The organism is Pantoea sp. T14 (assembly GCF_036663535.1).
In the GTDB taxonomy this organism is placed as follows: Bacteria; Pseudomonadota; Gammaproteobacteria; order Enterobacterales; family Enterobacteriaceae; genus Pantoea; species Pantoea phytostimulans.
In genome coordinates, this window is the sequence record NZ_JAWUEB010000013.1 from 1 (window position 1) to 57,671 (window position 57,671).

Annotated in this window: 51 protein-coding genes (1 of these 51 running past the window's edge); 18 read left to right on the top strand and 33 right to left on the bottom strand. The window is 51.8% G+C overall.

The annotated features are described in order from the left end of the window. Positions 1–221: 221 nt before the first annotated feature. Complete coding sequence (gene gmhB, locus SC127_RS04865) at positions 222–782, bottom strand: D-glycero-beta-D-manno-heptose 1,7-bisphosphate 7-phosphatase (RefSeq protein ID WP_215847553.1); 561 nt, start codon at positions 780–782, stop codon at positions 222–224. A gap of 189 nt (positions 783–971) precedes the next feature. On the opposite strand from gmhB, the gene metN reads away from it, so the two are divergent. From metN to proS, 6 genes are all read left to right on the top strand, one after another. Next, complete coding sequence (metN, locus tag SC127_RS04870; protein ID WP_215847554.1) at positions 972–2,003, top strand: methionine ABC transporter ATP-binding protein MetN; 1,032 nt, start codon at positions 972–974, stop codon at positions 2,001–2,003. Further along, a complete protein-coding gene (locus tag SC127_RS04875; protein ID WP_243078536.1) occupies positions 1,996–2,649 on the top strand; it encodes a methionine ABC transporter permease MetI in 654 nt (217 codons plus the stop codon). Before metN ends, SC127_RS04875 begins: the two co-directional genes overlap by 8 nt. 29 nt (positions 2,650–2,678) lie before the next feature. Continuing rightward, the gene (locus tag SC127_RS04880; protein ID WP_243078537.1) at positions 2,679–3,494 is read left to right on the top strand and encodes a MetQ/NlpA family lipoprotein; all 816 of its coding nucleotides are present in this window, start codon (positions 2,679–2,681) and stop codon (positions 3,492–3,494) included. Between the two features lie 129 nt (positions 3,495–3,623). After that, positions 3,624–4,022: an Rcs stress response system protein RcsF gene (gene rcsF, locus SC127_RS04885; protein WP_332625508.1), complete on the top strand. Its 399-nt coding sequence runs from the start codon at positions 3,624–3,626 to the stop codon at positions 4,020–4,022. Further along, positions 4,019–4,726 carry a tRNA (N6-threonylcarbamoyladenosine(37)-N6)-methyltransferase TrmO gene (tsaA, locus tag SC127_RS04890; RefSeq protein WP_243078539.1) on the top strand — a complete coding sequence of 236 codons (708 nt, stop codon included), beginning with the start codon at positions 4,019–4,021 and terminating at the stop codon, positions 4,724–4,726. Before rcsF ends, tsaA begins: the two co-directional genes overlap by 4 nt. Before the next feature lie 89 nt (positions 4,727–4,815). Next, positions 4,816–6,534 (top strand): proline--tRNA ligase, encoded by a 1,719-nt coding sequence (gene proS, locus SC127_RS04895; RefSeq protein ID WP_243078540.1) that lies wholly within the window; start codon positions 4,816–4,818, stop codon positions 6,532–6,534. Positions 6,535–6,572: 38 nt separating this feature from the next. Here proS and arfB read toward each other — a convergent pair whose 3' ends face one another. Continuing rightward, entirely contained in the window at positions 6,573–6,983 is a 411-nt protein-coding gene (gene arfB, locus SC127_RS04900) for an alternative ribosome rescue aminoacyl-tRNA hydrolase ArfB (RefSeq protein WP_215847556.1), read from the bottom strand. 217 nt (positions 6,984–7,200) lie between these two features. Between arfB and SC127_RS04905 the strand changes: the two genes are divergently transcribed. Next, entirely contained in the window at positions 7,201–7,410 is a 210-nt protein-coding gene (locus SC127_RS04905) for a YaeP family protein (RefSeq protein ID WP_215847557.1), read from the top strand. After that, complete coding sequence (gene rof / locus SC127_RS04910) at positions 7,388–7,648, top strand: Rho-binding antiterminator (RefSeq protein ID WP_215847558.1); 261 nt, start codon at positions 7,388–7,390, stop codon at positions 7,646–7,648. Before SC127_RS04905 ends, rof begins: the two co-directional genes overlap by 23 nt. Before the next feature lie 39 nt (positions 7,649–7,687). Here the strand turns inward: rof and SC127_RS04915 are convergent, their stop codons facing one another. From SC127_RS04915 to rpsB, 21 genes are all read right to left on the bottom strand, one after another. After that, positions 7,688–7,996 (bottom strand): c-type cytochrome, encoded by a 309-nt coding sequence (locus SC127_RS04915; protein ID WP_215848332.1) that lies wholly within the window; start codon positions 7,994–7,996, stop codon positions 7,688–7,690. 18 nt (positions 7,997–8,014) lie between these two features. Then, on the bottom strand, positions 8,015–9,313 hold the full coding sequence (gene tilS / locus SC127_RS04920) for a tRNA lysidine(34) synthetase TilS (protein ID WP_332625512.1): 1,299 nt from the start codon (positions 9,311–9,313) through the stop codon (positions 8,015–8,017). A 53-nt stretch (positions 9,314–9,366) separates the two neighbouring features. Next, positions 9,367–9,756, bottom strand: a complete 390-nt coding sequence (locus SC127_RS04925) for a VOC family protein (RefSeq protein WP_215847560.1) — start codon at positions 9,754–9,756, stop codon at positions 9,367–9,369. Between the two features lie 74 nt (positions 9,757–9,830). Beyond that, positions 9,831–11,975: a lysine decarboxylase LdcC gene (locus tag SC127_RS04930; RefSeq protein WP_332625514.1), complete on the bottom strand. Its 2,145-nt coding sequence runs from the start codon at positions 11,973–11,975 to the stop codon at positions 9,831–9,833. A gap of 120 nt (positions 11,976–12,095) precedes the next feature. Further along, on the bottom strand, positions 12,096–13,052 hold the full coding sequence (gene accA / locus SC127_RS04935; RefSeq protein WP_215847561.1) for an acetyl-CoA carboxylase carboxyl transferase subunit alpha: 957 nt from the start codon (positions 13,050–13,052) through the stop codon (positions 12,096–12,098). Between the two features lie 12 nt (positions 13,053–13,064). Further along, positions 13,065–16,547, bottom strand: a complete 3,483-nt coding sequence (dnaE, locus tag SC127_RS04940) for a DNA polymerase III subunit alpha (protein ID WP_332625517.1) — start codon at positions 16,545–16,547, stop codon at positions 13,065–13,067. Between the two features lie 31 nt (positions 16,548–16,578). Further along, positions 16,579–17,205 carry a ribonuclease HII gene (rnhB, locus tag SC127_RS04945; protein ID WP_243078544.1) on the bottom strand — a complete coding sequence of 209 codons (627 nt, stop codon included), beginning with the start codon at positions 17,203–17,205 and terminating at the stop codon, positions 16,579–16,581. Continuing rightward, entirely contained in the window at positions 17,198–18,346 is a 1,149-nt protein-coding gene (lpxB, locus tag SC127_RS04950) for a lipid-A-disaccharide synthase (protein ID WP_215847562.1), read from the bottom strand. The genes rnhB and lpxB overlap by 8 nt, the downstream gene beginning before the upstream one ends. 3 nt (positions 18,347–18,349) lie before the next feature. Next, complete coding sequence (gene lpxA / locus SC127_RS04955; protein ID WP_215847563.1) at positions 18,350–19,138, bottom strand: acyl-ACP--UDP-N-acetylglucosamine O-acyltransferase; 789 nt, start codon at positions 19,136–19,138, stop codon at positions 18,350–18,352. Positions 19,139–19,141: 3 nt separating this feature from the next. Beyond that, positions 19,142–19,597, bottom strand: a complete 456-nt coding sequence (fabZ, locus tag SC127_RS04960; protein ID WP_031375286.1) for a 3-hydroxyacyl-ACP dehydratase FabZ — start codon at positions 19,595–19,597, stop codon at positions 19,142–19,144. 151 nt (positions 19,598–19,748) lie between these two features. Next, positions 19,749–20,771 carry a UDP-3-O-(3-hydroxymyristoyl)glucosamine N-acyltransferase gene (lpxD, locus tag SC127_RS04965; RefSeq protein WP_215847564.1) on the bottom strand — a complete coding sequence of 341 codons (1,023 nt, stop codon included), beginning with the start codon at positions 20,769–20,771 and terminating at the stop codon, positions 19,749–19,751. Positions 20,772–20,774: 3 nt separating this feature from the next. Continuing rightward, complete coding sequence (gene skp / locus SC127_RS04970) at positions 20,775–21,272, bottom strand: molecular chaperone Skp (protein WP_215847565.1); 498 nt, start codon at positions 21,270–21,272, stop codon at positions 20,775–20,777. Between the two features lie 112 nt (positions 21,273–21,384). After that, positions 21,385–23,790 carry an outer membrane protein assembly factor BamA gene (bamA, locus tag SC127_RS04975; protein WP_332625526.1) on the bottom strand — a complete coding sequence of 802 codons (2,406 nt, stop codon included), beginning with the start codon at positions 23,788–23,790 and terminating at the stop codon, positions 21,385–21,387. Positions 23,791–23,841: 51 nt separating this feature from the next. Beyond that, positions 23,842–25,191 carry a sigma E protease regulator RseP gene (gene rseP / locus SC127_RS04980; protein ID WP_332625528.1) on the bottom strand — a complete coding sequence of 450 codons (1,350 nt, stop codon included), beginning with the start codon at positions 25,189–25,191 and terminating at the stop codon, positions 23,842–23,844. Between the two features lie 12 nt (positions 25,192–25,203). Next, positions 25,204–26,061 carry a phosphatidate cytidylyltransferase gene (cdsA, locus tag SC127_RS04985; protein WP_215847568.1) on the bottom strand — a complete coding sequence of 286 codons (858 nt, stop codon included), beginning with the start codon at positions 26,059–26,061 and terminating at the stop codon, positions 25,204–25,206. An 18-nt stretch (positions 26,062–26,079) separates the two neighbouring features. Then, the gene (gene ispU, locus SC127_RS04990; protein ID WP_243078547.1) at positions 26,080–26,832 is read right to left on the bottom strand and encodes a (2E,6E)-farnesyl-diphosphate-specific ditrans,polycis-undecaprenyl-diphosphate synthase; all 753 of its coding nucleotides are present in this window, start codon (positions 26,830–26,832) and stop codon (positions 26,080–26,082) included. 171 nt (positions 26,833–27,003) lie between these two features. After that, the gene (ispC, locus tag SC127_RS04995; RefSeq protein ID WP_332625532.1) at positions 27,004–28,206 is read right to left on the bottom strand and encodes a 1-deoxy-D-xylulose-5-phosphate reductoisomerase; all 1,203 of its coding nucleotides are present in this window, start codon (positions 28,204–28,206) and stop codon (positions 27,004–27,006) included. A 118-nt stretch (positions 28,207–28,324) separates the two neighbouring features. Next, positions 28,325–28,882, bottom strand: coding sequence for a ribosome recycling factor (gene frr, locus SC127_RS05000; protein WP_243078549.1), 558 nt, complete (start codon positions 28,880–28,882; stop codon positions 28,325–28,327). 143 nt (positions 28,883–29,025) lie between these two features. Further along, a complete protein-coding gene (gene pyrH / locus SC127_RS05005) occupies positions 29,026–29,751 on the bottom strand; it encodes a UMP kinase (protein WP_128084920.1) in 726 nt (241 codons plus the stop codon). Positions 29,752–29,907: 156 nt separating this feature from the next. Continuing rightward, positions 29,908–30,759, bottom strand: a complete 852-nt coding sequence (gene tsf / locus SC127_RS05010; RefSeq protein WP_215847571.1) for a translation elongation factor Ts — start codon at positions 30,757–30,759, stop codon at positions 29,908–29,910. Positions 30,760–30,939: 180 nt separating this feature from the next. After that, positions 30,940–31,665, bottom strand: coding sequence for a 30S ribosomal protein S2 (gene rpsB, locus SC127_RS05015; RefSeq protein WP_243078550.1), 726 nt, complete (start codon positions 31,663–31,665; stop codon positions 30,940–30,942). Positions 31,666–31,980: 315 nt separating this feature from the next. On the opposite strand from rpsB, the gene map reads away from it, so the two are divergent. The 4 genes from map to SC127_RS05035 all read left to right on the top strand — a co-directional run bounded on the left by map (position 31,981) and on the right by SC127_RS05035 (position 37,018). After that, positions 31,981–32,775, top strand: a complete 795-nt coding sequence (gene map / locus SC127_RS05020; protein WP_215847572.1) for a type I methionyl aminopeptidase — start codon at positions 31,981–31,983, stop codon at positions 32,773–32,775. 66 nt (positions 32,776–32,841) lie between these two features. After that, positions 32,842–35,496 (top strand): bifunctional uridylyltransferase/uridylyl-removing protein GlnD, encoded by a 2,655-nt coding sequence (gene glnD, locus SC127_RS05025; protein ID WP_215847573.1) that lies wholly within the window; start codon positions 32,842–32,844, stop codon positions 35,494–35,496. 83 nt (positions 35,497–35,579) lie between these two features. Beyond that, entirely contained in the window at positions 35,580–36,404 is an 825-nt protein-coding gene (gene dapD / locus SC127_RS05030; protein WP_215847574.1) for a 2,3,4,5-tetrahydropyridine-2,6-dicarboxylate N-succinyltransferase, read from the top strand. 221 nt (positions 36,405–36,625) lie between these two features. After that, complete coding sequence (locus SC127_RS05035; protein ID WP_215847575.1) at positions 36,626–37,018, top strand: DUF3461 family protein; 393 nt, start codon at positions 36,626–36,628, stop codon at positions 37,016–37,018. Between the two features lie 131 nt (positions 37,019–37,149). Here the strand turns inward: SC127_RS05035 and SC127_RS05040 are convergent, their stop codons facing one another. The 3 genes from SC127_RS05040 to dgt all read right to left on the bottom strand — a co-directional run bounded on the left by SC127_RS05040 (position 37,150) and on the right by dgt (position 41,557). After that, positions 37,150–38,310, bottom strand: coding sequence for a CdaR family transcriptional regulator (locus SC127_RS05040; RefSeq protein WP_215847576.1), 1,161 nt, complete (start codon positions 38,308–38,310; stop codon positions 37,150–37,152). A 184-nt stretch (positions 38,311–38,494) separates the two neighbouring features. Next, positions 38,495–39,931, bottom strand: coding sequence for a serine endoprotease DegP (gene degP, locus SC127_RS05045; RefSeq protein WP_243078553.1), 1,437 nt, complete (start codon positions 39,929–39,931; stop codon positions 38,495–38,497). Between the two features lie 135 nt (positions 39,932–40,066). Next, positions 40,067–41,557: a dGTPase gene (dgt, locus tag SC127_RS05050; RefSeq protein WP_215847577.1), complete on the bottom strand. Its 1,491-nt coding sequence runs from the start codon at positions 41,555–41,557 to the stop codon at positions 40,067–40,069. A gap of 96 nt (positions 41,558–41,653) precedes the next feature. On the opposite strand from dgt, the gene mtnN reads away from it, so the two are divergent. The 3 genes from mtnN to SC127_RS05065 all read left to right on the top strand — a co-directional run bounded on the left by mtnN (position 41,654) and on the right by SC127_RS05065 (position 43,515). Further along, on the top strand, positions 41,654–42,352 hold the full coding sequence (mtnN, locus tag SC127_RS05055; protein ID WP_332625543.1) for a 5'-methylthioadenosine/S-adenosylhomocysteine nucleosidase: 699 nt from the start codon (positions 41,654–41,656) through the stop codon (positions 42,350–42,352). Next, the gene (btuF, locus tag SC127_RS05060) at positions 42,345–43,139 is read left to right on the top strand and encodes a vitamin B12 ABC transporter substrate-binding protein BtuF (RefSeq protein ID WP_332625545.1); all 795 of its coding nucleotides are present in this window, start codon (positions 42,345–42,347) and stop codon (positions 43,137–43,139) included. Before mtnN ends, btuF begins: the two co-directional genes overlap by 8 nt. A gap of 124 nt (positions 43,140–43,263) precedes the next feature. After that, positions 43,264–43,515: a hypothetical protein gene (locus SC127_RS05065; protein WP_332625547.1), complete on the top strand. Its 252-nt coding sequence runs from the start codon at positions 43,264–43,266 to the stop codon at positions 43,513–43,515. 29 nt (positions 43,516–43,544) lie between these two features. Here the strand turns inward: SC127_RS05065 and erpA are convergent, their stop codons facing one another. After that, complete coding sequence (gene erpA, locus SC127_RS05070) at positions 43,545–43,892, bottom strand: iron-sulfur cluster insertion protein ErpA (protein WP_215847580.1); 348 nt, start codon at positions 43,890–43,892, stop codon at positions 43,545–43,547. A 204-nt stretch (positions 43,893–44,096) separates the two neighbouring features. Between erpA and hemL the strand changes: the two genes are divergently transcribed. After that, complete coding sequence (gene hemL / locus SC127_RS05075; protein ID WP_332625549.1) at positions 44,097–45,377, top strand: glutamate-1-semialdehyde 2,1-aminomutase; 1,281 nt, start codon at positions 44,097–44,099, stop codon at positions 45,375–45,377. A 74-nt stretch (positions 45,378–45,451) separates the two neighbouring features. On the opposite strand, the gene fhuB is transcribed toward hemL, so the two are convergent. From fhuB to hrpB, 6 genes are all read right to left on the bottom strand, one after another. Continuing rightward, positions 45,452–47,431, bottom strand: a complete 1,980-nt coding sequence (gene fhuB / locus SC127_RS05080; RefSeq protein ID WP_332625551.1) for a Fe(3+)-hydroxamate ABC transporter permease FhuB — start codon at positions 47,429–47,431, stop codon at positions 45,452–45,454. Continuing rightward, complete coding sequence (gene fhuD, locus SC127_RS05085; RefSeq protein ID WP_332625553.1) at positions 47,431–48,309, bottom strand: Fe(3+)-hydroxamate ABC transporter substrate-binding protein FhuD; 879 nt, start codon at positions 48,307–48,309, stop codon at positions 47,431–47,433. Before fhuD ends, fhuB begins: the two co-directional genes overlap by 1 nt. Positions 48,310–48,319: 10 nt before the next feature. Next, positions 48,320–49,114, bottom strand: coding sequence for a Fe3+-hydroxamate ABC transporter ATP-binding protein FhuC (gene fhuC, locus SC127_RS05090; protein ID WP_215847583.1), 795 nt, complete (start codon positions 49,112–49,114; stop codon positions 48,320–48,322). 40 nt (positions 49,115–49,154) lie between these two features. Beyond that, entirely contained in the window at positions 49,155–51,365 is a 2,211-nt protein-coding gene (gene fhuA, locus SC127_RS05095) for a ferrichrome porin FhuA (RefSeq protein WP_243078559.1), read from the bottom strand. Positions 51,366–51,566: 201 nt separating this feature from the next. Next, positions 51,567–54,092, bottom strand: a complete 2,526-nt coding sequence (gene mrcB, locus SC127_RS05100) for a bifunctional glycosyl transferase/transpeptidase (protein ID WP_243078560.1) — start codon at positions 54,090–54,092, stop codon at positions 51,567–51,569. Between the two features lie 98 nt (positions 54,093–54,190). Continuing rightward, complete coding sequence (gene hrpB, locus SC127_RS05105; RefSeq protein ID WP_332625556.1) at positions 54,191–56,674, bottom strand: ATP-dependent helicase HrpB; 2,484 nt, start codon at positions 56,672–56,674, stop codon at positions 54,191–54,193. Between the two features lie 36 nt (positions 56,675–56,710). Here hrpB and thpR point away from each other — a divergent pair, with 36 nt between their 5' ends. Both thpR and sfsA read left to right on the top strand, forming a co-directional pair. Further along, on the top strand, positions 56,711–57,238 hold the full coding sequence (thpR, locus tag SC127_RS05110; protein WP_215847585.1) for an RNA 2',3'-cyclic phosphodiesterase: 528 nt from the start codon (positions 56,711–56,713) through the stop codon (positions 57,236–57,238). 11 nt (positions 57,239–57,249) lie between these two features. After that, a protein-coding gene (sfsA, locus tag SC127_RS05115; protein WP_215847586.1) for a DNA/RNA nuclease SfsA crosses the window boundary here: on the top strand, positions 57,250–57,671 show its 5' portion. The gene runs 283 nt beyond the window's last position; the window shows 422 of its 705 coding nt (coding positions 1–422); it begins with the start codon at positions 57,250–57,252; the stop codon falls past the right edge of the window.

Sequence of the window (57,671 nt, forward strand, 5' to 3'; positions counted from 1 at the left end):
GGTCTGTCGCGAGGTGGCGTATATTACGCTTCTCTCCTTCAGAGTCAACCCCTTTTTCAGAAGTTTTCTCCGGCGACCCAGTTTCCTGTGTCTCCTGAACCGCCATCCCGTTGCCGGTTTGCCGTGTCAGTGGAGGCGCATTATAGGGAACCATTCTGAGAGCGCAAGTGCGAATTCAAACTTTTTTGCTGTTCGCCTGAATTTTAATCACAATGCCTATTTTAAGCGCTTTTAATCCGCTCAGCGAGGTCTGCAAGGCTATTAATTACCCAATCCGCTGCCGCTTCACCTTCAGCTGTTACGGGTTTACCAGTGCGGACCAATACTTTTGTTCCAACACCAGCAGCTTGTCCTGCAAGCATATCCTCAACTTTGTCACCGACTATATAAGAAGAAGCCATATCGATATCCAGTTCTTCCTGGGCGGAGAGCAGCATTCCGGGTTGCGGCTTACGACAGTCACATTGTTGACGATAGGCTTCAACTGACCCTTCAGGATGATGCGGACAGAAATAGATACCATCCAGGTCAACATCACGATCTGCCAGCGACCAATCCATCCACTCGGTTAGCGTCATAAACTGGTCTTCAGTAAACATACCGCGCGCTATGCCTGATTGGTTTGTTACGACTACAAGGGCAAAGCCCATTTTCTTCAATTCTTGCAGCGCCTCGATGGTGCCATCAATGAACTGGAAATTATCGATTTCATGGACGTAGCCATGATCAACATTTAGGGTGCCATCGCGATCAAGAAAAATGGCTGGGACTTTATTCGCCACGTAGAAACTCCTGCTATAAAAATTACCGTTCAGTATCGCATGATTGCAATAAAAGGGAGAACGGCAGATTGAATGACTTTGATTGATTTAGACGTCTGGATGCCTTAACATCCATTGGGCTCTCTTATAGTTAAGCTTATAGAAAGCATCCCACACCACGGACAACGTAATACGATAATAAATAACGCAATGATAAAACTCGAAAATATAACCAAAGTGTTCCAGCAAGGTACGCGTAAGATTCAGGCGTTATCTGACGTCAGTCTTCATGTCCCTGCGGGTCAGATATATGGTGTCATCGGTTCTTCCGGTGCCGGTAAAAGTACATTAATTCGTTGCGTAAACCTGTTGGAGCGCCCTACTTCTGGTCGCGTGCTGGTTGATGGTGCTGATTTAACTGCATTGAATGAACGCCAACTGACTCAAGCCCGTCGCCAAATAGGCATGATCTTCCAGCATTTTAATCTGATGAATTCACGCACCGTGGCGGGCAATGTCTCGCTTCCGCTGGAATTAGGTAATCTGTCGCGTAGCCAGATCAACCAACGTGTTACCGAATTGCTGGACTTAGTGGGATTGTCTGACAAGCACGATGCCTGGCCAGCTAACCTTTCAGGGGGTCAAAAGCAGCGGGTTGCCATTGCTCGTGCGTTGGCCAGTAATCCAAAAGTCTTGCTGTGTGACGAAGCCACCAGCGCACTTGATCCCGCAACCACGCGTTCCATTCTTGAATTACTAAAAGATATTAATCGTCGCTTGGGCCTGACCATTCTCTTAATTACCCATGAAATGGATGTTGTGAAACGCATCTGTGATCAGGTTGCCGTTATTAGTCACGGCGAATTAATCGAGAAAGACAGCGTCAGCGAAGTGTTCTCACACCCTAAAACGCCGTTAGCGCAACAATTTATTCAGTCCACCTTGCATCTGGATATTCCTGACGACTATCAGCAACGCATGTCATCGGAAGCGAAAACCGATAGCGTACCGCTGTTGCGCCTGGAATTTACCGGTAAATCAGTGGATGCCCCACTGTTGTCAGAGGCCGCTCGTCGCTTCAATGTTAATAACAACATTATTAGCGCGCAGATGGATTACGCCGGTGGCGTTAAGTTCGGCATTATGCTGGCTGAAATGCACGGTACAGAAAGTGACACCAAAACAGCCATCGCCTGGCTGCAAGAGAACCATGTAAAAGTTGAGGTATTAGGTTATGTCTGACGCGATGATGTGGTTACTGGCGCGTGGCGTATGGGAAACGCTAATGATGACCTTTGTCTCGGGCTTTTTTGGTTTTGTGCTGGGCTTGCCGGTCGGCGTATTGCTGTATGTGACACGCCCCGGACAAATTCTTGAAAACCAAGGTTTGTATCGCGTGCTCTCAGCGGTAGTGAATATCTTCCGCTCCATTCCTTTCATTATCTTATTGGTGTGGATGATCCCCTTCACCCGCGTCATTGTAGGTACTTCGATTGGTTTACAAGCCGCTATTGTGCCATTGACGGTTGGGGCCGCACCTTTTATTGCACGTATGGTGGAAAACGCCTTACTGGAACTACCCACTGGTTTGATTGAAGCGTCCCGCGCCATGGGCGCAACGCCAATGCAGATTGTGCGTAAGGTGTTGCTGCCTGAAGCGCTGCCAGGTTTGGTGAACGCCGCGACAATAACGTTGATTACCTTAGTCGGTTATTCAGCCATGGGCGGTGCAGTCGGTGCAGGCGGATTAGGTCAGATTGGTTATCAGTACGGTTATATCGGATACAACGCTACCGTGATGAATACAGTATTGGTATTACTGGTGGTTCTGGTGTATCTCATTCAATTCTGTGGCGACCGCATCGTGCGTGCTGTGTCCCATAAGTAAGCAAGCAATATCAATATTAAGGAAAGGATATGTCTTTCAAGTTTAAAAACATTGCCGCTGTGGGTGCACTAATTGGCGCGATTGCGCTGGCTGGATGCGATCAGAAAGAAAAAGATCCAAACCACATTAAAGTGGGTGTGATTGTCGGTGCTGAACAGCAGGTTGCTGAAGTGGCTCAGAAAGTCGCTAAAGAAAAATATGGCCTCGATGTCGAGCTGGTGACGTTCAACGATTATGTTTTACCAAATGAAGCGCTGAGCAAAGGTGACATTGATGCCAACGCTTTCCAGCATAAGCCTTATCTGGATCAGCAAATCAAAGATCGTGGTTACAAGCTGGTATCGGTAGGCAATACCTTTGTTTACCCAATCGCCGGCTATTCGAAAAAAATCAAATCACTGGACGAATTGCAGGATGGCGCACAAATCGCCATTCCTAACGATCCGACCAATCTGGGACGTACCTTGCTGCTGCTGCAGAAAGTGGGCCTGATCAAATTGAAAGATGGCGTTGGCTTGCTGCCGACTTCACTGGATATCACTGAAAACCCGAAAAAATTAAAAATTGTTGAGCTGGAAGCGCCGCAGCTGCCACGTTCACTGGACGATGCCCAGATTGCATTGGCAGTGATCAACACCACTTACGCTAGCCAGATTGGCCTGACGCCAGCGAAAGACGGTATCTTTGTTGAAGATAAAGATTCACCTTACGTCAATATGATTGTGGCGCGTGAAGACAATAAAGACGCAGAGAACGTGAAAAAGTTCGTTCAGGCTTATCAGTCTGACGAAGTGAATGACGCGGCTAACAAAGTCTTTAACGGTGGCGCAGTAAAAGGCTGGTAATTCTGCCTTGCTCCTTCCCTCAGGGCGGCGCTATGCCGCCCTTTCTTTTGCTTAGCACCTCGCTCGACTTGTTATTTATTCTGGTCCTTGTTTCAATAACGCCACTTTTTACAACATGAGGATGTTGCTATGCGTTTTTTACCGCTCTGCTTGTTAGCATTGATGCTGACTGGGTGTGTTCGGGAATATCACCCCATAAGCAGCGCACCTTCTCGCCCGCAGGCATCCAGCGAGCCGACACGTAAGCCTGCGTCGCGTCCTGCGCCGGTCAAAGTTTATACCGATGCTACCGATCTGGTCAGCAAACCGTTCCGCGATTTAGGTGAAGTGTCCGGCGATGATTGCCAGACCAACACGCAAGATTCACCCCCCAATATCGCGACGGCACGCAAACGCTTACAAGTAAAAGCGTCTCAGATGAAAGCCAACGCCGTTTTACTGCACAAATGCGAAATTGTCAGCAGCACGCCAGGTTGTTATCGCCAGGCTATTTGCCAAGGCTCGGCGCTGAAAGTCAGTAATCAATGAGTGAATTCGCCTTTGCGCAAATTGGTGTAATCCGTTCACCGTGGAAAGAGAAATTCGCCGTGCCGCGCCAGCCAGGTCTGGTTCAGGATGGCGGCGGCGAGCTCCATCTTTTGCCCCCTTACAATCAGCCTGAGGCCGTACGTGGACTGGAAGATTTCAGTCACCTTTGGGTGCTGTTTGTGTTTCATCAAACGATGGAAGGTGGATGGCGGCCCACGGTGCGACCACCGCGCCTCGGCGGTAATGCACGCGTAGGTGTTTTTGCTACGCGTTCAACGTTTCGACCTAACCCAATTGGCATGTCGCTGGTTGAGTTAAAAGGTATTCGCTGCGCGAAGCAGCAGGTCATTCTGGATCTGGGTAGTCTGGATTTAGTTGATGGCACGCCAGTGGTGGATATCAAACCTTACCTGCCTTTTGCTGAAGCCTTACCGAATGCGCGTGCTGGCTTTGCTCAGGCTGCACCTGAAGCGGATATGCCAGTGCGTTTTTCTCTGCTGGCACAACAACAGCTTTTGCAGCAGCAAGTGAGCTATCCCCAACTCGCGCGATTTATCAGCGACGTTTTGGCGCAGGATCCCCGCCCCGCTTACCGCAAAGGCGAAGCGCTGGAGCGGGAATATGCTGCCTGGTTGCTGGATTTTAATGTGCGCTGGCGTATTGATGAAGCCGGCACTGAAGTCGTTGCTATCGACCCACGTTAAAACCCGCTTTTGAGCCAGAGATCTCGCTGGTACACTAGCCGCCAGCAAAATTCTGTCTGTGACTTTCCGATCAACTGGAATCGTAACCAATGCGTACTACTCAATATCTGCTCTCTACTCAGAAAGAGACGCCATCCGACGCTGAAGTGATCAGCCATCAGCTGATGCTACGCGCCGGAATGATCCGCAAACTGGCCTCGGGCTTGTATACCTGGTTGCCGACCGGTGTGCGTGTGCTGAAAAAAGTCGAAAACATCGTGCGTGAAGAGATGAACAACGCGGGCGCGATTGAGATTTCAATGCCGGTCGTTCAGCCTGCCGATCTGTGGCAAGAGAGCGGCCGCTGGGAACAGTATGGCCCAGAGCTGCTGCGCGTTGCGGATCGCCATGAGCGTCCCTTCGTGCTGGGTCCAACGCATGAAGAAGTGGTCACTGACCTGATTCGTAACGAGCTCAGCTCCTACAAACAGCTACCACTTAACCTGTATCAGATTCAAACCAAATTCCGTGACGAAGTCCGTCCGCGTTTTGGTGTGATGCGTTCACGCGAATTCATTATGAAAGATGCGTACTCATTCCACATTTCGCAGGAATCTCTGCAAGAAACGTATGATGCGATGTATCGCGCCTACAGCCAAAGCTTTAGCCGCATGGGACTCGATTTCCGCGCCGTACAGGCAGATACCGGCTCAATCGGCGGCAGCGCATCACATGAATTCCAGGTGCTGGCACAGAGCGGCGAAGATGATGTGATCTTCTCCACTGATTCCGATTACGCCGCTAACATTGAGTTCGCAGAAGCGGTGGCTCCAGCGGGTGAACGCGCTCTGCCAACGCAGGAACTGAGCCAGATCGATACGCCGAATGCGAAAACCATCGCGGATCTGGTTAATCAATTCCAGCTGCCCATTGAGAAAACCGTCAAAACGCTGATCGTCAAAGGTGCCGAAGAAAGCGGTCATGCGCTGGTTGCGCTGCTGGTCCGTGGCGATCATGCGTTGAACGAAATCAAAGCTGAGAAATCAGACATGGTTGCCTCACCGCTGGTTTTCGCCACTGAAGAAGAGATTCGTGCAGCCGTGGGCGCAGGTCCAGGCTCGCTTGGCCCAATTAACCTAAATATGCCGATTATTGCTGATCGTACGGTCGCGAAGATGAGTGATTTTAGTGCAGGTGCCAACGTTGATGATAAACATTACATTGGCATTAACTGGGAGCGCGATCTGCCCGCACCACATGTTGCGGATATTCGTAATGTAGTAGAAGGCGATCTGAGTCCAGATGGCAAAGGCACGCTGCAGATCAAACGCGGCATCGAAGTGGGACACATCTTCCAGCTAGGTACCAAATATTCTGAAGCGATGAAAGCCGCGGTTCAGGGTGAAGATGGCCGTAACCAAGTGTTGACCATGGGTTGTTACGGTATCGGTATTACGCGCGTAGTGGCGGCGGCTATTGAGCAAAACCATGATGAACGCGGCATTACCTGGCCTGCGGCCTTGGCTCCGTTCGAAGTGGCCATTCTGCCAATGAACATGCAGAAATCTTTCCGAGTGAAAGAAGTGGCAGAAGAGCTCTATAACCAACTGCGCGCCAAAGGCATCGATGTGATTCTTGACGATCGCAAAGAGCGTCCTGGCGTAATGTTTGCTGATATGGAACTGATTGGCGTACCGCATACTATCGTTATTGGCGATCGTAACCTCGATAACCAAGAGATTGAGTACAAAGCGCGCCGCGACAGTGAAAAACAGATGATTAAGCAGGACGATATTGTCGATTTCCTGCTGAAAGCGCTGAATAAGTAGCATCTTCACGTTCAAACGCCCCGGTTATGGGGCGTTTTTTATTGCACTTTTCCACGCAACGCTTTGGTATTTGCACGCCGTGTTTTGCCTTCCAGACGCCGTACTTTTGATGCACGCGTAGGTCGCGTTGCGCGTCGCGTTTTCTCAACCGTAGTAAGTTCAGCAATCAAATTGACTAAACGCTGTAAAGCAGCTTCACGGTTCATCTCCTGACTGCGATATTCCTGAGCCTTAATCACTACCACGCCTTCGCCAGTAATCAAATGGTGATTAGCGGCCAGCAACCGTTCTTTGTAAAACGGCGGCAGGGACGATGAAGCGATATCAAAGCGCAAATGAATCGCAGTGCTGGCTTTATTCACATGCTGCCCACCCGCGCCTTGTGCACGGATCGCCGTCAGTTCGATTTCGTTATCGGGGAGCTCAATATTGCGCGACAGCATAATCATCTGTCACCTTCCAGAGCGAAATCGCTGCTTAAATGTCTTAACTGATTCATCAACTTAACCTTTTGTGCGGGTATTAATCTGGTGTCAAACAGCGGAATCTGTCACTTTAGCAGTGAAACGCGTGTCGATCCTGCTTTAGCCGGGCTGATTTCCTGTAAATGCCTGTGTTATAGTCGCCTATCATCCAGAGTATTTACGCTCTGCTGAGGAGGGGCTTGTGCAAAAATATTGTGAATTAGTTCGCCAAAAATATGCCGAAATCGGCAGTGGGGATTTAGGCTATGTCCCGGATGCAATTGGCTGCGCTTTAAAGGCGCTTGATGATATTGCCGCGAATTCTGCGCTAAACTCTTCTGTCAGGGAACAGGCGGCATACGCCGCTGCAAACTTATTGGTGAGCGACTATGTTGATGAACGAAGCTTATAAACCCATCAATTGCGATGACTACGATAATCTGGAACTCGCCTGCCAAAAGAATTGGATGCTGTCGCTGGAATTGAAGGATGGCGAGCAGCTCAAGGCAAAAGCTAATGTTATCGTGTCCCGTAAAAACGTGGAGTATCTGGAGATTGACCTTTCTGGTGAAACGCGTGAATTGCGTCTCGATCACATCGCCAGTTTCAGCCACCCCGAACTGGGAAAGGTTGTCGTCAGCGAAGAGTAACGCAATCCTCATGGGCGGGATTCTATCCCGCCTCCTTCGCTACGGCTTCAAAGAGTTATAATAGGCCGCAATATCCGCCATATCTTCATCACTTAATCCCGCCACAAACGCTTTCATTACTTCCGCTTGCCCACCGCTGCGCTCACCTTTTTTATAAGCCTGTAAAGCATGATTAAGATAAGCGCTATTTTGCCCGGCAAGATTAGGATAGAGCGGTACCGCCGTTTTTCCTTCCGCACCATGACACGCCATGCAACTCGCGGCTTTTTGTGCGCCTGCATTCACATCACCCTCGGCAAAAGCCGGCACTGCCGTTACCACCAATAAGGCGGCAATAAAGTTTTTCATCATTGCTCTCCAGCACTATTATTGTTTGTGCCAGATCGCTTGCCAGCCGTGCGCATCCACGGTCGCGCCTTCCCGGGTAACAAACAAACCGGGCGCGCAGACAAGCGTCTGATTATAAAAAATTAAAGGAATGCGTTCGCGCTGCCATGGCGGAACATTTAATTCCTGCCAAAGCTTTTTCATTTCTCGACCACCCGCGCGATTAACCAGATGCAAATAGCCTTGTGCCTGAAAACGGACAAAGACGTGCTCATCAGCCTTTGGCTGCCGTAATACATTTTCCGAGTGATCAGCCTGCAGCGAGCCTAAATTAGGCGGAAGCGTCAGTGAGTCGTTGAGATCGGGCCAGCACAATTCACTGTTACGCAAAGATTCCTGTAACGGCAGCCAGTAAAGTTGCTGGCGAAAGCGGCGTATTTCAAAATGGCCTAGCTGCAAACGCGGCTGAGCATCTTCCCGGCTCAACATCACTTCCTGATGAATACGCTTTAGCGCATCACGGGAAGGCATCTTGCCGCCCTGCCCGGCAATCCAGCGGCGAAGCAGCGCATTAACACGCACATCGCTGAAATTCAGGAGTTCGGTGAACGTCAGGCTACCGTCGGCCTGAACCAGCGACTGTAATTGCTCAGACAATAACTCATCCAGCAGCTGTTCTTGTTCACCACATAACGCGGCGCTGCGCGCTGTCGCTTCGGCAAAATGGGGCCAACGCGTTAATAATTCAGGTAATAAACGCTGACGTAAAAAATTACGGTCATAACGTACATCCTGATTACTTTCATCCTCTATCCAGATGAGTTGATGCTTGTGAGCATAATCTTCAAGCACCTGACGGGAGATATCCAGCAGAGGACGCAGCAGGCGATGATTGCCCAACTGCATTGCTTTTGGCATTGCTGCTAAGCCTGCCGGGCCACTACCGCGTTTCAACGCGAGCAGTAAAGTTTCACACTGATCGTCAAGATGCTGCGCGGTTACTAATATTTCATCTGGCTTTAACGCGCCACTCAACGCCTGATAACGTGCCTGACGAGCTGCCGCTTCAATGCCTTGCTCGCGGCTATCGACGTTTACCCGCAATACCTCACAACTCAGCTGCCACTGCTGGCAAATCGCTACGCAATGCGCAGCCCAAGCATCAGCATTGGGGCTGAGCCCATGATGAACGTGTAAGGCACGTAAACGGATTTGAGGATGATGTTGCTGCCATGCCAGCATATGATGCAACAGCACAGTTGAATCCAGGCCACCGCTGAAAGCCACGACAAGCGCAGCGTCAGAATTCAACAAATGATCAAGCTGTGGCAAAGACATGGCGCAATCCAAAGATTCGGGCCGCCGAATGCGGCCCGTTGAAGCGCGCTATTTTACGCCTGATACAGCTCCAGCGGCAAACCATCTGGATCAGCAAAGAAGGTGCATTGCTTACCGGTAAGATCATCAATGCGAATCGGCTCGCAAGTTACCCCTTTTTCTGCCAGCGCCTGAACCGCGATTTCAACATCTGCCACGGTAAAAGCGAGATGACGTAAGCCGCAGGCTTCGGGATGACTAACCCGAGCAGGTGGCGTAGGGAAAGAAAACAGCTCAATGGTGTACTGGCCATTAAGCGCTAAATCCCCTTTCCATGAATCGCGCGCTTCCCGATAGTATTCGCCTAACAGGCTAAACCCGAGCACGTCGCAATAAAAGGCTTTGCTGCGCTGGTAATCGGACGCAATGATAGCGATGTGATGGATTTGAGTTAACTGCAGCATGCTGGCTCCTTGAGTTCGGTAATTCATTACCTTACGGCCGAGACTCTACGCTGACAATGCGTAATCTTCTGAACTCATTCACTTTTCAGCACCCGCACGCGATATTCACCCTCTTCAGTCAGTGTTGCGCCATGAATATCGGTCTCGAAACCGGGATAATGACGGCCAATGCTGCAAAGCATTAACAGAAAATCGAGCACGGCACGGCTCGCCTCAGTGATCATTTCACCAGGCATGACCAGCGGAACACCTGGCGGATAAGGCAAAATCATATTGGCCGAGACACGCCCAACCAGTTCACTGATATCCACCGTTTCGATATTGCCTTTAACCTGTTGTTGAAAAGCCTGATGCGGCGTCATTTTCATCTCTGGCAAGACATCAAAAGCTTTCAGCATCAGGCGCGGCAGATCATGTTGACGGATCATCTGATGGATCCCTTGCGCCAGCGTCTGAATGCGCATGTTGCGATAGAAATCAGGATCTTCTGCATACAGATCCGGCAGCATATTTTTGACCCGCAAATTCAGATCGTAAGCGCGTTTAAACTCAGTTAAGCCCCGCAGCACACTCATCGCTTTGGTTTTATCGATGCCGATACTGAACAAAAACAGCAAATTGTACGGTCCGGTTTTTTCCACCACGATACCGCGCTCATCAAGGAATTTGGCTACCAGCGCAGCCGGAATACCGTCATCTGCCATCACGCCCAGTTCGCTCATGCCTGGCGTGAGGATGGTGACTTTGATCGGATCCAGATACATATGATCGCGATCGGCCTGCGTAAAACCGTGCCACTCCTCTTCACCCGGCTGGATCGGCCAGCACTGCGCTTCATCGACGTGCTCAGGCTGCCAGATATCAAAAAACCAGCTGTCAGACTCTTCTCGCAAACGCTGAATCTCACGACGGAAATGCAGCGCACGCTCGACTGAACGGTTAATTAAACGCTTGCCGGGATTACCGCGCAGCATTGCCGCTGCCGTTTCGATTGAGGAAACAATTGCATAGTTCGGCGATGTGGTGGTGTGCATCATGTAGGCTTCGTTAAACGTCTGCTCGTCGTAATCGCCTTTAATATGGATCATTGATGCCTGCGAAAATGCTGCCAGCAGCTTATGCGTCGACTGCGTTTCGTAGACCACTTTTCCCGGCGTGCGCTCGCCGCTCATGCCGCTTTTACCCTCATAAATAGGATGGAAATTAGTGTAAGGCACCCAGGCTGAATCAAAATGAATCGACGGAACTTCCAGCGTCTGTTTGATGTATTGCGTGTTGTACAGCAAGCCGTCATAGGTGGAGTTAGTGATGACTGCATGCACCGGCCAGGTCGCGCGGGGTGTTGCCGCCACCTTTGCTTCGATGTTCGGGCGAGTAAATTCACGTTTAGGAATACCGCCAAGAATGCCGAGTGCATTTCGTGTCGGCTTCAACCAAATCGGCACCAGATCGCTCATCATCAGCAGATGCGTGAGGGATTTATGGCAATTACGGTCAATCAACACCGTGCTGCCTGCGGGGGCTGCATACATCCCCACTATTTTGTTCGACGTCGAGGTGCCATTGGTCACCATGTAGCTCTGTTCCGCCCCGAAGGTTCGCGCAATATACTCTTCCGCTTCAAGATGCGGCCCGGTGTGATCGAGCAGCGATCCCAACTCGGTAACGGAAATTGAAATATCAGACTTCAGCGTATTCGCACCAAAGAAATCGTAAAACAAGCAGCCAACCGGGCTTTTTTGAAACGCGGTACCCGCCATGTGACCCGGCGTACAGAAGGTGTACTTGCCTTCTTTTACATAGGTAAACAGTGCTTTCGTCAGCGGCGGAGTAATGTGATCCAGATAGTCGTCAGTGTATTGACGGATATGCAGCGCAATATCTTCAGCAGCATTGAGCGCGTATTCAAAAAAATGCAGAGGCATACGCATTTCATTGATGCTGATGTCCATTTGCGAATGGGTGTTGATGAAAGCATACAGCGGCAGATATTCGTTCAGCTGATTGATTTCGCCACATAACTCCATGCTGTTATGCGCATCCCAGTCAAAAATCACGCCACTGATACGGGGATTGTGTTCGATCAGCTTGAGCAAATCGACGGCGTTTTTGGGATAGATGAGTTGGAAACCCTGCTGACTTAACGCAGCATCCAGTTCGCGCAACGGTTCATCTTTATAGAACACACCGTGCCCGCCCATGATTGCCAGAATATTCAATGCGCACCTCCTAAGTTGTTGTGGCATTGGCTAAGCATAGCGAATTGCAGGGCCGCTCTCAGTCAGAATTAAGGCATAAAAAAAGCGGACCGAGGTCCGCTTAGTTTTTTATCATGCAAATCAGGCGTAGCCGTAGCTCATCAGACGCTGATAACGACGATCCAGCAACTCTTCAGTCGTGAATCCATCGAGATCGGCCAAGTCAGCCAGCAGTTGCTGTTTCAGCGAGATCGCCATATCCACTGGGCGACGATGCGCGCCACCCAACGGTTCTGGGATCACAGAATCAATCAGCTTCAGCTCTTTCAAACGTTCGGCAGTGATGCCCATCGCTTCCGCAGCCAGTGGCGCTTTGTCTGCGCTCTTCCACAGAATTGACGCACAACCTTCCGGTGAAATCACCGAATAGGTGCTGTATTGCAGCATATTCACTTTGTCGCCAACGCCGATCGCTAACGCACCACCTGAACCGCCTTCACCAATCACGGTACAAATGACCGGCACTTTTAGGCCAGACATTTCACGCAGGTTACGAGCAATCGCTTCAGACTGGCCGCGCTCTTCTGCACCTACACCCGGATAAGCCCCCGGCGTATCAATGAAGGTAATGATTGGCATTTTGAAGCGCTCAGCCATTTCCATCAAACGCAGTGCCTTACGATAGCCTTCAGGTGCAGGCATACCGAAGTTGCGACGAATTTTCTCTTTGGTTTCGCGACCTTTCTGGTGACCGATGATCATCACCGGACGTCCATCAAGACGAGCAATACCGCCGACAATTGCTTTGTCATCAGCATAAGCACGGTCGCCAGCTAACTCATCAAAATCGTCAAACGCGTTGCGCACGTAGTCAAAGGTATAAGGACGCAAAGGATGGCGCGCCAGTTGAGCGATCTGCCATGCGCCTAAGTCGGCGAAGATTTTACGCGTCAGCTCAACGCTTTTTTCGCGCAAACGCTGAACTTCTTCATCCAGATTTACGTGTTTATCATCCTGACGACCAATCGATGTCAGCGAATCAATCTTCGCTTCCAGTTCTGCGATTGGTTGTTCAAAATCCAGGTAATTAAGACTCATAATGTTCCTGTTTTAGTCAAACTCCAGTTCTACCTGCTCCGATCCGATCAACGACCGCAGATCATTAAGTAAACGATCGCTGGGCGAAATTCGCCACGCTGCACCAAAGCGCAGCTTGGCACGCGCGTCGGCTCTCTGATAGTAGAGATGCACCGGAATGGTCCCTGATCGATGAGGTTCCAGGGACTGGCGGAGTCGGTTTAATAGCTGGTCATCAATTTGCCTGTCCGTCAGCGAGATAGCAAGACCACGCGCATATTTTTCGCGTGCTTCGTCAATGTCCATGATTTCGCGGGCGGTCATTTTAAGGCCTCCACTGAAGTCATCAAAGCTGACCTGTCCGCTGACGATCAGGATACGGTCTTTCTCCAGCAACTGCTGGTATTTATCTAACGCATCGGTAAATAACATGACTTCCAGACGACCGGAACGATCGTCCAAAGTACAAATACCAATTCGGTTGCCGCGCTTAGTCACCATTACACGCGCGGCAATCACCAGACCGGCCGCGACAGTAATTTTACCACGATCGGTGGGATGCATATCTTTAAGACGTACACCGCCGACATAGCGCTCAATTTCTTTCAAATACTGGTTGATGGGATGACCGGTAAGATACAGTCCCAGCGTTTCACGTTCACCATCCAGTTGGACCTGTTCAGGCCACGGTGTGACGCTCGCGTAAGACTTTTCAACCTGCTCCGGCTCTTCCGCCAATACACCAAACATATCCGCCTGGCCAATCGCTTCGGCTTTGGCATGTTGATCGGCAGCTTTTAGCGCATCGCTGAGCGAACTCATCAGCGCGGCGCGGTGCGGGCCAAGGCGATCAAACGCACCGGACATGATCAATTTTTCCATCACGCGACGGTTGATTTTTTTCGTGTCAGTGCGCGCACAGAGATCGAACAGCTCGCGGAAATAGCCACCTTCGTTACGCGCATCAATGATCGCTTCGATTGGGCCTTCGCCGACGCCTTTGATCGCGCCAATACCGTAAACGATCTCTCCTTCTGGATTAACATGGAACTGATACAAGCCAGAGTTAATATCTGGCGGCAAGACCTTCAGTCCCATGCGCCAGCATTCATCCACCAGCCCAACCACTTTCTCTGTGTTATCCATATCGGCAGTCATTACCGCTGCCATGAATTCGGCTGGATAGTGCGCTTTTAGCCACAGCGTTTGATAGGAAACCAATGCATAAGCAGCGGAGTGCGATTTGTTAAAGCCGTAGCCAGCAAACTTTTCGACCAGGTCGAAGATTTTCATCGACAGCTCGCCGTCGACGCCCATCCGCTCCGCGCCATCTTTAAAGACAGAACGCTGCTTGGCCATCTCTTCCGGTTTCTTTTTACCCATCGCGCGACGCAGCATATCTGCACCGCCAAGGGTATAACCGGAAAGTTCTTGGGCGATCTGCATCACCTGTTCTTGATACAGGATGATGCCATAAGTCGGTTCCAGCACTGGCTTCAGCGTGTCGTGCTGCCACTGAATATCTGGATAGGAAATCGCTTCGCGACCATGTTTACGGTCGATAAAGTTGTCCACCATGCCCGATTGCAGCGGCCCAGGACGGAACAGCGCCACCAATGCGATCATGTCTTCAAAACAGTCAGGCTTCAGGCGTTTGATCAAATCTTTCATGCCGCGCGATTCAAGCTGGAAAACCGCTGTGGTCTCCGCGCGCTGCAGCATATCGAAACTTTTCTTGTCTTCTAACGGAATCGCCGCAATATCGATGGGCGGCTCGCCCTGCTTCTCGCGTCGGGCGTTGATCATTTCCAGCGCCCAGTTAATGATGGTTAAGGTACGCAGGCCAAGGAAGTCGAACTTCACCAAGCCAGCATATTCAACATCATTTTTATCAAACTGAGTCAGTGGATTCTGGCCGTTCTCATCGCAATAAAGCGGTGCAAAATCGGTGATTTTAGTGGGTGCGATAACAACACCCCCGGCGTGTTTACCGGCATTTCGCGTTACGCCTTCCAGCTTGCGCGCCATGTCAATCAGCGCCCGGACTTCTTCATCCGCCTCGTAAATTTCTGGCAACTGCGGTTCAGCAGCAAATGCTTTTTCCAGCGTCATGCCAGGATCAGGTGGAATGAGTTTAGATATGCGATCAACGAAACCGTATGGATGGCCCAATACACGACCTACGTCACGAATAACCGCTTTTGCCGCCATGGTACCGAAGGTGATGATTTGCGATACCGCTTCGCGGCCATACATATCGGCAACGTGCTCAATAACCTGATCGCGCTTCTCCATACAGAAGTCGACGTCGAAGTCTGGCATCGATACACGTTCCGGATTGAGGAAGCGTTCGAATAGCAGATCAAACTCCAGCGGATCGAGATCGGTAATTTTTAGTGCATACGCCACCAAAGAGCCAGCACCAGAACCACGACCCGGCCCGACGGGCACGCCGTTATCTTTCGACCACTGGATAAATTCCATTACGATCAGGAAGTAGCCGGGGAAGCCCATCTGGTTGATTACGTTAAGCTCTATTTCCAGGCGCTCATCATATTCTGGGCGTTTCTCAGCGCGAACGGCTTCGTCTGGGAACAAGAATTCGAGACGCTCTTCTAACCCTTCACGCGACTTCATTACCAAGAAATCTTCGGTGGTCATTTCGCCGGTCGGAAATTGTGGCAAGAAGTATTCGCCCAACCGCACCGTAACGTTACAACGCTTAGCAATCTCTACGCTGTTTTCCAGCGCTTCAGGGATGTCCGAGAACAGCTCGCACATCTCCTCTTCGCTACGCATGTATTGCTGAGGACTGTATTTGCGTGGACGTTTAGGATCATCCAGCGTGTAACCATCGTGAATAGCAACGCGGATTTCGTGTGCGTCAAAATCTTCTTCATTAATGAAGCAAACTTCGTTGGTCGCTACGACTGGAATGCCTTCGGCGATGGCTAGCTCAACGGCTGCATGCAGATAGCTTTCTTCATCCTGACGTCCGGTGCGTGTAAGCTCAAGATAATAGCGATCGGCAAAATGCTGTTGATAAAAATTCAGGCATTGCGAAACCAGACCGGTATTACCACGTAACAGGCAGCGGCCCACATCACCACAGCGTCCCCCCGAAAGCAGAATTAAGCCTTCCTGTAACTCAACCAACCAGTCACGGTCAATGACTGGGCCGGCAATGCCATAACCACGCTGGTAGGCACGCGAAATGAGTAAAGTAAGATTTTGATAACCGACATTGTTGCTGGCTAACACTGTCAACTGCGTTAATTCATCGCCCATCAGTTCGCTGGCAACGCTAAAGTCAGCACCGATTACGGGCTTTATCCCTGCGCCATGCGCGCTGCCATAGAACTTCACTAACCCGCACAGGTTGGTATAGTCGGTAATCGCAATAGCAGGCATACCCAAAGCAGCCGCTTTCTTGATCAATGGCCCGGTTTTCGCCAAGCCATCGACCATCGAATAGTCGCTGTGGACACGCAAATGTATAAAACGAGGTTCAGCCATATCAGTTTCCGATTAAAACAGTGTCAGGCTATTAAAGCGTGGTTGTCTGGCACGTAGCCAGCACTTCGGCGTCGATAAGGACATTACGCACCGGCGCAAAGCTGCGGCGATGGTGCGGTGTCGCACCGTACTGCGTCAGTTTTTCCATATGCAGCGCAGTTGGATAGCCTTTATGCTGAGCAAATCCATATTGCGGAAACAGCAGATCTAACTCGGCCATTTCACGATCGCGCGTCACTTTAGCAATAATGGATGCGGCGCTAATTTCTGCCACCAGGCTGTCGCCTTTTATTACTGCTTGCGAAGGCATGGGTAACGCCGGGCAGCGATTTCCATCGATCAAGACATAATCGGGCATTATCGACAACCCCGCTACTGCGCGTTGCATCGCGAGCATGGTGGCGTGCAGAATGTTGATTTGATCGATCTCTTCTGGTTCAGCGCGGCCTAAACTCCATGACAACGCCTTCTCTTTGATTTCGTCATACAACGCCAGCCGACGTTTCTCGGATAACTTTTTCGAGTCAGCTAAACCCACGATCGGCTTCGCCGGATCGAGAATCACCGCAGCGGTAACTACCGCACCAACCAATGGACCACGCCCGACTTCGTCTACACCCGCGATAAGGCTAGCAATAGGATAGATAAAATCAGACATCAGCGATCTCCAGTACCGCATCCGCCGCTTGCTCATCGGCATTCCAGCGGATCTGTTGGTGTAATTCATGGAAATTGTTCAGCAACTCGTCGCGCTCAACACCGGGGTGCAGCAACGGCTCTAAAGCCGCCGCCAACGCTTCAGGCTGACATTCATCTTGCAGCAACTCTTTAACGAGTTCACGTCCGGCCAATAAATTGGGCAACGATACATACGGCGTTTTTACCAGCCGTTTCGCCAACCAGAAAGTGAAAGGCTTCATGCGATAGCCAACAACCATGGGGCATTTTGCCAGCATACATTCCAGTGCGGCAGTTCCCGATGCCAGCAATGCGGCATCGCTCGCAATCATTGCTTCACGCCCTTTGCCATCCAGCAGATGCATAGGCAATTCTGGGGCAACTTCGGCTTTTATCAGCTCAAATTGTTCACGGCGCTTTGCGTTGACCAGCGGTACAACAATTTCCAACGCAGGATATTGCACGCGCAGCAGTTGGGCTGTTCTTAGAAAATCGCCGCTTAACATCTCGACTTCTGCCCCACGACTACCAGGCAATAGCGCGAGACAGAGCGCATCATCAGCAATACCCAGGTAGCGGCGAGCAGCAAGCTTATCTGGCTGTAATGGCATAGCATCAGCCATGGTATGGCCAATGAAACGGCAAGGTACATCAAAGCGATCATAAAAAGCTTTTTCAAACGGTAAAAATGCCAACACCAGATTGGTGTTGCGACCGATTTTGAATACACGTTTTTGCCGCCATGCCCATACCGATGGGCTGACGTAATGAATAGTGCGGATCCCCGCTCGCTTCAATCGTCCTTCAAGCGTGATATTGAAATCCGGTGCATCAATACCGACGAACACATCCGGTTTAAGATCGATAAATCGTTGGGTTAAATCGCGGCGGATTTTTAGCAGGCGCGGTAAGCGACCCAGCACTTCCACAATTCCCATCACCGCCAACTCTTCCATTTCGTACCAGGTTTCGCAGCCTTCCGCTTGCATCAACGGACCCGCTACACCAACGAAATGGGCATTAGGATGACGCGCTTTAAGCGCACGAATCAGGCCTGCGCCAAGAATATCGCCGGAGGTTTCTCCGGCGATTATGGCTATCGTTAAAGGACGCGATGACATGAATTAGCGAATTAATCCACGGGTTGAGCGGGCAAAGAAGTCATAGAATGGCTGCACTTCGCTATGCTGCTTAGCGATTTCTTCAATTTCCGGCTTCACTTCATCCAGCGTTCTTCCGCTACGATAAAGCAATTTATATGCATTGCGTATCGCGTGCAGTGACTCTTTACTGAAGCCACGGCGTTTCAGACCTTCAATATTGATACCAAACGGTGTCGCGTGGTTGCCCTGCGCAATCACGTAAGGGGGCACGTCTTGTGCCACGCCTGAACAACCGCCAACCATCACATGTGCACCGATAGTGCACCACTGATGCACGGCCGTCATGCCACCAATAATGGCAAAATCATCCACGGTTACATGACCGCCAAGGGTTGCATTATTAGCAAAAATGCAACGATTGCCGACTACGCAATCATGCGCAATATGCGCATTAACCATCAGCAGGTTGTCGCTACCCAGCGTCGTGACGTGACCGCCCTGGATGGTGCCACGATGAATGGTGACGCTTTCGCGAATACGGTTGCGATCGCCAATCTCAACGCGAGTCGGCTCACCGGCGTACTTCAGATCTTGATTTACTTCACCAATCGAGGCGAACTGATAGATCTGGTTATCTTTACCAATGCGCGTATGGCCGTTAACGACCACATGCGATTTAAGTACCGTTCCTTCACCAATCTCCACATTTGCCCCAATAAAGCAGAACGGGCCGATGTGAACATTGGGACCAATAATGGCCCCATCTTCAATGACAGAACTGGGATGGATGTTGGCGGTTGGATCAATCACGAATTATGCCTCCCGGCTGCGGGCACACATCATGGTTGCTTCACAAACGATTTTACCGTCGACGGTCGCCACGCCTTTGAAGCGAGTCAGGCCACGGCGGGTTTTTTCGAAAGTGACTTCCATGATCATTTGATCGCCCGGTACGACTGGACGTTTAAAACGCGCATCATCGATACCGGCGAAGTAATACAGCTCGCCCGGCTCCAGTTTGCCGACGCTTTTAAACGCCAGAATACCGGTAGCCTGCGCCATCGCTTCAAGGATCAGAACGCCAGGAAAAATCGGTTTACCAGGGAAATGGCCCTGGAAAAACGGTTCATTTACGGAAACGTTCTTCACTGCACGCAGGTATTTGTGCTCTTCAAATTCCAGCACACGGTCAACCAGCAAAAACGGATAGCGGTGCGGCAGCAGCTCTAAAATCTCTTCAATTTTCAGAGTATGAGTTTCAGTAGTCAAAATACTCTTCCTGTCCTAAAAATCTGATGACATCAATAACACGGCCTGCACAGATCAACATGATCTTCCGCAGGCCGCAAATAGGTTCCGTGGCGCCTGGCTTCCTGCTTAACACTTTTATTATGAAAGCCGGGCAGGTTTGGGATGCCGCTTAGTCTTTACCGACTTTGCGTTCGATGGCTTTTAAGCGTTTGCTTATTTCATCGATGTTCATCACCAGCGCTGCAGTTTTACGCCAGGTTTTGTTAGGTTGTAGCGGAATGCCTGAGGAGTATACACCAGGCTCTGTAATAGGACGCATCACCATGCCCATACCGGTCACGGTCACCTTGTCACAGATTTCCATATGGCCGTTAATGACGCTGGCACCGCCAATCATACAGTAACGACCAATTTTCAAACTACCCGCCATGATCACACCACCTGCAACAGCGGTATTGTCACCAATAACCACGTTGTGGGCGATCTGACATTGGTTGTCTATGATAACACCATTGCCGATTAGAGTGTTATCCAAGGCGCCGCGATCAATGGTGGTACAAGCCCCAATTTCGACGCGATCGCCGATAATTACCGCACCCAGCTGTGGGATTTTCACCCAATTGCCGCGATCGTTAGCGTAACCAAAACCATCGGAACCAATTACTGTGCCTGACTGAATCAGACAATCCTGACCAATTTGAATCTCATGATAGATAGAAACGTTGGCCCATAAACGCGTACCGCTGCCGATGCGTGTTTTTTTACCCACAAAACAGCCTGCGCCGATAACAACGTTATCACCCAGTTCAACATCTGACTCGATCACCGCATTAGCACCAACTGAAACGTTGTTGCCTAATTTTGCACTGGGATCGATGACGGCGCTGGGAGCGAGGTTTTGGGCTGGCTGAGGTGTAGTATCAAGCAGCTGCGCCATACGCGCATAGGTCAGGTAAGGATTTTTCACCACCAACGCTGCCGAGTTGCACCACTCCAGATCCGCTTCCGTCAGCACCACGGCTGAGGCCTTAATCAGGGCGAGTTGCTCGCGGTAACGGCTGTTTGCAAGAAAAGTGATTTGGCCAGTTGTGGCGGATTGCATAGAAGCAATGCCGGAGATGACGATATCGCCATCTCCGTGCAATTCTGCATCCAACTGCTGGGCTAAATCAGCCAGTCGAATAGATGACATCGATTATTTAACCTGTTTCAGCACGTCTGCAGTAATGTCTTTCGCGTTTGAAGCGTAAGCCACAGCATTAGCGTCGATGACTACGTCGTAACCATCGTCATCAGCAACTTTCTTCACTGCGTCCTGAATACGGCTCAGCAGTTTGTTACGCTCTTCCGTCTGACGACGGCGATTGTCTTGCTCAAAAGCCTGCGCTTTGGTTGAGAAAGTCTCACGCTGTGACATGACGTCTTTTTCCATGCGGCTACGTTCGCTGGCCTTCATGGTAGAACCGTCACGCTGCAGGCGCTGCATTTTAGTCTGCAGATCGCGCTCCTGGCTTTGCAACTCGGTTGCACGGCCTTTGAACTCATTTTCCAGCTGTTTAGCAACAGTCGCACGTTGCGGTAACTGTTGGAAAATGCTGGACACGTTTACCACTGCAATTTTGTCAGCAGCCTGAACACCAGCGGAAACCGCTAAAGCAAGACCCAGACCGGCGGCACACAACAACTTTTTCACTATAAACTCCTTACCATCAACGTTTGTGTCAGCGACACAGTGTTTGCCCCGGAACAGCTGTTAGCAGCTGCCCGGCGGCAATACTCTAGCTTATGCATCCATGCTCAGAACATTACCAGGTTTTACCAATGTTAAACTGGAATTGCTCTGATTTGTCTCCCTCGTATTTCTTGATCGGCTGGGCGTAAGAGAACACCAGCGGACCCAACGGCGACATCCATTGCAAAGCGATACCGCTTGATACACGAATGTTACTTGGATCGCTATAGTCCGGCACGTCAGCAGCGCGTGTATCGTCAGTATTTTCCCACTTGGTATCCCATGCGGTACCGGCATCAACAAACAGTGAAGTACGCACTGAGTTAGAGTATTTCTCACTCAGGAACGGCGTCGGTGTAATCAGCTCAAGGCTGGCGATCGCCATTGCGTTACCACCTACAGCATCATCTGAATTACAGATTTTGTTCGTGCCAGAACAAGTAGACGAGTTATCGTTCAAATACGCGGCTTTAGGACCAATCGTATTCGACTGGAAACCACGCACAGTACTTGAACCACCCGCATAGAAGTTCTCATAGAATGGCAATTCTTTGCCACTCAAGCCGTCACCGTAGCCTACACGACCACGACCTAACAGCACCCAAGTACGATCTTGGTTGATCGGCATGTACTGTTGGCTGTCCAGCGTCACTTTATAGAAGCTGTTATCAGAACCTGGAATAGTGACTTTACCATTCAGGTTAGTGCGGTTACCTGCGGTTGGGAAGAAGCCGCGGTCCAGCGTGTTGTACGTCCAACCATAGTTAAAGGTGAAGTCATCCGCAGAGAAATCACCTTCATCGTTAAGCTGTTGTGGTTTACCAACCGAGTCGAGATAACGCCACATAGCAACTTGTGGTTGCATGTTAGACAGGTCGTTGTGTACATAACCTAATCCCACGCGCAGCGTGTTGTTCTCGTTAATCGGGAAGCCCAGCGTACCGTCTAAACCGTAACTTTTGTTGGTGTAGTCGGAGAGATCAGCATCGTCAGCTTTAAAGTCGTTATAGAACAGACGACCGCCTAAGCTCACCCCATCAACCGTGAAATAAGGATCGGTAAGCGAGAACTCGGCATAGGTCTGGTAATCGTTTTTGGTACCGCTGATACCGACGGTATTACCGGTGCCAAGCCAGTTGTCCTGCGTGACGCCAACCTGGAAGCTGACGCCGCTTTCCGTACCGTAACCCACACCAAAGTTGAAGGTACCGGTGTTACGCTCTTTAACTTTATAAACCACGTCGACCTGATCAGGAGAACCCGGCACGCGCTGCGTATCGACATCAACTGTCTCAAAATAGCCGGTGCGGTTCAGACGCTCTTTACCCTGATCGACCAAATCGCTGCCCAGCCATGCACCTTCCATCTGACGCATTTCACGGCGCAATACGGAGTCTTTCGACGTGTCGTTCCCTTCAAAGCGAACATTGCGCACGTAGTAGCGGTTGCCGGCGTCGACATTAATATGCAGTTTTACTGTTTTATCAGCATCGTTAATTTCCGGCTGTGTAACAACGCGCGGATAGGCATAACCATAACGGCCCAGCAGCTTTTTGATATCATCTTCCATCTGCGTCACTTTGGTGCCGTTATACAGCTCGCCCGCAGGGATTTTGGTCAGATGTTCGATTTCTGCCGAGTGGCCCGCCATGCTGCCATTCACAATCACGCCAGCAATCTTGTACTGATCGCCTTCGTTGATGTTCACGGTGATGTAAATGCCTTTTTTATCTGGCGTCAGGCTTACTTGCGTTGAGTCGATATTAAAGCGTGCGTAACCGCGATCAAGGTAGAAGCTGCGCAGGGTTTCAAGATCGCCCGCCAGTTTCTGTTTCTGATATTTGCGATCGCCTACCACGTTCCACCACGGCACTTCGTCGCGCAGCTGGAAACGTGAAATGAGTTCATCGGAACTGAACGCTTTGTTACCAACGATGTTTATCTGCTGAATTTTTGCAGAAACACCTTCAGTAAACACCAGCTTCAAGTCGACACGGTTGCGTGGCAACGGCGTAACGACCGCTTTTACGCTGGCGGTGTATTTACCGACGCTGTAGTAAAAGTCTTCAAGTCCTTTCTCGATTGAAGAGAGCATGGTGCGGTCCAGCGCTTCGCCGACACGAACACCTGATGCTTCAAGATTCTGTTTGAGCTGATCCTCTTTCACCGCTTTGTTACCGGTGAAGGTAATGCTGGCAATGGTAGGACGTTCTTTGACCTGGACAATCAGCGTATTACCGTCTCGCAGGACCTGAACATCCTCAAAGTTGCCAGTAGCGAACAGCGAGCGAATCGTATTTCTGACGTCGTCGTCAGACACCGTATCGCCAACCCGTACCGGCATGCTCAGCAGAGCCGCGCCGACGGCGACTCGCTGCAGCCCTTCGAAATGAATATCCTTCACCACGAAACCGTCTGCACCGTAAACGGTGGCGCTGCTAAACAGCAGCGACGCTATGAGCAACTTTTTCATCGCCATCGTTATTATGCGTTTTCCTAACACATCCCTCGTCTGTCCGCTATCCAGCTATTACAGACGTGAGAAATCATTGAAAAGTGCAAGCCCCATTAACAACACCAGCAAGATTGAGCCAATGCGATAACTAAAGTCCTGAACTCGTTCGGACACCGGTCCACCTTTGATCTTTTCGATCGCCAGAAAGAGCAAGTGCCCACCATCTAAAACCGGGAGAGGGAACAGGTTGATGATGCCAAGGTTGACGCTAATCAACGCTAAGAACATCAGGTAGTAAATCATCCCGTACTCTGCTGACAATCCTGCACCTTGCGCGATAGAAATCGGCCCGCTCAGATTGTTTAACTTCACATCACCGGTTATTAACTTGCCCAGCATGGAAACAGTTAGCTTCATCAGTTGCCAGGTTTTTACACTGGCCTCACCAACAGCTGCGAACGCGCCATACTGTCGTACCGTTTTATATTCTTCCGGCAGCGGAATGATACGTGGGATCACACCCGCAAATCCTTCCGTTTTCGCTCCCGGCTTCGCTTCAGGTGTCATGGCTAACTGCACCGATTCACCATTACGAACAACCTCAAGTGCCATGCTTTTGCCAGGATTATCTCTCACCTGTGTGACAAAAACCTGCCACTGCGATAATGGCTGACCATCGACTTTAACGATCCTGTCACCAGCTTGCAAACCAGCTTCACTGGCTGGGGAGTTCGCCTGCACTTCTGCCAACGTAGTTTCAAGCTGCGGTCCACGTGGTCGAATACCCAATGCCACAATCGGATCTTGCTTATCAGGCTCAAAATGCCAGTTACGCAGATCAAGCTGTTTCTGCTGAGTTGCCTGTTCACCAAAACGCGCCACCGTAAATGTGGTTGCGCTGTCGCCGATTTTTCCTACCAGCTCCATGCGCACAGCATCCCAATCAGGCGTTTCGATACCGTCAACGGCCTTAAGTTCCATACCCGGCGCAATTTGCGCTTCAGCAGCGACCGATCCGTTTAATATTTCACCGATTACTGGGCGCACACCGGGTACGCCGTGAATAAACACAACCCAGTAAGCCAGGATGGCGAAGATGAAGTTTGCGACAGGACCTGCCGCAATAATTGAGGCGCGCTGCCATATAGCTTTGTTATTAAAAGCCTGATGGCGCAGCTCCGCAGGAACGCTCTCGACGCGCTCGTCGAGCATTTTGACGTAACCGCCAAGGGGAATAAGCGCAATAACAAATTCGGTGCCGTGACGATCCTGACGTCGCCACAGTGTTTTACCGAAGCCAACAGAGAAACGTTCCACGTGCACACCGCAACGGCGCGCTACCCAAAAATGGCCAAATTCGTGCACGGTAATCAATACGCCAAGTGCAACGATAAAGGCGACGAAACTCCAGAGTATGCTCAACATCTTTGCCTGTCCTCAGAGGGTGCGGAACACCAATAGCAATAAACAGGCAAAAACCGGCACGGCTGCGGTCAGACTATCAATGCGGTCAAGAATACCACCGTGGCCAGGAATCAAATTGCCACTGTCTTTAATACCCGCTTCACGTTTGAACATGCTCTCGGTGAGATCACCCAGCGCCGATGCTAATGTCGCGATGACGGCGCAAATGACCAGCGTACCGACAGGCACGCTCAACGGCGCCAGACTAGCAAATAATAATGCAATGATGGCTGAAGAAATCAGACCACCAATAAAGCCTTCCCAGGTTTTACCGGGTGAAACTTTTGGTGCCAGCTTATGTTTACCGAACAGTTTGCCGAACATAAACGCACCTGAATCCGCACCCCATACCAGAAACATAACAAACAGCAGCCACCAGGCTCCCGCGAAGTGATCGCTGTCGTAATGATATTGGCGCAGTGCAAGCATGCCCCAGAAGAAGGGGATAATGGTTAAGATGCCAAACAGTAGGCGCAGCGGGCGCGAATGACGCCATAATGCTGCAGAAGCGGGATAACAGAGCACCAGTAAAAGCGCTACAACCCACCACACTAATGACGCCCAAAGAGAAATTTCCACCTGCGGCAGATGGACATCATGCTGATAGGGAGGAAGTGTAAAAAGCATCAGCGACAGCAATAAGCCACAAAGTACGGCTAACCAGATGCGTTGTTGACGGGATGCCATGCCCGCAAGCTGCCCCCATTCCCAGGCGGCCAGCATGCAGATAATGATGGTTGTAATCGCAAAACCAACGGGCGGTAACCAGAACAGCGCAGCAATCACCAGCGGTATTAGAATAAACGCGGTAATCAGACGAGACTTCAGCAAAGGTTACCCCCAGATTGCTCAGGCGCCGCCTGGTGCAGCGCCGCCATAGCGTCGCTCCCGCAGAGAGAATGCATTCAGTGCACCTTCAAAAACGTGTTCATCGAAATCAGGCCAAAGAACATCGGTAAAATAGAATTCAGCATAGGCAATTTGCCACAGCAGGAAGTTGCTAATCCGATGCTCTCCCCCGGTCCTTATCACTAAATCCACTGGCGCTTGATCCTGCATACACAGGTGCGGTGCCAGATTCTCTTCGGTAATTTGGTCAGGACGTAATAATCCTTCCTGAACCTGTTCTGCCAGTTTTTTTACGCCTTCGATGATATCCCAACGCCCACCATAGTTGGCGGCAATGTTAAGGGTCAAACCATCGTTATTTTCAGTCAGCATTTCAGAACGACGAATACGTTCCTGGATGCGGGCACTGAAACGACTAATATCGCCGATAATACGTAAACGAACATTGTGTTTGTGCAGGCTCTTCACTTCACTGTCGAGTGCCCAGACAAACAATTCCATTAAGGCAGTCACTTCTTGCGCTGGGCGGCTCCAGTTTTCGCTACTGAAGGCGTACAGCGTCAAGGATTCTAAATTGTTGCTGACAGCAAAGCTAACGGCACGTCGTACCGACTTCACACCGGCTTTGTGACCGGTTATACGCAATTTTCCCTGATTTTTAGCCCAGCGACCATTGCCATCCATAATGATAGCAACATGACGTGGACCGTTTCCCTGTTGGTCATCGGTGTTGTTTTGATTGTTAGACGACATAACGCGTAATCAATTCCTTTCATCAGAAATGCTGTGGTTTCTGAATACATTGCGCTCGGTACAAATCCCGACACTCTATGTCGGGCCACACCGAATTCGGTGTCAGACCGTGAAACGCGAGCCAGCGACTATACCAGTTTCACCGGAAGTGAACAAACAGCCTCGGCGCGATCAACGTAATGACGTGACGCGCGGCAACATTTCTGTTGCAACTTTGCGCGCTATGCGATCGATTTCAAGGACTGCGTCCACCGAATCCGGTTCCTGACACGTTTGCGCTGCCAGCACCTCACTATTAAGTGCCGCAATATCAGTAAAGCGGATCTGGTGACTCAGGAAAGCCGCGACGGCAACCTCATTGGCGGCGTTAAGCGTGGTGGTCGCCGCTTGTCCGGCTTCACAGGCATCAATGGCCAGTTTCAAACACGGATAGCGACCATAATCGGGTTCTGCGAATGTCAACGCCGACATGCGGGTGAAGTCCAGCGGCGTGACGCCCGCCTTGATACGCGCTGGCCACGCCATGCTGTGAGCAATCGGCGTACGCATATCGGGAGAACCCAGCTGGGCTAACACGCTCCCATCGCAGTAACGCACCATGGAGTGAATGACCGATTGCGGATGCAAAATCACTTCCATCTGCGCTGCGCTAGCGTTAAACAACCAACGGGCTTCAATGTATTCAAGACCTTTATTCATCATGGTGGCTGAATCAACAGAGATTTTTCGCCCCATTGACCAGTTCGGATGTGCACATGCCTGATCGGGCGACATACCCGCCAGATCGGTTAATTGCGTGTCACGAAAAGGACCACCTGATCCCGTAAGAATAATCGACTCAATGCCATTATCCTGGAGGTCAGCGTAACCTAACTGATGCTGGATGGAAGCCGGTAAACTCTGAAAAATGGCGTTATGCTCGCTGTCGACGGGCAGTAATTGCGCGTTATGTTGGCGTACAGCCTCCATAAACAAACGGCCGCAGGTGACAAGGGATTCTTTATTCGCCAACAGGACAGTTTTACTGGCGCGAATAGCGGCCAGCGTGGGGAGTAAGCCCGATGCACCAACAATCGCCGCCATGACCTGATCGACGTCGTCCAATGCCGCCAGTTCGCAAGCCGCCTGAACGCCGGAGAGCACTTCGGTATTTACCTTGAGTGCTCTCAGTCGTTCACGCAGCGCCGCTGCTGAAGTTTCATCGGCCATCGCCGCATAGCGTGGTTGAAAAGTTGCGCACTGTTCAGCCATCAAATCAACGTTGTGGCCGGCAACTAATGCGGTTACCTGATATAAATCTGGATTAGCGCGAATTACCGCCAGCGTACTGACGCCAATCGAACCGGTTGAACCTAGCAGAGTTAGTCGCTTCATTATGCTGTCCATGTGAAGTCAAAAAGGCCGTGCTAAGAAGCACAATGTAAAACGCCGCCAGATAGCGTATTCGAGAGAATACTTCATCTGTACGGCGTTTTGTCTGGCAGTGATGGGATTAGAAATCCATCAGCTCTTTCTCTTTTTCTGACAGAGCAGCATCAACATTCTTGATGTGTGCATCGGTCATTTTTTGAATCTCGTCTTGCGTACGACGCTCGTCGTCTTCGCTGATCTCTTTATCTTTCAGCAATGCTTTGATTTTATCGTTGGCATCGCGGCGGACGTTACGTACCGACACTCGGCCCTGCTCGGCTTCGCCGCGCACGATTTTAATCAAATCTTTACGACGTTCTTCGGTTAACGCAGGCAGCGGAACACGGATGTCTGTACCGGCTGAACTTGGGTTCAGACCGAGATCAGACGTCATGATCGCTTTCTCAACGGCTGGGCCGAGTGAGCGATCAAACACGTTGATTTTCAGCGTGCGTGAGTCTTCTACGGTAACAGAAGCCAGCTGACGCAGCGGCGTCGGCGTGCCGTAATATTCGACGATGATACCGTCGAGCAGCGAAGGTGAAGCACGGCCCGTGCGTATTTTGCTGATGGTGTTTTTGAATGCTTCCACGCATTTGTCCATGCGCGTATCAGCATCTTTTTTGATGTCGTTAATCACGTTGAAACCCTTGGATTCGGTTTGACCTGGCCAGTTCCGGCATAACCGGAAGCGGGATCGATAATCATCGATAATCCTGACTGGTGCGCGATGAATTGTCACCGCGCTGACAGAATATACCTTATTTTATCTCGCCTCGGGTATTAATGCGTAATCAGGGTACCTTCTTTTTCACCCATCACTACGCGGCGCAACGCGCCAGGCTTATTCATGTTGAAGACGCGAATCGGCAATTTATGGTCACGCGCCAGCGTAAAGGCAGCAAGATCCATCACTTTCAGCTCTTGATCCAGCACTTCAGCATAGGTCAATTGTTCGTAAAGTGTCGCATCGGGATTTTTCACTGGATCGGCTGAGTAAACACCGTCAACCTTGGTCGCTTTCAATACCACGTCGGCTTCAATCTCGATGCCGCGCAGGCAAGCTGCAGAGTCAGTGGTGAAGAAAGGATTACCCGTACCCGCAGAGAAAATCACAACACGGTTATTCCGCAACAGGCTGATAGCTTCGGCCCAGCTGTAATTGTCACACACGCCATTCAGTGGAATTGCAGACATCAGGCGCGCATTAACATATGCACGGTGCAGCGCATCACGCATCGCCAGGCCGTTCATCACGGTCGCCAGCATGCCCATGTGATCGCCTACAACGCGATTCATGCCAGCTTGTGCAAGACCAGCACCACGGAACAAGTTACCGCCGCCAATCACGACGCCAACCTGGATGCCCAGTTCGACCAGCTCTTTCACCTCTTGTGCCATGCGGTCAAGCACACTCGCGTCAATACCAAAACCTTCGGCGCCTTGCAGTGCTTCGCCACTCAGTTTTAGCAGGATACGTTGATAAACAGGTTTTGCGTTGGTCGCCATGGCAATTCTTCCTGGAAGATATGATGAAAAGGAGAAGTAAAATCTGATCGATCATCCGCTTACCGCAATGAAATTGCTATTGGGATGAGACTGAAAATGTATCTGTTGCAAATCACAGACAAAAAAGAACCGCCTTCTGGCGGTTCTTTCAGAACATTAAGACTGTTTAGACATTGCTGCAACTTCTGCAGCGAAGTCAGATTCAGCTTTCTCAATGCCTTCACCCACTTCGAAGCGGATGAAGTTGATAACGTCAGCGCCCTGCTCTTTCAGAGCCTGGCCAACAGTTTTGCTTGGGTCGATAACAAAAGCCTGACCGGTCAGAGAAACTTCGCCGGTGAATTTCTTCATGCGGCCTTCAACCATTTTCTCTGCGATTTCTTTTGGCTTGCCAGATTGCATCGCGATGTCCAGCTGAACCTGGTATTCTTTGTCAACCACTTCAGAAGATACGTCTTCTGGTTTAACAAACTCAGGCTTGCTCGCTGCAACATGCATAGCGATCTGCTTAATCAGCTCTTCGTTAGCGCCTTTGGTTGAAACCAGAACGCCAATACGTGCGCCGTGCAGGTAGCTGCCCAGCTCTTCGCCTTCCAGGATCGCAACGCGACGAATGTTGATGTTCTCACCGATTTTAGCAACCAGCGCCACGCGCTCTTCTTCGAATTGCGCTTTCAGAACTTCAACATCAGTAACGCGGTCGGTCGCAGCAGCTTCCAGAACTTTGTCTGCGAATGCCTGGAAACCACCATCTTTAGCGACAAAGTCGGTCTGGCAGTTAACTTCCAGAATCACACCGTAGTTGCCAACGATTTTGGTTTTGATCACGCCGTCAGCAGCTACGTTGCCTGCTTTTTTCGCTGCTTTAATTGCGCCAGACTTACGCATGTTTTCGATTGCCAGCTCAATGTCGCCATTCGCTTCAGTCAGCGCTTTTTTGCAATCCATCATGCCTGCGCCAGTACGTTCGCGCAGTTCTTTTACCAATGCAGCGGTAATATCAGCCATTCCAGAATCCTCGGTTCGTACCTGTGTACATTTGCACTAGCAGGCACTTATTGCGGAAAGATTACTCTGTCCCGCCTTCCCAATGGGGGCGTTACAGACTTAGATAAAATAAAGGGGCCAATCTTGGCCCCTTACAGATCACATCTGAATACTAAGGGCTCTTATGCAGAGCAAACCTTATTAAGCGTTTTCTAAAGACGCTTCTTCAGCTTGCTCAGCCAGATCCTGAGAACGGCCTTCGCGAACAGTGGTCGCAACGGCAGTCAGGTACAGGCTTACAGCACGGATCGCATCGTCGTTACCAGGGATAACGAAATCAACGCCATCTGGATCAGAGTTGGTATCAACGATAGCAAATACTGGGATACCCAGGTTGTTTGCTTCTTTGATTGCGATGTGTTCGTGGTCAGCATCGACAACAAACAGTGCATCCGGCAAACCGCCCATATCTTTGATACCGCCCAGGCTGTTTTCCAGCTTGGCCAGTTCACGAGCGCGCATCAGCGCTTCTTTTTTGGTCAGTTTGTCGAAAGTACCGTCCTGAGACTGAGTCTCAAGGTCTTTCAGACGTTTGATAGACTGACGAACAGTTTTCCAGTTAGTCAGCATGCCACCCAACCAGCGGTGGTTTACGAAGAACTGGTCGCAGCTCAGTGCAGACTCTTTTACCGCTTCAGCAGCAGCGCGCTTAGTACCAACGATCAGGATCTTACCTTTACGGGAAGAGATCTTGTTCAGTTCAGCCAGAGCGTCGTTGAACATTGGTACAGTTTTCTCAAGGTTGATGATGTGAACTTTATTACGTGAACCAAAGATGAATGGCTTCATTTTTGGGTTCCAGTAACGGGTCTGGTGACCGAAGTGAACACCAGCCTTGAGCATGTCGCGCATGGAAACAGTTGCCATGATTACCTCTATGAGTGATTGGGGTTGGGCCTCCATGTATCCCATACAACCGACCTCTTACAAGGCACCCCGGCGTATGTGTCGATACATGTGTGTTTTATTACACATAATGAGAGTTATGCGTTTCCTGCCGACCAAAACGGTCGTACAGAGAATCGTCGGCGCGCTTTATACCATAATCACGCCCGAGACACCAATAATAGTTCGCTAACTCAGGCCAGCGCGTTCTCTATTTGGCAGCCCATTTGCTGGCTGCTAACATGACAGCACAGAATTTATTATTGTCGATATTTTCGACAAATGCGGATTAATTTAATGGCAATCTCAATAAAAACCCCTGAAGAAATCGAAAAAATGCGCGTCGCGGGCCGTCTGGCTGCCGAGGTGCTGGAGATGATTGAACAGCACGTAAAGCCGGGTGTCACCACTGGCGAGCTGGATCGCATCTGTCACGACTACATCACCAACGAGCAGCACGCGATTTCCGCTTGCCTCGGCTATCACGGTTTCCCGAAATCCGTGTGCATCTCTATCAATGAAGTTGTGTGTCATGGTATTCCCAGCGATGATCGTCCCCTGAAAGATGGAGATATCATTAACATTGACGTCACCGTGATCAAAAATGAGTATCACGGAGACACCTCAAAAATGTTCCTTGTTGGCAAGTCGACTATTCAGGGCGAGCGTCTGTGCCGCGTCACTCAGGAAAGCCTTTATCTGTCGCTGCGCCTGATCAAGCCAGGCATTCGCTTACGCGAGCTGGGCCGCGCTATTCAAAAATATGTTGAAGCGAACGACTTCTCCGTAGTACGTGAATATTGTGGTCACGGCATCGGCAAAGGCTTCCATGAAGAGCCGCAAGTATTACATTACGATGCAGACGACAGCGGCGTTGTGCTGCAAGCGGGCATGACCTTCACGGTTGAACCGATGGTCAACGCGGGTGATTACCGCATCCGCACCATGAAAGATGGCTGGACGGTGAAAACCAAAGATCGCAGCTTGTCCGCACAGTACGAGCATACTATTGTGGTGACGGAAAACGGCTGTGAGATTTTAACCCTGCGTAAAGACGACACCATTCCTGCAGTGTTAGTCAACGAAGGGTGATTCCCCCACTTAAGAAAAGGCCGGCGCTATGCCGGTTTTTTTATGGCTAAAGAAGAGAAGAGCTGCATGAGCGTGAGCCTGTCGGATGATGTTAAAAATGGCCTAAAAGATTCCCCCGCGCATTGGGATGATGACCAGCTAACACGCGAACTGTTAAAACAGCGGCTGGAGAATTTTCAGCAATATTTAGCTGCAGCGTTCGACGCAGGTGAAGCGGTTGAAACATTGATCGATGCGCGTACGTTGTATATCGATCGCCTGCTGCGTCGTTTGTGGCGCTTCTTTGGTTTTGACAGCATGAAGTCTATCGCCTTGGTTGCGGTAGGCGGTTATGGGCGCGCCGAACTGCATCCTCTTTCCGATATTGATGTTCTGATCCTCAGCCGTCAGCCACTCGACGAACAGGCGGCGCAGCGCACCAGCGAACTGCTGACCCTGATGTGGGATCTCAAACTTGAAGTCGGTCACAGCGTCCGAACGCTGGAAGAGTGTTTGCTGGAGGGTTTGTCCGATCTGACTGTCGCCACCAACCTGATTGAATCACGCATGCTGACTGGCGATGTCGCGCTCTTTCTTGAATTGCAAAAAAATGTCTTCAGCGATGGGTTCTGGCCTTCCTCTGATTTCTTCGCCGCCAAAATTGAAGAGCAGCAAGAGCGTCATAAACGCTACCACGGCACCAGTTATAACCTTGAACCCGATATTAAAAGTAGCCCCGGCGGATTACGCGATATTCACACGCTGCAATGGGTTGCGCGACGCCATTTCGGTGCCACCACGCTGGATGAAATGGTTGGGTTTGGCTTCCTCACGGAGGTTGAGCGCAACGAACTCAATGAATGTCAGGATTTTCTCTGGCGCATCCGCTTCGCCCTGCACCTCTCGCTGACGCGTTATGACAACCGTTTGTTATTTGATCGCCAGCTAAGCGTGGCTCAGCGCCTGAATTATCAAGGCGAAGGCAACGAGCCGGTTGAACGCATGATGAAAGATTTTTATCGCGTCACCCGTCGCATCAGCGAACTGAACCACATGCTGCTTCAACTGTTCGATGAAGCGATTTTAGCCCTTTCTACCAGTGAAAAACCGTGTCCAATAGATGATGATTTCCAGCTACGCGGTGATCTGATCGATCTGCGCGATGAAACCCTGTTTGGTCGCGAGCCGCAGGCGATTCTGCGCATGTTCTATGTGATGGTACGCAACGAAAATATCAAAGGTATCTACTCCACAACCTTGCGCCATTTGCGTTATGCACGTCGTCATCTTAAGCAACCGCTGTGTCAGATTCCCGAAGCGCGTCAGCTGTTCATGGCCATTTTGCGCCATCCAGGCGCTGTTAGCCGTGCGCTGGTTCCTATGCATCGCCATAGCGTGCTGTGGGCTTATACGCCGCTTTGGGGACATATCGTCGGGCAAATGCAGTTTGACCTGTTTCATGCTTACACCGTTGATGAACATACTATTCGCGTGTTGCAGAAACTGGAAAGCTTTGCCAACGAAGCAACGCGCCCGCAACATCCTCTGTGCGTCGAACTGTGGCCGCGTCTGCCGCAGCAAGAACTGCTGCTGATGGCAGCATTGCTGCACGATATCGCCAAAGGACGCAACGGCGATCACTCAATTCTCGGCGCGCAGGACGCACTCGATTTCGCCGAACTGCATGGGCTCAATTCGCGTGAAACGCAATTAGTGGCCTGGCTGGTGCGCCATCATTTGTTGATGTCAGTCACCGCCCAACGTCGTGATATTCAGGATCCTACTGTTATTCAACAGTTTGCTGAAATCATGCAAAACGAAAACCGCCTGCGCTATCTGGTGTGTTTGACCGTAGCGGATATCTGCGCAACCAATGAAAGTTTATGGAACAGTTGGAAGCAGAGTTTATTGCGAGAGCTGTTCTTTGCGACGGAAAAACAGCTGCGTCGCGGTATGGAAAATAGCCCGGATCTGCGCGAACGCGTGCGCCATCATCGCCTACAGGCTTTGGCCCTGTTGCGCATGGACAATATCGATGAAGAACGTTTGCACCAGATTTGGAATCGCTGTCGCGCTGATTATTTCCTGCGACATACGCCAAACCAAATTGCCTGGCACGCTCGACATTTAATGGGACACGATCTGACTAAACCGTTGGTATTGGTCAGCCCGCAAGCCACGCGCGGCGGCACTGAGATTTTTATCTGGAGTCCGGATCGCCCTCACCTATTCGCGGCGGTTGCTGGCGAACTGGATCGCCGTAACCTCAGCGTTCACGATGCACAAATTTTTACCAGCCGCGATGGCATGGCAATGGACACGTTTATTGTGCTGGAACCGGACGGCAGCCCACTGGCACCGGATCGTCACCCCATCATCATTCAAGCGCTGGAACAGGCGATTACCCAATCAGATTGGGTTCCGCCACGCACTCGCCGTCAGTCCGCCAAGCTGAAACACTTTAGCGTTGATACCGAAGTCAACTTCCTGCCTACGCACACCGATCGGCGCAGTTATCTTGAACTGGTGGCGCTCGATCAGCCGGGCTTGTTGGCACGCGTAGGTGAAGTGTTCGCCGATCTCGGCGTCTCACTGCACGGCGCACGCATCAGCACCATTGGCGAACGCGTCGAAGATTTGTTTATTTTAGCAAACAGCGATCGCCTGGCGCTTGATGAGGAAATGCGCAAAGCGTTGCAACAACGGTTGACAGAAACCCTTAATCCAAACGATAAAGTGTGACCGCAATCGATTTGTGAAATTAAAACTCTTTACTTGTATCGGGTCATTACCCGGCACTGAACACGACAAATCAGGAAAAAAACATGCAACAGTTACAGAGCGTTATTGAATCCGCCTTCGAACGTCGCGCCGACATGACACCGAACAATGTCGATACCGAAACCCGTGATGCCATCAATCAAGTTATCTCATTACTGGACAGCGGTGCGCTGCGCGTTTCTGAAAAGATTGACGGCGAATGGATAACGCATCAGTGGCTGAAGAAGGCGGTACTGCTGTCATTCCGCATCAATGACAACCAGGTTATGGAAGGCGCTGAAACGCGTTTTTATGACAAAGTGCCAATGAAATTTGCCGGTTGGGATGAGGCGCGCTTCAAAGAAGCCGGTTTCCGTGTGGTGCCGCCCGCAGCCGTTCGTCAGGGCGCGTTCATTGCACGTAATACCGTGTTGATGCCTTCTTACGTCAACATTGGTGCTTTCGTTGACGAAGGAACAATGGTTGATACGTGGGCGACCGTGGGTTCTTGCGCGCAGATCGGTAAAAACGTTCACCTGTCAGGCGGCGTTGGCATTGGTGGTGTGTTGGAGCCGCTGCAGGCAAACCCAACCATCATTGAAGATAACTGCTTCATTGGCGCACGTTCAGAAATCGTAGAAGGCGTGATCGTAGAAGAAGGCGCTGTGATTTCAATGGGTGTCTACATTGGACAAAGCACCAAGATTTACGATCGTGAAACCGGTGAAGTGCATTACGGACGCGTACCAGCAGGTTCTGTAGTGGTTTCCGGTAACTTGCCGTCTAAAGATGGCAGTTACAGCTTGTACTGTGCCGTAATCGTTAAGAAAGTTGACGCGAAAACCTTGGGTAAAGTAGGCATCAACGAACTGTTGCGTACCATCGACTAAAGCATCAGACGGGCTGGAAATCAGCCCGTCATCTTTTCTTTACACTTCCCGCCCAACATCCTGATTCGCGCCACGAATTAACAGGTGCGTTTGTTTTTCAAACAGTTCATAATCCGCGCCAGTTAAATCCTGTCGCGCAATGTTCATCCTGTTATTAATGTCTACAGTTGTTAAGTCATGAACACATCTGCGCGCTTCTCAATCTTGGTGGAAACAACGCTATGTACGACAATCTTAAAAGCTTAGGCATCAATAATCCCGACGATATCGACCGTTACAGCCTGCGTCAGGAAGCAAACAACGACATTCTGAAGATTTACTTTCGCAAAGATAAAGGTGAATTCTTCGCTAAAAGCGTCAAGTTTAAATACCCACGTCAGCGTAAAACCGTGGTTGCCGATCACGCGAGTCAGGGTTACAAAGAAGTTCAGGAAATCAGCCCGAATCTGCGCTATGTGATTGATGAATTAGATCAAATTTGCCAGCGCGATCAGGTAGAAGTTGATCTGAAACGTAAAATTCTTGATGACTTGCGTCATTTAGAAAGCGTGGTCTCACACAAGATCACAGAAATTGAATCAGACCTTGATAAATTAACCCGTAATTCACGTTAATCACACCGCTCTGATATAAAAGGCTGGCTGACGCTGGCCTTTTTTATTTTCGGCCGAATAACCCTTAATACGCATGGTTTCTTCCAACATCGCTACGCAGCGGCTTGTTGCGTTTGCCGTCAAAAATCGGGCTAGCCGCCCTGCTCATCAAGCTGTAGGGCCACATACAACAACAGCCGATCGTCAAAATGGCTCAGATTAAGCCCCGTTAATTCAGAGATACGGTTCAATCGATATTCCAGCGTATTACGATGTATAAACAGCGCCCGCGCCGTGGCGCTCGGTTGTACGTTATGGGTAAACCAGGCAATTAAGGTACGGCGCAACAAGCCGTTATTATCCATGCTTTTTAGCTTCGCCAACGGCCGCGCCAGCTCGTTCGCCTGCCATCCACCACGCAAACTATCCAGCAATACCGGCAACACTAAATCCTGATAAAAATAACTTCTTACATCCGGCATCCGCTGTTTACCGACCATCATGGTGGTGCGAGCGGTACGATAAGATCGCGCAATGCTACCAGGCCCCGTAAAATAGTTACCCAAGGCGATGCGCATACGTATTTGTCCGCTCTCTTTCATACGATGCAAAAGCTGTTCAACACGCTTACGGTGGTCTTCCTGATCGTAACGTCCGTGCGGATTAAGTGCCGGTTTCAGCACCACCATTTCTGTTAACGAAACAATAGCGATCAAGTTATCGCGCTCCGGCGTAGTAAGCAGCGTTTGCAGCTGTTGGAGTTCGGACATGGCACTGTCAACGCCGAGCTGTCCGCTGTCCACTTCCACGACTGCGACGACACGTGGCTGATTAAGATCGATGCCCAGCCGCTGCGCCCACTCGGTTAGCTGTGGCGATAAGGTATCGCTGCGAATCAGATTAAGCACCAGCTCTTCACGTAAACGGCTGTCCTGTGCCAGCATGTGCAGCAAGCGCGCCTGCTCCAGCATCATTTCTGCAGTCATACACACCAGCTCGCCATAATGACGCAGCGCGACTGGCTCGCCGGTCAGTCCGATCACTCCAACGATATCGCCATCAATACGCAGTGGCAGATTTATGCCTGGCCTGACGCCGTGCAGATGCTTAGCTACCGCTTCATCAATGTCTACCACCCGTCCCTGAGAGAGCACCAGCAAAGCGCCTTCGTGCAATTCTCCAATACGCTCCCGATCACCGCTGCCAATAATCCGTCCACGTGCGTCCATGACGTTGACATTGCTATCAATAATTCTCATGGTGCGTGCCACAATATCTTGGGCTAGTCGAGCGTCGAGGTGATAGGTAGCCATCCATTACTCCTGACAAAGAGGGGAATGACAGAATACGCGTAGGTTACGTACAGAACATTGTGCAACTGCACAGAGCCAGAGTGTCATTTACTCATTTTGCGGTGGCCATCACATTCTGATCGGTTAGCGCGTGGGTACAAAAAAGGCGGGCCAAAGCCCGCCTGAATCAGATAATCGTGAATTTTTACTGCATCAGCAAGTAAAGGTTACTGTCGCCGCGCTTCACGTTAAGCGCGAGCACGGAGGGCTTGCTGTCGAGGATCTTGCGCAGTTCGCCCAGATTAGCGACGCTTTGCTGGTTCACGCCCATGATCACATCGCCTTTCTTCAGGCCAATGCGCGCAGCTGAGCTGCCCGGCTTAACATTATCGATACGCACACCTTTATCACTGGTGTCGCTGTTGCTGAGATCGGCGCCTTCAATACCGGTATAAATGATGGCGGATTGCACTTTATCCTGCGTGCTTTGCTGCAACTGCACGGAAACGTCCATGGGTTTACCGTCACGCAACAAGCCCAGTTTCAAGGTTGTACCAATCGGTAATGTACCTACTTCGGCACGCAGCGCAGCGAAGCTGGTTAATGGCTTACCGTTCATCGACACCACGACATCGCCCGCTTTGATACCCGCTTTTGCTGCGGCGGAATTGGGCAGCACCTGGCTAACAAATGCACCGCGCTGGGCATCCACTTTCATCGCTTTTGCCAGTTCAGAGTTAAGCTCGGTGCCCATAACGCCCAGTTCACCGCGTTTCACCTGACCAAACTCCACCATCTGTCCGGTGAGGTTTTTAACCATGTTACTTGGGATAGCAAAACCGATACCGATGTTACCGCCATCTGGTGCCAAAATTGCGGTGTTAATCCCAATCAGTTCACCGTTGAGATTGACCAGCGCTCCGCCGGAGTTACCACGGTTAATCGCCGCATCGGTCTGAATAAAGTTTTCGTAGTTTTCTACGTTCAATCCGCTACGACCCAGCGCTGAAACGATGCCCGATGTTACGGTTTCACCCAAGCCGTAAGGGTTGCCGATGGCGACGGTGTAGTCACCCACGCGCAAATTATCGGAGTCAGCAATTTTCACAGCAGTGAGGTTTTTGGCATCTTGCAGCTGAATTAACGCGATGTCAGAGCTGGGATCTTTACCAATCACTTTAGCGTCATAACGGCGACCATCGCTGAGCTGCACCTGAATTTTAGTGGCGTCGTTTACCACATGGTTATTGGTTACCACGTAGCCTTTTTCAGCATTAATGACCACGCCTGAACCCAGAGCCCGGAATTTTTCTTTCTGGGTATCTGGCGCATTGCCCCCCTCGCTGCCGCCACCGTTTTGACACATTGGCGAGCTCTGGAACGGCGAACCGTCCTGGCAGAACGGTGAATCATCACCAAAGAATTGCTGGAACTGCTGCGGCATGCGCGGCGTTTTTACCGTAGTGCTGCCTTCAACACTGATACTGACAACAGAAGGCATCACTTTTTCTAACATAGGAGCCAAGCTGGGTAATTGCTGACTGGTAGAAGAGGCCGTTTCTGCTGCGAGAACACTGACAGGCGTCAGTGCCATACCAAGACTCAGCGCCAGCGCGCTTAACATTAGAACTTTTTTTTTCATTTTTCGGTATCTCTCAAAAATTATCGTCCAGACCCTTGCTGTGGTCGTATGATGAGATAAATGTTTTAACGTGAAGTTCCAGCAAAAGTTTTAGGTAAAAGTAAAAATTTATGCGCGCTCTTTACAATTCGCCCTTTATTCCACCGCCATTAAGCGACGATACTCATCCCAGGCATAAAGGTCGGTCATGCCGCTAATGTAATCCTGAATAAGGCGGAAACGATAATAACGCTCCCATAACAGACGCTCATATTTATGTTTTACCACCAGCGAACGCATTGCCTGCTGATAAGCTTTACGATGTTTTCCTGAAAGCTTATGAAACAAACGGGTTTCAATGGGATGCTGAGGAAGAAAATCTTCATTAATCAATGCAGTGAAAGCTTCGTAATTCAGCTTCATCAGCGGTTCATAAATTTCCAATAGTCCTTTAATGACGCGATAACCTTGTAACTCCAGCTGTTCGACTTCGGAATGGTTAAATACCTGCTGCCGCGCCACGGTTTTAAATATCTGAAGAAGCCGCCCTTCTTCCCCTTCATCCTCTAATAAAGCATGATTAAAGCTACCATCAAAAATAGCGGCAAGATTATCAACAAAACGTTTTACTGCGTAGCCCACCAAAACGTTTTGAACATTGACACGTAGCGACATAAAAAATTGATCGCTGCGGCTGCGGCGTTTTTTGCTACAGGCTTCACGCCAGGCCTCACCAATAGTTCGGCTAAATGCATCGTTGGGTTTAATTGTTCCCCAGGCTTTACTGAGAAATTCATACAAACTGTCGACATTAAAAATGGCTTTTTCTACCGCATCATCCAGATCGGCAATGCAATAAGAGATATCATCTGCCGCTTCCATTATATAAGTCAGCGGGAAACGATGATGCTCATCCATATTCGTCTCAGCCCGTAGCTCAGCAATATAATCTCGCTCGGATAAATAGAAGCCCGGTTTTTTCATTAATACGCTATATTCAGCCGGTTTTTCGCCTTGCCACCAGGCGGGTGCTGTATATTTCAACACGCAGGCAACTTGTGAATAGCTGAGATTCAGCTGCAGCAAAGTATGCACCATGCGAATGGCCTGCGCGTTGCCTTCAAAATGACATAAATCCTGGCGAATCATGGCATTCATTTGATCAAAAGCGCTGCGCTGCTCATCGGTTTCAACGCCAGCAACCAGCGGATCCACCAAGTTTGCGGGTAACTTATCCTCAAACCAGTCGTTAATTGCCGCTTCGCCAAAATGGCCAAACGGCGGATTGCCGACGTCGTGCAGCAGGCACGCCATTTCCACTAAGCTCTCAAAGGCACCTTCCAGCTCATCCAGACCATATTGCGCCAGCCCGCCCTGCATTTTCAGGGTTTGCAGGATCTCTTTACTGATATAGCGTCCGGTTTGTTGCACTTCAAGCGAATGGGTTAAACGCGAGCGCACCGCCGCATTTCGCTCTAAAGGAAAGACCTGGGTTTTCTGTTGCAAACGACGAATGGCCGCCGAGTTAATTATTCGACCGCGGTCACTTTCAAAATGGCGGCTAATATAATATTCCCCTTCGGGATCTTTTCGGCTGGTATAAGGGCGAGTAAAGCTGATCTTCGTCCTGAAATTGATCGCTGCCATTAATTGCCCCTCTTTTTTTCGTGAATTAATCCCCTGTCAGCCATGGTAGACTATGCCTTAATTTCGGCGAAAACATCTACATTAGCGAGACTCTTTATGAAAGCAGGCATTATTGGCGCGATGGAGCAGGAAGTCACTCTACTGCGTGACAAAATTGAAAACCGTCAAACCTTATCACTGGCTGGCTGCGAAATTTACACCGGCACGCTTAATGGCGTTGAGGTGGCTCTGCTGAAATCGGGCATCGGTAAAACTGCAGCTGCGCTTGGTACGACGCTGTTGTTACAGCTCTGCAAACCCGATGTCGTCATCAATACCGGTTCTGCGGGCGGTTTAGCGCCTACGCTGAAAGTGGGCGATATTGTGGTTTCGGAAGAGGTGCGTTATCACGATGCAGACGTCACCGCCTTTGGTTACGCGCCCGGCCAAATGGCGGGCTGCCCGGCAGCATTTGTTGCCGATGCGAATTTGATTGCGCAGGCAGAAGCCTGCATTCAGCAGTTGGATCTCAATGCAGTGCGTGGTTTGGTGGTGAGCGGCGATGCTTTCATCAACGGCGCTGAGCCGCTGGCACGCATTCGTAACACCTTCCCGCAGGCCATTGCCGTTGAGATGGAAGCCACCGCAATTGGTCACGTCTGCCATCAATTCGCGGTGCCTTTCGTGGTGGTTCGCGCCATTTCGGACGTTGCCGATCAACAATCACATTTGAGCTTTGATGAGTTCCTCAGCGTTGCGGCAAAACAGTCGTCGCTGATGGTAGAAAACTTGCTGGCGCGCCTGGCGCGTGGCTAAACGTTTTCTGCTCTGCTGGCTGCTGCTGTTTAGCAGCAGCCTGTTCGCTTCATCCCCACGCGTTATCGCTCTCGCCCCGCATTTAACCGAATTGGCTTTCGCCGCAGGCATCACACCAATTGCCGTTAGCGCCTGGTCAGACTATCCGACTGCTGCGCAAAAAATCGAACAGGTTGCCAACTGGCAAGGCATCAAAGTTGAGCGCATTTTGCAGCTAAAACCGGATGTGGTGTTGGCGTGGCGTGGCGGCAATCCACAACGTCAAATAGATCAATTGCAGCAGTTGGGTATCAAAATTGAATGGATTGATCCCGCTAATCTGGCAGGCATGATCGATGCACTGGCCGCGCTGGGAAAATGGAGTCCGCATCCTGAGCAGGCGGAAAAGACGGCGCAACAGCTGCGCCAGCAGGAAGCTGAATTGCGTCAGCATTACGCTTCGCTGACATCAATTCCGCTATTTTTACAGTTTGGCCAGCAGCCACTTTTCACCGCAGCTAAAGCGACCTTGCAGAACGACATTATTGAGCTGTGCGGCGGCAGAAATATTTTTGCTGATAGCCGCGTCAGCTGGCCACAAGTCAGCCGCGAACAAGTGTTAATGCGCCATCCTCAAGCGATAGTGATGGGCGGAAACACGCAGCAGGCAAGGAACGTAGCGCGATTCTGGCAGCCGCAGCTTAGCGTGCCGGTGATTGCTATCAATGATGACTGGCTAAGCCGCCCGGGCCCGCGTCTGATGCTGGCAGCAAAACAACTCTGTACAGCGCTGCATCCAGCACAATAAAGTTGGCTTAATCGATTAAAGAAAAAACAATTATTGCCGTTAATTACTACATGAGACGCGCGAGCCACGTATGCTCGCCGTCCTTTTGCGCATAAGCGCCTTTTGACTACACCAGGACCTAAACATGACCAGAACAGTGCTTCTGGCCATAGCGCTGTTGATGGCTGGCTCCGCGACTGCAGGGTCAATCACCGGCTCTATTGGCGTTAAACTGATCATTTTCTCTCGCTGTGAAATCAACAGCGCCACGAGCCAAAGCCCGCCCCAGGTTGATTGCGGACGTCACTTCAGCGCGCAGCCGCGCATTATGCAAAGCGTGCTGAAACGAGATGCAAAGCAGAGAGAAACCGATCGGTTAGTAACAATAGAGTGGTGAGCGAGGCCGCTGAACAGCGGCCTGCAAAATCAGATACTAAATGAAGAACCACAGCCGCAGGTGGTTTTAGCGTTCGGGTTAGTTACGATAAAGCGCGAACCTTCCAGCCCTTCGGTGTAATCCACCGATCCGCCCACCAGATATTGCAGACTCATCGGATCAACCACCAGTGACACGCCTTGCTTCTCAATCGTCATGTCACCATCATTCATTTTGTCATCGAAAGTAAAACCATACTGAAATCCGCTGCAACCGCCGCCAGTGATATAGACACGCAGTTTCAGTTCTGGATTCTCTTCATCAGCAATCAGATTCTTCACTTTATTGGCTGCTGCTTCGGTAAATTGCAACGGCAGTGCTGCTACTTCATCACTCATGTTTGACTCCAGTAAACGCCCAGGTCAGAAAACGACCTTAATACCGCTATTATCTGCCAGCACACCAGCGCAATCAAGTTTTGAGCTTCGCACTCTGTGCCGCCTTAACTAAGGTTAGACATATTGCAGGGTTTTCCACCCTTTCGCCTGCCGCGCCTCTTACGTAGAATGGCGCGATATTTTATTGAACTGCTGGAGCCGAAAATGAGTAAGTCCGAAAACCTGTTCGCCCAGGCGCAACGCCTGATTCCCGGCGGCGTAAATTCGCCGGTACGTGCGTTTACTGGTGTGGGCGGCGTACCGCTGTTCATTGAGCATGCTGACGGCGCCTATTTATATGATGCCGATGGCAAAGCCTATATCGATTATGTCGGTTCATGGGGCCCGATGGTGCTGGGCCATAATAATGCTGAAATTCGCAATGCCGTGATTGAAGCGGCCCAACGCGGTTTAAGCTTTGGTGCGCCTACCGAAATGGAAGTGACCATGGCGCAACTGGTCTGCGACCTGGTGCCAAGCATGGAAATGGTGCGCATGGTGAACTCCGGCACTGAAGCCACCATGAGTGCGATTCGTCTGGCGCGTGGTTTCACCGGCCGCGATAAGCTCATTAAGTTTGAAGGCTGCTATCACGGCCATGCCGATCACCTGCTGGTTAAGGCGGGTTCTGGCGCATTAACGCTGGGCCAGCCTAACTCACCGGGCGTGCCTGCTGATTTCGCCAAACACACGCTGACCTGCACCTATAACGATCTCGATTCTGTACGTGCGGCGTTTAAACTTTATCCGCAAGAGATCGCCTGTATCATCGTTGAACCGGTTGCGGGCAACATGAACTGCATTCCGCCACAGCCAGGTTTCCTGTCGGGTTTGCGTGCATTGTGTGATGAATTTGGTGCGCTACTGATTATTGATGAAGTGATGACGGGCTTCCGCGTCGCACTTGGCGGCGCGCAGGCGCATTACAATGTCGTGCCCGATCTGACCTGCCTCGGCAAAATTATCGGTGGCGGCATGCCTGTCGGCGCATTTGGCGGTCGTCGCGACGTGATGGCAGCGCTTGCACCAACCGGCCCGGTTTATCAGGCAGGTACGCTCTCCGGTAACCCGATTGCGATGGCAGCGGGCTACGCCTGTTTAAGCCAAATCGCCCAGCCGGGTACGCATCAGAAGCTGACCGCACTCACCACGCAGCTGGCGGAAGGCCTGCTTGAAGCGGCGCAGCAGGAAAACATTCCGTTGGTCGTGAATTACGTAGGCGGTATGTTTGGCCTGTTCTTCACTGATGCCGCAACGGTAACGTGCTATGCCGATGTCACACAGTGTGACGTTGAACGCTTCAAAAAATTCTTCCACCTGATGTTGGAAGAGGGCGTTTATCTGGCACCATCAGCATTTGAAGCGGGTTTCATGTCGCTGGCGCACAGCGCTGAAGATATCCAGCGCACTATTGACGCGGCACGTCGCTGTTTCGCTAAGCTGTAATAAAAAAAGACCGGTGAAAGCCGGTCTTTTTTGTTCTGAATAACCCACCCTGAATCGGGTTGATGTTATGCGGTTTAACGCGACCGCCGCAATAACCAGATGAAGTACGGCGCACCCAAAAACGTTGCCATTAAGCCCGCCGGTATTTGATCCGGAAACGCTAACATCCTGCCGCACCAGTCAGCAAACACCATCAACCCTGCCCCTAACAATCCAGACAGCAACACCTGCGGCAACGCCCGACGAAAGCCCAACATACGTGCGATATGTGGTGCCATCAAACCGATAAAGCTCAGCGGTCCGATGGTTAATGTCGCGGCAGCCGTCAACGCAGCAGCCAGCAGCAGCAGACTCAGGCGCGATGGCGTTAGCGCCATTCCCGCCGAGCGCGCCGTGGCGCTACCCAGCGGCAGCAGCGTCAACCAGCGGCTGGCCAGCGGTGCCATCGACACCAGCACCAGTGCGCAAACGGCACTCTGGATCGCCTGCTTGCCGCTGATATTGTAGGTTGAGCCAGAAATCCAGCTGAGTAATCCGCCCATGCGCGGATCGCCACTTGCCAACAAAAGCATCAGCAGCGTGACAAAAGCGCTGTTAAGCGCCATTCCCGCCAGCAGCATACGCTCCGGCGAGAAACCGCCTCGGCTGGCGACCAGCATGATGATCAGCAAAGTGACGCCAGCGCCCAGCACGCCCGCTGGTAGCAGATATGCCAGCGCATCCCCCGGTACGAAAAACAGCATGATCACCACGCCAAAAGCCGCACCTGAACTGATGCCCAAGACTTCCGGGCTCGCCATCGGATTACCGGTCAGACGCTGAATCAAACTGCCGGCAACGCCTAGCATCAAACCCACCACCAGCGCAGCCAGCAAGCGCGGTGCACGCCACGGCATGAGCTGTTGTAACATCTCGCCGCTGGACCAAGTCCAGCCATGCGCATCGCGGCCAAATGCCAGGCCAAAGCACGTCAACAGCGCCAGCATGCCCAAAGCGACAAGACACCAACGCCCCACCGCTTGACGCTCAGCAGGCACGTTATCGCCAAGATTCATTGCAGGCGGCACCGAGCCGGTGCGCAAACGCGGCAACAACCACAACAAAATTGGCACACCCAGCAGCGCAGTTGCGGTACCGGTTGAAACTTCGCGCCAATGCGTGGTGAGCCACAATACGCAAGCATCCGCCAGCCAGAGCAGTAACGCGCCGATAAGTGGCGCTAATAACATACGGCTGAGCAAACGGCGTCCGCCAAGCAACTTCGCCAGCAGCGGTGCAAACAGACCGATAAAGCCGATAATCCCGGCTGCGTTTACCAGTTGCGCACTCAGCAAAATCGCCAGCGCCAAACCGCCCAGCCGCGCCAGGGAAAGTGCGAGTCCCAGGTTTTTAGCGACACCATCATCTAGCCCCATCAAGGTTAATGGTCGCAGCAGCGCCAGCGCCACCGCAAATGCCAGCAGCAGACGCGGCCAGAGCTGACTCACATTCTCCCAACCCATTTGATTCAGCGATCCGGTGCTCCAAAGGAACATGTTCTGTAATTGATCGTGGTTAAAGATGGCAAAAATCTGGTTGACCGCGCCGCTGTACAGGCTCAGAACCAAACCTGCAAGGATCAGCGTGACCGGCGACAAACGTTTCCCCCACGCCACGCCAAACACAATCGCCCCCACCAGTAACGCGCCGCCCAGCGCCGCAAACTGCTGCGTCATCGCGCCGCCGGGTAATTGCCACAGCGTCGCCACCGTAATCCCTAGCTGCGCTCCCGACGAGACGCCCAATGTCGTGGGTTCTGCCAGCGGATTGCGCAACACTTGCTGAAACAGCAAACCGGCTAAACCCAAGCCTGCACCAACCAGCAACGCTAAAATCAGGCGCGACAGCAAACTGTGATGAAACACCATTTGCTGAATATTATTCACATCCGGCGCCCACAGCGCCTGTGACCATTGCGCCAACGGCAACGCGTGCTGCAAATTAACCAGCGTTAATCCAAGCGCCAGCAAAAACAGCACACTCAACAACGCAACGGGGAAAAGACGATGGCGCATCAATGCGTCTCCAGCGCGCGTTCCAACACGCGAACAAAATGCAGCGCCGACAACGTCGCGCCGTAATACCACACCGCAGGAACGCGCTGAAAGCGGCCCGCGCGAATAAAGGGCAAAGATTGCCACAGCGGACTGCGCATCACCTGCTGCATGTCCGCCTCGTTGTCATGATCGAAGCAGATCACCTCAACATCGCTTAGCGAAGCCAGACGCTCAATGCCCACCACCGCGCTGCCCCAAAAATTGGTTTCGCCCTGCCAGGCATTTTCCAGGCCCAGCATGTTCATCACCTCAAGAAACAGGCTGTTTTTACCGAACGTGATGGCGTGGCGACTATCGAGCAGTGACATCAAAAGAATGGGCCGCCCGCGATAAGCAGCAAGGCGCTGACGCGCCGCTGCAAGCTGATTATCCACCCACGCGAGATGCTGATCGGCTTGCGCTTCGCGACCGAGACGCTTGCCTAATTCTTGTAGCGACAGGCGCGCAGTCGTAAACGGTTTACCGTCGCCGCTGTTGAGGTCAAACCCCATAATCGGTGCAATGCGCGTGAGCTTCTCTTTTGGTGGACCATAACCGTTGGAACATAAAATCAGTGACGGCCGCATCTGCGTCATCAATTCAAGATTGGGTTCGGTACGCAATCCCACATCCACGACGCGGGCAGGTAGCGGCGGATCCCCCACCCAAATGTTGTAGTTGTGCATATCTGCCACGCCGAGCGGTGTTACGCCCAGCGCCAGCAGTAACTCCGTCGGCAACCACTCCAGCGCAATAATGCGTTGCAGATCCACGGGTGCGGCACGCAGCGGAAAACTGTGAAGTAACGGCGACAACGCCATTGCCATCATCAAACGACGGCGCAGCAGATCGGGCATTATCCCATCCTTAGTAAACAAAACTGACCGGCGCGCCGCCCTGCGGATGAGGCAAAATGCCCATGGGAATACCGTAAATGGCTGCCAGCACGTCGGCCTGCATAATGGTTTCCGGGCCGCCTTCGGCAATCATTGACCCGCCGCGTAGCGCCACCAGATGATCGCAATAACGCGCCGCCATATTGATGTCATGTAATACCGCGATCACGGTTAAACCGCGTTCACGGCTGAGGCGTTGAATCAGCGCGAGTACATCTACCTGATGCGCAATATCCAGCGCAGAGGTTGGTTCATCCAGCAGTAAACAGCGGCTGTTTTGCGCCACCAGCATCGCCAGCCATGCACGCTGCCGCTCACCGCCGGACAAGCTATCCACCAGCCGGCTGGCGAAGGGGTTTAGCCCAACCAGCGCAATCGCCTCATCGACACGATCGCGATCTTCCTGGCCGAAACGCCCCAGCGCGCCATGCCAAGGATAACGTCCAATCGCCACCAGTTCACGTACCGTCATTCCTTCTGCAGCAGGCAGTTGCTGTGGCAGATAAGCCACCTGACGCGCAAAAGCTTTGCTGCTCCAGTTCTCTATTGGCCGATTGTTAAGCAAAACCTGGCCTTCGCTGGCAGCATGATGACGCCCCAACATTTTCAGCAAAGTGGATTTGCCCGATCCGTTATGACCAATCAATGCGGTGACTTTGCCAGGCGGAAAGGTCAGCGTGAGCGGATGGAGCAGCGTGCGGCCAGGCACGTGAAAGCTGACATTTTGCAGTGTAAAAGTGGTTTCTTCGGCGTGCTGATGCTGCATGAGAATCCCTGTAAAACGGGCGCCGCAGCGCCCGGTTAAATCAGAATCTGAAGGTCGCGGTGCCCACAATTTGACGTTCTGCGCCCCAGTAACACGCGTATTCGCGGTAACAGCTGGCGACATAATCACGATCAAACAGGTTATTGACGTTAACGCCTACCGTCGATCCAGGCAAACCGAAGCGGCCTAAATCATACTTCAGCGCAGCATCAACCGTGGTGTAACCCGCAACGTCGAAGTTCTGGTTAACGTTGTCGCCCGTGCTATACAAACCTTTGCTTTCACCGACGTAACGCACGCCAGCCCCCACGGTGACACCCGAAAGCGCTGTCTCATGGAAGGTGTAATCGCTCCACAATGACGCCATATGCTTCGGCACCTGAACCGGTGTTTTGCCTTTTAGCGTGGTGTCTTCGGTGTATTCCGCATCGGTGTAAGTGTACGACGCGGTCAGGTTGATGTTGGCATTCAGCGCCGCTTTGGCTTCCAGCTCAACGCCGCGTGAACGGATCTCACCGCTTTGAATGCTGGCAAAAGGATGGTTTACGCTATCGGGATCGGCGGTGAGGTTTTTGGTTTTGGTCAGCTGATACACCGCAGCAGTGATAACAACAGGGCGATCTTTCGGCACATACTTCACTCCCGCCTCATACTGTTTAGCGCGTGAAGGATCAAACGCCTCGCCACCCCACGTCGCACCCGCGTTAGGTATGAAAGATTCGCTGTAGCTGAAATAGGGTGCAATGCCGTTATCAAACACATAGTTCAGGCCACCGCGCCAGGTAAACGCTTGATCGTTCTGGCGATCAACCGAGTCTGCTACACGATCGTAAACTGAATTCATGGCGTAATCGTAGCGACCACCGAGCGTCAATACCCAGCGATCCCATTCCAACTGATCTTGCGCATACAAACCGGTTTGACGTTGTTTATTGAGATGCTGATAAGGATCGGCAAATGGCGTCACGCTGTCATCACCATATTGAGGACTCACAGCATTCAACGGCGATGCCGTACCAAACTGCGCATCTATATCGTTGCGCGTACGCTGGAAATCCACGCCCAGCAATAAGGTGTGGTCAACCTGACCAGTCGCAAATTTGGCCTGCGCCTGGTTATCCACCGCGAACTGGTTCAGCTTCTCATTTGAAGTGGCCGAACCACGTGTAATCTCCTGCGTGGCGGGCAGATAACCGTTGCCGTAAATACTGCGATAATCGGTACGTAAATCCGCGTAGCGCAGGTTTTGCCGCACCGTCCACGTATCATTAAAACTGTGTTCGACGTTATAGCCGACCATTTTGGTGTTACGCGAGATCTTGTTGCTGTCTTCGCCTTCATCAAAGTTGGTAGGAAGTTTGTATTCGCTGCCGTCGGCACGAATGATAGGTACTACCGTGCCCTGACGCGGTAGCCAGCCGTAATAGCCGGTTTCAGGTTCGTTCTGGAAATAGGTCAGCAGATCGAAGCGGGTATTTTCATCAGGACGCCAGCTGAATGACGGCGCGAGGGTATAACGCTTCTCTTTGTTCATATCCTGCTGCGCATCCTGACTGCGAGCCTGGCCAGTCAGGCGATAACTGTAAACGCCATCATCGTCCAGCGATCCGCTGAAGTCGAAGCCCGTCGAGAACAGATTGTCGTTGCCCATCTGGAATTGCACTTCACGCAGTGTTTCCTGAGTTGGGCGCTTGCTGACCAGTGAAACCACGCCGCCTGGATTGCTTTTGCCATACAGCACCGAAACCGGGCCGCGCAGCAGTTCCGCACGCTCAAGAAAATAGGGATCGATGGCAAATTCAGAGTAGTTGTCGCCCTGTAGCTTCAGGCCATCAAGATATTGATTGGTGTTGGTTTCGCTGAAACCGCGAATCGACAGCGCATCGATCACATCGGAGCTGCCGCGGTTACCGGTTAATACGCCTGGCGTGTAGTTAAAGGCACCTTTCACGCTGGTAACGTTACGCATCTCCATCTCTTCACGCGTTACTACGGAAACCGACTGCGGATTTTTTTCGATGGGTGTATCGGTCTTGGTACCCGTGGCACTGCGTTTCGCGGCAACAGTTGGAGCGGGTCCCCATGCGCTTTCCTGCTCTACGCCGCCTCCGCCATCTGCTGAAACAACAATCGTCTCTTCGGCAAAGGCACCGGCGCTGAAACCACTGAGCGCAAGGGCAATCATCAAGGTCAGAGGCTGACGAGAAAAAACACCGCTTTTGTAACAAGGAAAAGTCGTTCGCGCATTCATAAAGTTATCTCTAATAGATGAGTTTTGGGCAGGCGAATCGAAACGATAATGATTATTATAACGGTCGGATAATATGCGAAACGCAGCAATCACTGCAAGCAAAAAACCCAAGCGTGACGCCGTTTGCAGCGCGATTGACCGTTATTGATCAAGCACAAAAAAAGGGCGCATAAGCGCCCTTTTTACTCATTACTCTTTCAACTACTTGCCGAACATATCCTTTATCCAGCCCGCAACGCCATCGCTGTCTTTCTGCTCTTGCTGCTGCTGTTGCTGCTGCTGAACTTGTTGTTCCTGCTGCTGCTCTACCTGCTGCTGCTGTTCAACTTGCTGCTGCTGCTGCTCGCAAAGCGCATTAGGATCCAGCGCCCACACCGGCAGCGAGCGCCAGGTGCTGCTGCCTGTGCCGCAAACAAAGTTGCCCGCAGAATCAACATTCATCAATGACACATCTTCTGGCGGCGTCAGCTGAAGCGGCATCGGCGCCTGATTGTCGAGATAACGGCGATAAAGCTGCATCGCACCACTTGCACCATAAAGCTTGGTGGGTTGGTTGTTATCACGGCCTACCCAGGTAATCGCCACTTCTTTACCGTCGACACCGGCGAACCAGCTATCGATCAGGTCGTTAGTGGTACCGGTTTTACCCGCCAGATGCGCATTCGGGAAACGCGCGCCCAGCGCACGTGCAGTTCCGTGGCTCGCAACCTGCTGCATGGTGTAAAGCGTCAGGTAAGCCGCTTGCGCAGGCTCAACACGTTGCGCCTGTGGGAAGCTCTGATAGAGCACTGTGCCATCTTCTGCAATCACCGAACGCACCGCTGACAGGGGCGCACGGTTGCCGCCGCTGGCAATCGACTGGAAAGCTTGCGCGACTTCAATCGGCGTCAGGTTAAGAGCACCCAACAGCATTGAAGGAACCGGATGCAGCTGATCTTTCGGCACGCCCAGCTTGGTCCAGGTATCCATTACCGCATCCAGACCCAGCGTCATACCAAGGTTAACTGTCGGCACGTTCATGGAGTTGGTCAGCGCATCCACCAGCATCACTTTGCCGCTGAATCGACGATCGTCATTCATCGGTTTCCAGATCGAACCGTTTGGCTGTTTCAGCGCAATCGGTTCATCCGCAATCCAGCTGTTGAGACGATAGCTGTTCGGCTGGCTCAGTGCCGTTAAATAGGTCGCCGGTTTTGCCAGCGAACCGATAGAACGACGCGCCTGCAGCGCACGGTTATAACCGGCAAACTGCGGATCGGCACCGCCGACCATGGCACGCACTTCGCCACTGAAGCGATCAACCACCACCATCGCGGTTTCCAGATCTTTTAAGCCGCGCTGTTTTTTCAGGGTTGGAATACCGTCAAGTACCGCTTTTTCCGCTGCATCCTGCGATACCGGATCGAGCGTGGTAAAGATTTTCACGCCAGAGAGATCTTTAACTTTGTCGCCCAGCCGGGTCTGGAGTTCGTTACGCACCATCTGCATGAAAGCAGGCTGCGGCGTAATCACGCCACCTTTCGGCTGCACACCCAGCGGACGCGCCGACAGCATGTCGTAGAGTTCCTGATCGATCACTTTTTGCTGCTGCAACAAACGCAGCACTAAGTTACGACGTTCCAGCGCCAGTTTCGGGTTACGCCACGGATTATAGAGCGAAGCGCCTTTTACCATGCCGACCAGCATCGCCTGTTGGTCGAGGCTCAGCTCATCGACCGGACGACCAAAGTAATACAAGCTGGCCAGCGGGAAGCCGCGAATCTGATCGTTGCCAGCCTGGCCGAGGTAAACCTCGTTCAGATAGAGCTCAAGGATGCGATCTTTGCTGTAGCGCGCATCCATGATCACCGCCATGTAAGCTTCACGGGCTTTACGCCACAGCGAACGCTCATTGGTCAGGAACAGGTTTTTTACCAACTGCTGAGTCAGCGTACTGCCGCCCTGCACCGCTTTACCGGCGGTAATGTTCGCCAGGAAAGCGCGACCAATCGAATAGGGGCTAATACCATCATGTTCATAGAAGTGGCGATCTTCAGTGGCGATCAAGGTATCGACCAGCAGATCCGGGAAACCTGCGCGTGGCACAAACAAGCGCTGCTCACCATTGGGTGATTGCAGCATGGTGATCAGACGCGGATCGAGGCGGAAAAAGCCAAAGTCGCGACCGTTATCCAGGTTCTTGATCTCACTCAGCTCATCTTTGCTGAAGGTCATGCGCGCGTGGATCTGCCCTTCTTTACTGTCCGGGAAGTCAAACGGACGACGCAGCATATCGATGGTGTTGCCTTTGATCGAGAACTCGCCGGGACGGGTAATGCGCGATACTTCGCGATACTGCGTACCTTCCAGCAGCGCCACCATTTCGCTTTTGTTGTACGCCATACCGGGTTCGAGGCTGACCATACGTCCGTACACCGTGGCAGGCAACTGCCATACTTTACCATCAATGCGGCTTCGGATTTCCGAGTCGAGATAGACGCCCCATGCCGCCATTACCACTACAAATACCAGGAAGAGTTTAATTAACCATCCCAACCAACGGCGTTTGCCGCGCGGCTTTCCGCTTTTACCTTTACGTGGCACGGGTGCCTTCTCCTCGTAATCATCGTCAAAATCATCCTGCGCGATATCGTCATCGATATCTCTGCGGCGACCCCGGTTCGCGCTGCGGCGCGGCGGCAGCTGCTTTCCTTTGCGCCCAATAGGTTCGCGATCGTTCCCAGACATTCGTTTCGTTCTCCAGGCATAGCCATCGGCAAGGCGGTTACTCTAACTGCTTTATCGCATTCCGCATGGCAGAACCCTCTGAATTCGATCCAGCGTTCTCAACCTTGCGGGGAATATTTTTTCGTGCGTCTTGTTGGCAAAGCGTTTGCTGGATCGTCAGGCCAGGGATGTTTGGGATAGCGCCCTTTCATCTCCTTTTGGACGTCCAGATACGCGCCACGCCAGAACGCAGCGAGGTCACGGGTGATCTGCAGCGGGCGCTGTGCGGGTGATAACAGCTCCAGCACCAGCGGCACGCGCCCTTCTGCGACGGCGGGATTGATGGCTTCGCCAAACATCTCCTGAATCCGCACCGCCAGCGCCGGAGGCTTATCCGCATGATAGCGAATAGGTAGACGACTTCCGGTCGGCACAGTGTAATGAGTTGGCAGCACAGTATCCAGCCGCTGACGTTGTGACCATGTGAGCAAATGTAATAGCGCGCTAACAAGATTGACCGACTGCAGGCTTTTTAGATCGCGTACCGCGCTCATCTGCGGCAACAGCCATTGCTCCAGTGAATCAAGCAACGCGGCATCGTCCATCGCGGGCCAGTTCTCTTCCGGCAGCCATTCAACCGCGCAGTGTAGACGCAGACGCAGCTGTTCAGCTTCCGGTGTCCAGCCGAGCACCGATAAACCTTTCTCGCTGATCCAGCGCAGCATCGCGGCATGCAGTACCTCTGGTTCAGGGCGCGCCAGCGGTTGCGTTTTGAGGATTAACGCTCCGATCTGCTCACGTCTGAAAGCGCGCAACGTGCCTTTTTCATCATCCCATTCCACTTCCATACGTTGCTCAATCAACGCGGGATGCTGGCGACACAACGCATCGATATCTACCGGCAACGCCAGCAACATGCGTGCATCCGGTGCGGCGCTGCCTTGTAACAACGCAGGCGCAATCAGCCATTCATTACGCGTTAATCCATCCTGCTCATCCAGTTTCGCGCCCAGGCCGTTAGCCAGCTGATAGCGACCACTTTGATCGCGACGACGTGCCAGACGATCGCCAAACCCCGCAGCCAGTAAGACGGCAAAGCGATCTTCATCCACACGCCCACCGCTGACCTTAAGCCGCTTTTGCCACTGCTGAGCACGACGTTGCCAGTGCGGCTGGGGCCGATGCAGCGCATCCCGTAAATCGGCGCTGCCGCTGCGCGGGGGATCTTCCAGAATCGCCACCAGCAAAGCGGCGCTGGCAACCGCATCAGCATCCTCGCCAGCGGCGAGCAAGATAGCAGCTAAACGCGGATCGCTACCGAGCTGCGCCATGCGGCGACCTTGCGCGTTAAGTTGACCCTTGTCGGCTAACGCGCCGAGGTGCGTTAACTGTTGCTGTGCAGCGCGCAGATGTTTTGCGGGCGGTAAATCGAGCCATTGCAGCTGCTCGGGTTGCGTACAGCCCCATTGCAGCAAATCTAGCCACAACGATGAGAGATCGCTGTGCAGAATTTCCGCTTCGCTTTGTGCTGCTGCCCGTGAAGCTTGTTCTTGAGGAATGAGATGCAAACAGATGCCGGGCGATAAACGTCCGGCGCGTCCGGCGCGCTGCGTCATTGAAGCCTGGCTAATGCGCTGGGTTTGCAGCCGCGTGACACCGCTGCGCGCATCAAACAACGCGCTGCGTTCCAGTGCGCTGTCAACCACCAAGCGAATACCTTCAATCGTCAGGCTGGTTTCAGCAATATTGGTGGCGAGCACCACTTTGCGTCGCCCTGCAGGTGCAGGAAGAATGGCGCGCCGCTGCGCCGCTAACGGCAATGCACCATATAAAGGCGCAAGATCAACATCCTCCGCCACACGTGATTCCAGCGCGTGCTTTACGCGTTCAATCTCTGCGACACCGGGTAAAAACAGCAGCAGCGAGCCGCTTTCTTCGCGCAACAGTTGCGCCACTTCACGCGCGACCGCCTCATCGAAGCGAACCGATTGATTGAGCGATGCGTAACGCCGCTCGACGGGGTAACTGCGCCCTTCTGAAATGATCAACGGCGCATTTGGCAGCATCGCCGCCAAACGGGCATTGTCGAGGGTTGCCGACATCAACAAAATCTTCAGGTCTTCGCGCAGACCTTGCTGCACGTCAAGCAACAGCGCGAGCGCGACATCAGCTTGCAGGCTGCGCTCATGAAACTCATCCAGGATCACTAACGAGACGCCATCCAGCATGGGATCTTGCTGCAACATCCGGGTGAGAATGCCTTCGGTCACGACCTCTAATCGGGTATTACCGCTAATGCAGGTTTCACCGCGCATGCGATAACCCACGGTTTCGCCCGGCTGCTGATTGAGCTGTTCCGCCAGCCGCTGCGCCACGTTGCGCGCCGCCAGACGACGCGGTTCCAGCATAATGATCCGGCCAGGCAGCGCCGCATGTTCCAGTAATTGCAGCGGCAGCCAGGTCGATTTGCCTGCGCCGGTAGGCGCGGCCAGCAGGATTTGTGACGCCGTGTTAAGCGCCGCTAAAATGTCAGGCAGCACCGCGCTGACGGGTAAATCACTCACAGCAAACTCCGATTCCGCCTGTGCTAATATGGCGCGCATTGTAGCACCCATCCGTGAGGATTGCCGGAGACCGCCATGCCGACACAACGCTTATTCTTTGCTATCAGCCTGCCCGACGATCTTCAGCAACAGCTGGTGCGTTGGCGGGCAGAAAACTTTGCTGAAGAGGCTGGACGCCCGGTTGCTGCGGCCAATATGCATATTACGCTGGCATTTCTGGGCGAGGTTTCCAGCGAGACGTCGCAGCGCTTACAGACGCTGGCGTCACGCATTGTGCAGCCTGGTTTTGATGTCGATCTTGATGATGCCGGACACTGGCCACGTCCCGGCGTGGTATGGCTCGGTTGTCAGCGCCCGCCTCGCGGCTTGTTACAGCTCGCCAGCCTGCTGCGAGCCCAAGCTGCGCGTCACGGCTGTGTACAAAGTCCCCAGCCGTTTCATCCGCATGTGACCTTATTACGCCACGCTTACCAGCCGGTTGCGCTACCGCCGCGCGGCTTTCACTGGCGCTTTCGCGTGGCGCATTTTTCTCTTTATGCTTCGGAGTTTGCTAAAGGCCGCACGCGTTATCGCGCGCTGGCAAGCTGGCCGTTGCAGGCTTGATCAGGAATCCTATGCATTTTTCTCCACCGCTTAAATCCGCCCGTTTACTTGCCCGTTACAAACGTTTTCTCGCCGATGTGGTGACACCCGAAGGCGAAACATTGACGATTCACTGCGCCAATACCGGTGCAATGACCGGCTGCGCTACACCGGGCGATACAGTGTGGTATTCCACGTCGGAGAGCCTGACGCGTAAATATCCCCACAGTTGGGAAATTACTGAGACGCAATCAGGCCACTGGATTTGCGTTAATACCTTGCGCGCCAATCAGTTAGTGCGTGAAGCGTTGGATCAGCAACGTATTCCAGAGTTATCCGCTTACGAACATTGCCAGGCTGAGGTGAAGTACGGCAGCGAAAAAAGCCGAATTGACTTCCTCCTCCAGGCGAAGGACAAGCGCAACTGCTATATTGAGGTGAAATCCGTGACCCT

Coding starts and splice junctions, on each gene's coding strand:
- metN (WP_215847554.1), top strand. CDS start 972: ATGATAAAACTCGAAAATATAACCAAAGTGTTCCAGCAAGGTACGCGT.
- SC127_RS04875 (WP_243078536.1), top strand. CDS start 1,996: ATGTCTGACGCGATGATGTGGTTACTGGCGCGTGGCGTATGGGAAACG.
- SC127_RS04880 (WP_243078537.1), top strand. CDS start 2,679: ATGTCTTTCAAGTTTAAAAACATTGCCGCTGTGGGTGCACTAATTGGC.
- rcsF (WP_332625508.1), top strand. CDS start 3,624: ATGCGTTTTTTACCGCTCTGCTTGTTAGCATTGATGCTGACTGGGTGT.
- tsaA (WP_243078539.1), top strand. CDS start 4,019: ATGAGTGAATTCGCCTTTGCGCAAATTGGTGTAATCCGTTCACCGTGG.
- proS (WP_243078540.1), top strand. CDS start 4,816: ATGCGTACTACTCAATATCTGCTCTCTACTCAGAAAGAGACGCCATCC.
- arfB (WP_215847556.1), bottom strand. CDS start 6,983: ATGATTATGCTGTCGCGCAATATTGAGCTCCCCGATAACGAAATCGAA.
- rof (WP_215847558.1), top strand. CDS start 7,388: ATGTTGATGAACGAAGCTTATAAACCCATCAATTGCGATGACTACGAT.
- SC127_RS04915 (WP_215848332.1), bottom strand. CDS start 7,996: ATGAAAAACTTTATTGCCGCCTTATTGGTGGTAACGGCAGTGCCGGCT.
- tilS (WP_332625512.1), bottom strand. CDS start 9,313: ATGTCTTTGCCACAGCTTGATCATTTGTTGAATTCTGACGCTGCGCTT.
- SC127_RS04925 (WP_215847560.1), bottom strand. CDS start 9,756: ATGCTGCAGTTAACTCAAATCCATCACATCGCTATCATTGCGTCCGAT.
- accA (WP_215847561.1), bottom strand. CDS start 13,052: ATGAGTCTTAATTACCTGGATTTTGAACAACCAATCGCAGAACTGGAA.
- dnaE (WP_332625517.1), bottom strand. CDS start 16,547: ATGGCTGAACCTCGTTTTATACATTTGCGTGTCCACAGCGACTATTCG.
- rnhB (WP_243078544.1), bottom strand. CDS start 17,205: ATGTCTGATTTTATCTATCCTATTGCTAGCCTTATCGCGGGTGTAGAC.
- lpxB (WP_215847562.1), bottom strand. CDS start 18,346: ATGTCATCGCGTCCTTTAACGATAGCCATAATCGCCGGAGAAACCTCC.
- lpxD (WP_215847564.1), bottom strand. CDS start 20,771: ATGTCATCTATTCGACTGGCTGATTTAGCCCAGCAGTTGGATGCAGAA.
- bamA (WP_332625526.1), bottom strand. CDS start 23,790: ATGGCGATGAAAAAGTTGCTCATAGCGTCGCTGCTGTTTAGCAGCGCC.
- rseP (WP_332625528.1), bottom strand. CDS start 25,191: ATGTTGAGCATACTCTGGAGTTTCGTCGCCTTTATCGTTGCACTTGGC.
- ispU (WP_243078547.1), bottom strand. CDS start 26,832: ATGTCGTCTAACAATCAAAACAACACCGATGACCAACAGGGAAACGGT.
- ispC (WP_332625532.1), bottom strand. CDS start 28,206: ATGAAGCGACTAACTCTGCTAGGTTCAACCGGTTCGATTGGCGTCAGT.
- pyrH (WP_128084920.1), bottom strand. CDS start 29,751: ATGGCGACCAACGCAAAACCTGTTTATCAACGTATCCTGCTAAAACTG.
- tsf (WP_215847571.1), bottom strand. CDS start 30,759: ATGGCTGATATTACCGCTGCATTGGTAAAAGAACTGCGCGAACGTACT.
- rpsB (WP_243078550.1), bottom strand. CDS start 31,665: ATGGCAACTGTTTCCATGCGCGACATGCTCAAGGCTGGTGTTCACTTC.
- map (WP_215847572.1), top strand. CDS start 31,981: ATGGCAATCTCAATAAAAACCCCTGAAGAAATCGAAAAAATGCGCGTC.
- glnD (WP_215847573.1), top strand. CDS start 32,842: ATGAGCGTGAGCCTGTCGGATGATGTTAAAAATGGCCTAAAAGATTCC.
- dapD (WP_215847574.1), top strand. CDS start 35,580: ATGCAACAGTTACAGAGCGTTATTGAATCCGCCTTCGAACGTCGCGCC.
- SC127_RS05035 (WP_215847575.1), top strand. CDS start 36,626: ATGTACGACAATCTTAAAAGCTTAGGCATCAATAATCCCGACGATATC.
- SC127_RS05040 (WP_215847576.1), bottom strand. CDS start 38,310: ATGGCTACCTATCACCTCGACGCTCGACTAGCCCAAGATATTGTGGCA.
- degP (WP_243078553.1), bottom strand. CDS start 39,931: ATGAAAAAAAAAGTTCTAATGTTAAGCGCGCTGGCGCTGAGTCTTGGT.
- dgt (WP_215847577.1), bottom strand. CDS start 41,557: ATGGCAGCGATCAATTTCAGGACGAAGATCAGCTTTACTCGCCCTTAT.
- mtnN (WP_332625543.1), top strand. CDS start 41,654: ATGAAAGCAGGCATTATTGGCGCGATGGAGCAGGAAGTCACTCTACTG.
- SC127_RS05065 (WP_332625547.1), top strand. CDS start 43,264: ATGACCAGAACAGTGCTTCTGGCCATAGCGCTGTTGATGGCTGGCTCC.
- erpA (WP_215847580.1), bottom strand. CDS start 43,892: ATGAGTGATGAAGTAGCAGCACTGCCGTTGCAATTTACCGAAGCAGCA.
- hemL (WP_332625549.1), top strand. CDS start 44,097: ATGAGTAAGTCCGAAAACCTGTTCGCCCAGGCGCAACGCCTGATTCCC.
- fhuB (WP_332625551.1), bottom strand. CDS start 47,431: ATGCGCCATCGTCTTTTCCCCGTTGCGTTGTTGAGTGTGCTGTTTTTG.
- fhuD (WP_332625553.1), bottom strand. CDS start 48,309: ATGCCCGATCTGCTGCGCCGTCGTTTGATGATGGCAATGGCGTTGTCG.
- fhuC (WP_215847583.1), bottom strand. CDS start 49,114: ATGCAGCATCAGCACGCCGAAGAAACCACTTTTACACTGCAAAATGTC.
- fhuA (WP_243078559.1), bottom strand. CDS start 51,365: ATGAATGCGCGAACGACTTTTCCTTGTTACAAAAGCGGTGTTTTTTCT.
- mrcB (WP_243078560.1), bottom strand. CDS start 54,092: ATGTCTGGGAACGATCGCGAACCTATTGGGCGCAAAGGAAAGCAGCTG.
- hrpB (WP_332625556.1), bottom strand. CDS start 56,674: ATGCGCGCCATATTAGCACAGGCGGAATCGGAGTTTGCTGTGAGTGAT.
- thpR (WP_215847585.1), top strand. CDS start 56,711: ATGCCGACACAACGCTTATTCTTTGCTATCAGCCTGCCCGACGATCTT.